Consider the following 43,353-nt stretch of genomic DNA (forward strand, 5'->3'; position numbering starts at 1 on the left):
CGATGAATCTCATCAATAAACAACACATCACCTTGGTTTAAATTAGATAATATTGCAGCCAAATCACCAGATTTAGTTAATATAGGACCTGATGTGGCTTTGAAATTAACCTGTAATTCTTTAGCAACAATTGCGGCTAAAGTGGTTTTACCAAGTCCGGGCGGACCATAAAATAAGATATGATCAATTGCAGAATCAAGCTTTTTCGCAGCATCTATATAAATGTGTAAATTATGCTTAACTTTAGTTTGACCAATAAAATCATCTAAATAAGAGGGGCGTAATATGTTACCTACCTTATCTTCTAGTTGCTCATCTGGATTAATAACTTCTCTATCTTTCATTTTACTTAGCTAATTTTTTTAATGTTTGAGTAATAACACTTGATAAGTCACTTTCTTCTTTTGTAATATCTTTGACAATATTTATAATACTGGCTCTTTGATAACCCAGATTTTCAAGCGCAGATAACGCATCTCGTAACAAGTTGTTATGGTTGCTAGCTAACGCTTTTGTCTCCAGCTTGCTAGAAACTGTATTTATTGCACCAATATTTATTTTACCAATCCTATCCTTTAAATCATTTATTATTCTAAGAGCTGCTTTTGGCCCAATGCCAGAGACTCTAGTCAAAGCAGCTTTATCCTCAAAACTAATAGCATCAATTATTTCTGTTGCTGTCATTAAGCCTAAAATTGCTAATGCAGTTTTGGCTCCAACTCCACTAACCTTATTTAACTCTAAAAAAACTTTTTTATCCTCACTGCTTAAAAAACCAAATAAAGAAATATCATCCTCTTTGACCGCCGTGTGAATAAAAAAAGAAACTTTATCATTTTCCGCTATATTTGCTAATAATCTAGTTGGCAAATATACCTTATAACCAACTCCATTAACATTAAGTAGGATGTGATCATTATTTAAATTTAATATTATGCCTTGTAAATAGCCTATCATATTCTTTAATCTTTAGGACCTATCATATTTTTTGGCAAAACCCATAAGTCGAACTCTTCCGCAGTAAGTAATTTCAATTCTAATGCTGACTCTTTTAATGATAAACCCTTCTCATGCGCGTTTTTTGCTATTTTAGCCGCATTGTCATAACCTATATGCGGATTTAAAGCAGTAACAAGCATTAAAGATTTTTCCATCAAAGCCTTAATATTGTCATGATTTGCTGTTATGCCATCTACACATCTTTCACTAAAACTTACCGCGCCATCTGCTATTAATTTAATTGATTGCAATAAATTATATATCATCACAGGTTTAAAAACATTAAGTTCAAAGTGGCCATTAGAGCCAGCGATCGAAATAGTTGTATTATTGCCCATTACTTGCGCTGCAACCATTGTTAAAGCTTCACATTGCGTAGGGTTAACTTTGCCAGGCATAATTGATGAACCCGGTTCATTAGCCGGCAATGACAATTCTCCTAAACCAGATCTAGGACCAGAACCTAACAATCTTATGTCATTAGCTATTTTCATTAAACTAACTGCTATAGTATTTAAAGCACCGCTAGCTTCAACTATTGCGTCATGCGCTGCCAACGCTTCAAATTTATTTTCAGCGGTAACAAAAGGTAAATTTGTTATTTCCGCCACTTTTTGCGCAAAATTTTCAGCGAAGCCAACTTTTGCATTTAAACCAGTACCTACCGCTGTACCACCTTGAGCTAACTGATAAATATTTGGTAACACTCTTTTAATTCTTGCAATACCATATTTTACTTGCGTTACATAACCAGAGAATTCTTGTCCTAAAGTAAGAGGTGTAGCATCTTGTAAATGTGTTCTACCTATTTTAATAATATGCTCAAATTCTTTTTGCTTAGCAACTAATGACTCTTCTAGCTGCTCTAATGCCGGCAATAGTGAGTTGTTAATTTCCATAGCTGCTGCAATATGCATAGCGGTTGGAAAAGTGTCATTTGATGATTGCCCACAATTAACATGGTCATTTGGATGTATAGGTTGCTTAGAGCCTAATACCCCTCCTAACATTTCTATTGCTCTATTTGAGATTACCTCATTAACATTCATATTACTTTGGGTACCCGATCCTGTTTGCCATACTACTAGAGGAAAATGATCAATCAACTCTCCAGATATAACCTCGTTAGCAGCACTCACTATCGAGTTAGCAATGTCTTTTTCTAACACTCCAAGCTCAGCATTAGTTTCTGCTGCCGCTCTTTTTAAAATCCCTAAAGCCGTTACCAATGAACTTGGCATTCTTTCAATACCAATTTTAAAATTTTCTAGAGAACGTTCAGTTTGTGCTCCCCAATATTTGCTATTATCTACCTTTACTTCACCTAGTGAATCTGTTTCTGTACGCATTTTAGTCATGTTATAATTGTGTAATTTATACTTTTTTTAACAATAATCAGTTATTTTTGCAATAAACTTTATTAAGTTTACTATAAAATAAATCATATTTGCTTTTTAAATTTTAAAACCTTATTGTCTTTAGCCCAACAAGGAGAATTTTTATGGAAAATATGAACATAAGCGGCAATTATGTACTCAATTTTAATGCCCTAACTAAAGTTTACGACTTTTCTTTAGATTTACTAGAAAAACATCAATTTAAAAAATTACAGCAAGCTTTAACTGATATTCATATTAATTATAATCATGTTAATCCATATAGCATTAGAGCTCTGATTGGGGAAATAGCAGTTAAACTTCCTAACAAATCAATAAATAACTATGCTGATTTCATATTAAGTCAATTCAATATCTCAGCAAAAAATCTTGAATCTTATTTAGAAAATAGAATTAAAATGATCATTTCTCAAGACGGAGATTACTGGAAAGAAAGTATTAGTAAAATGTTTGATTTACAGGCATCAAACTTATTTCAAAAATCTTTAATTTTAGACAAAGAGTTTCAAGAAAATAAATTAGAAGCAAACATTACTAATTGGCCAAAGAAAATCATGAGCGCATAAATGCTTATGAATTAGTTAGTCGCTTAATTTTACTAATTTGCGAATGCGTAATAGCAACTGCTAAAGCATCACTTTCATCATGGTAATTAAAACTCGCCTTAGGCAATAACATCTTAACCATTCTAGCAACTTGATCTTTATCAGCCTTGCCCATACCTGATACTGACTTTTTAACTAAAGTAGCGCTATATTCAAACAAATTATCATTATACTCTAAACAGCTAACCATAATCGCTCCTCTTGCATGACCAAGCTTTAACGATGTTGCAGGATTTTTATTAACAAAAGTTTCCTCTAGTGCAATTTCACTGGGTTTGTACTTAATAATAATTTTTTTTATCTCTGCTGCTAAGATTTTTATTTTCTGCCCTAGATCTTTATTTAGCGAAACATCTATAATGCCAGAGGATATGTAACTCAAAACATTACCATTATTTACTTCTACTACCCCCCAGCCAGTCCTATTTAATGCTGGATCTATACCTAATATTATCATCTAGGCTATACATTAACATATACATCTTGCACATCATCATCATCATCCAATGCGTCAATTAGCTTGTGTAATTGCTCCAGCTTTTCTTGGTCTAATTCAAGATTATTTTGCGCAAGCCATGCAAGACCCATAAATTCTGGATTATCATATCTTTTTAATATCACATCTCTAACTAAAGCGAAATTTTCAGTCTCAGTGCTAATCTCAAAAAATTCTTCTAGATTATCAACAGAATCAGCACCAGCTTCTACTGCTAATTCAAAAATTTCATCTTCATTTATATTATCTTTAGGAAAACGCAATATTCCTTTACGCTCAAACATAAAAGAAACACTTCCCGTTTCACCTAAATTACCCCCATTTTTATTGAATATTGTTCTTACTGCTGACGCCGTCCTGTTCCTATTATCTGTTAGCGCTTCTACTATTAAAGCAGTTCCTGCTGGGCCATAACCTTCATATCTTAACTCTTCATAGCTATCATCTATATCACCACCACTTCCTTTTTTTACTGCATTTTCTATTCTGTCTTTGGGCATGTTAGCAGCTTTCGCTGCTATTATAGCGGCCCTTAATCTTGGATTGCTATCCACATCATCCCCAGATTTTGCCGCAACTGTTATCTCCCTAATTAAACGAGTAAAAACTTTAGCTCTTTTAGAGTCCTGCGCTGCTTTGCGGTGTTTTATATTTGCAAATTTTGAATGACCAGCCATAATATTTAGGTAATTATTACATTATGTTTATAGAGCAATTATATAAACTAGCAAATTTAAATCTTTAATTAATCTAATGCTGCAGAAATATCAGCAATTAGGTCTTCCACATCTTCTATACCAACTGACAATCTTAACAAATTATTTGTAATACCTAGCATGTCTCTTTCTTCTTCTGCTATATTAGAGTGTGTAGTCGTTGCCGGATGTGTAATCAAACTTCTAGAATCACCAAGATTATTGGAAATATCAATGATTTCCAATTTGTTTACAAATGTAAAACATTCTGCCTTAGAACCTTTCACTTTAAATGCTATCATAGCCCCACCAGAGCGCATTTGCTTTTTAGCTAAGTGATATTGAGGATGCGATTCTAAGCCAGGATATATAACTTCTGCTATTTTTTTGTGAGATTCTAAAAATTCAGCTATTTTTTTTGCATTTTTAACATGGTAGTCATATCTTAAAGCAAAGGTTTCTAGAGATTTAGTCACTATCCAAGCATTAAATGGACTCAATGCCGGACCAGTATGACGATGAAATGGCAATAATGTCTCTTTTATAAAATTCTCCGAGCCTATAACAGCTCCTCCCAAGGTTCTGCCTTGGCCATCCATATGTTTTGTAGTGGAGTATATAACAGCATCTGCACCTAATTCTAATGGTGATTGACAGAGGGGTGTAGCAAAAATATTATCTACTATTAAAAAAGAATTATTAGCTTTGCATAAATTTGCTATATGTGATATGTCAGCTAATTCTAAATTTGGATTGGCTGGACTTTCTAAAAACACCACTTTTGTGTTTTGCTTAAATGATTTTTCCCAAGCATTATTATCAGCCGCATCAATAAAATCTACTTCTACTCCATAATTTGGCAGAATATTTGCTAATATGTGATAACAAGAACCAAACAACACTTTATTTGCTAACACATGATCACCAGATTTAATTTGACACATTATCGAGCCAAAAACTGCAGCCATACCACTTGCCATTACACAAGCCGCTTGTGCTCCAGATTCAATTTGTATAAGTTTATCCTCTAAAGCTTTTAAATTTGGATTTACATATCTAGAATAAACATAACCTGGGTTTTCACCATTAAATCTAGATTCGGCTGTTTCAGCATCATTGTAGCAAAAACCAGAATTTAAAAATAAAGCCTCACTTGTTTCACCATAATTTGATCTTTCTAGCCCCCCTCTAATTAATGTTGTCTGAGGTTTAAGTTGTTTTTTTTGTTTTTTATTTAGATAATTCATATAAAGCTAGATTTAGTATTACAAATATGTTACAGTTTAATTGTTAACGCAGGTAGATTAATAAAATAAAAAAAATATTTTACTATTAAAATTAACATGCTAACTAATTATATAATTAAATTGAGGTAACATACATGTCCAAAAACACAATAAATAACATTTTTTCAACCGCTTTTTTATCGCTTTTTGTGATGCTGGCTTTAACAGATCAGTCTATTGCCTCAGAATATACCACACTAGAAAGTACCTTATGTAAGATGCTTGCCATGTTAAATGGAACAATTGGTAAAGGTGTCGCAGCTTTTGCTATTATGTTCGTTGGTATTTCCTTATTTATGGGAAAAGTATCTTGGGGTCTAGCAATATCAACAGCACTAGGTATAGGCGCTATATTTGGTGCAACTGGCATAGTTACTGCATTAGGTGGTGGTGACTTAGATATAGATGCATGTGCGGTAGCTAACGACGATGATCTTGACGCCAGTAGTGAATAGTTGAAACTTTCTCTTAATCACACATAGTGAGAGCCCTTTGGCTCTCACTATTTTATTTAACAACCTTCTCAACTAGCAGTTAAATAGCATTAAATGCCTTCTGATATATTAAACGATAAGCTAGAATTCCAAGATTTAAACCCTGACTTTATACCATATGCATGTCACATCAGCGATGACATAATATTAACCAAAAATGGCAATTTAATTCAAACCATAAAAATAACAGGTTTTGCGTTTGAGTTGGTAGGAGCTAAGCAAGTTGATTTAAGGACATCCATAAAAAACGCAATCTCAAAGCATGTTAGTACAGATAATTTTGCTATATGGTTACATACAGTAAGAAGAAAAAAAGATCTTAGCTTAGAGCCTAATTTTCAAAATAGCTTTTGTGCTCATGCTGATAGTGCATGGAATAGTTTGCATAATTGGTCTAACAAATATGTAAATGAGTTATATATATCAATTTTGACTGAATCTAAAGTTTATAGATTAACTAATTTTGCAAATATTTTAAAATGTTGTAGTTTTCTTTCATTAAAGAACTCTGAAAAAAAAATTATTGCTAAGCAAAAAAAGTTATTAAACTCATTAACTAATAATTTTATAAATGATTTAAAAGATTTTGGTGCAAGAAAACTTAAGATCTCGATGGTGGGAGGTAAATATTACTCAGAACAACTAAGGTTCTTTAGCAAAATCCTTAATCTAAAGGAAAGTGACTACGAAATTAAGGATGAAGACTTATCATATCAACTTCCTAAGAGTAAAATAGTATTTGGAAAAAATATGTTTCAAATAATGAGAGGCAACGAAATAAATTACGCTTCTATTTTTTCCATTAAAGATTATGGGGAGTTATCTCTGAAATCGCTAGATAAATTTCTGTTAGCCCCGTTTGAATTTATCATGTGCCAAACTATTGATTTTGTAAATGCAGATACAGCAAAATTAGATTTTATTGAGCAAAGTGATATACTTGAAATTAGTGGTGATAGTAAATTTGCTAAAACTTCTGGTATAGAAGAAATTATTGCAACTAATACAGATAGCCCAACCTCCTTTGGTGAGCATCAGCTTACTCTAACACTGATTGATAATAATCAAGAGTCCCTGGAGAAATCTATACGCAGGATAAATGATATTTTCTCTAATTATGGCCTAGTCATAATCAGAGAGGATCTTTTTATGGAAAATTGTTTTTGGTCACAATTACCAGGTAATTTTTATTATATTTGTCGTAGAAGAGCAATCAACACCCGTAAATTTGCTGGTTTTGCTTCGCTTTCCAATTTTCCCGCAGGAAAAAGAAATGATAATAAATGGGGTGACGCTGTATCAGTTTTTTATACTAATCACAAAACTCCATATTTCTTTAACTTTCATTGTGGTGACAATGGTCACTCCTTAATTGTTGGGCCTGAAGGCACTGGTAAAACTGTTTTACTCAATTTTTTATTAGCACAGTCAACAAAATATAATCCTAGAATTATTTATCTAGATTTCTTTAATAGTAGTGAAATATTTATTAATGCTTTAGATGGAAAATACATATCTCTTGATAAGAATAGTACTGAAAATTTATTTTCTCCTCTTTCATTATTTAAAAATAATCCGAATTTTATTCAAAATTTCTTGTCCTTTTTAATGATTGAAAAGTCAGAAACAAAATCTGGTAAATATATACAAGAGCCTAATAAAAACAAAATTATTAGAAAAATAGCTGAAGAATTAGCTACTAAGGAGGACCTTAAATTCAGTGATATTCAAAATTATTTTAAAAATAGTAAATATGCTGATTTCTTCTCACTTTGGATAAATGATGGTAGACTGGCAAATATATTTGACAATGATAATGATGTATTAAAAGAAAATAACATCATAGGCTTCGACTTAACTAATATAGCTAATATAAAAGCTCTTTTAGTTCCTATTACTTACTATATTATGAATTATCTAGAAAAATCTTTAGATGGAAAGCCAACTATATTAGTAATTGATGAGGCCTTTAAAATTCTAGATAATCCATTTCTAAGCGATTTTATTAATGATTTTTTAGTTCGATTAAGTCAAAATAATTGTGTTGCTATACTTGCGACAGAATCATTAGAGGATATTAAAAACTCTCATATAACTGATTTACTAATTGAAAAAATAGCAACAAAAATATTTTTACCAAATCCTAATTCAGGAGCTGATTACCAAGAATTATTTAAATTAAATAATCTTGAGGCAGATTTAATCAAAGAAATATCTAATGATGAACGAAAGTTCATGTTAAAGCATGGAACTGATAGCCTTATTGCAGAATTGGATTTAGCAGATTTAACAAATATAGTAACTATTCTCTCTAGTAATGAGCTTACTGTGAAGATAATGAATAAAATTAAAAGTAAGTTTGGTAATAATTCAGAAAATTGGCTACTTCCATACCAGGAACTTGTTGCAGAACTCCTACAAAGTGATTCTTATGATTTAGATTCCTTAAATAATAATGATGAAAATTATGACCTAGAAAATTATAATTATGAAAATGATATAGAGTCTAGAGATTATCAAGATGAAGAAGATAAAATCTAGCTAATAACGCATCCACTCTTCTTTTTTTCTTTGATAGTAGTTAAGCTAATATCCGAATCCACACCTCTTAATATCTGTAATTGCCAATATTTATCATTAGTTATTTTCTAAAGTCTGCTCCACTTGCTAATAAATAATCTATTATTTTGATGTTTTTCTTATCTATAGCTAAATCTAAAGCAGATATACCTAAGTTATCTCTAAAATTTAGGTCAATTATTTCGTTCTGAATAAGTTCTTTAATTTTTTTTTCATCACCTGATATAATAGCATTTGCTAATTTTAACTCATTTAACATAATAACTTTTTTATTTCTAATTGTAGTATCTTTTAATTTATATGCAATTTCTTGAAATAAATTATCATTTACATTAGAAATGTCTTGAGAATAACAAACAAAAAGCTAGGCGATAAGATTAACTATTTATCATATATTATAATCATGCTAATATAGCTCTACTTCAATTATCCAGAAATTTCATTCTTATTAAATATGTTTATTAAGAATCTAGTAAAGCATGAGACTTTATTAAATTTAGTAGAATAAAGGAGATCACGAATTTTATAAAAATACCTAAGCTATAATTCATTTTAAATATCACAAAAATATCTAATAATATTGCGTAAATCATAACAGTAGATTAAGAGCTATATTTTAAATTTTTATAGGTTCTTGATTTATATTTACACTAAAAATAAAGTAAGAAAATATGCCAAATATATTATACATATCACTAATAAATATAGTCTGAATTTTAGTCTTATGGTTGCTGCAAAACTAGAGAAGACAGGGCCAAAATAGTTTAACGGTAATAATATTAGAGAACAAATAACTATAATTTTAATCTTTCTATCCACCTTAAGCTTTAAGTTAAAACCATTCAATATTATGGTGGCTAAAAGAAAATTCATTATGGCTCCTGCTATAGCTCCTAAGAAGGCGGAAAAATAAGAGTATAATATGTTTATTTCTTCATTTAAAATTAATGTAGTAGAAAGTACATATCTCTCATTTAACGGTAATAATAGTGAACTGATAAATTCGTCAAAAAAAATAAACCAATATAACTCACTTATGGACATTTTTATCTCTCACGGTGCAGAAGATAATCTGCTAAAATCAACAAATCCTTTGCCCTTCCACCGAAGATATCTAAATGCTTCTTTGCTTGCTCTATTAAAATATCTATTTGTCTGTTTGCTCTATCAGCACCTATGAAAGTAACTAAGTTATTTTTTCCTTTTTTGCTGTCTTTATTTACTTTTTTACCAGTTTGTTTAATACTACCTTGAACATCAAGCAAATCATCTCTTATTTGGTATGCAAGACCTATATCATGTGCAAATCCACTTATGGCAATTTTTACATTTTTATTTGGATTAGAAATAATAGTTGGCGCTAAGCAGGAATATTCTATTAATTTACCTGTCTTCAAAGTTTGTAAATGTATTACCTTATCAATAGTATCATCTTCTCCAAGAATATCTAAATATTGCCCTCCTGCCATGCCATTATAACCAATAGCTTTTGCTAGATTTGAAGTTAATTTAATAATGCTATGCGGATTATCCGAAATAGAGTGGCTAGTAATAACTTCGAATGCTAGAGACTGTAATGCATCGCCTGCTAATATTGCTGTTGCTTCATCATATTTTTTATGACAAGATGCTTTACCTCTTCTTAAATCATCATCATCCATTGCTGGTAAATCATCATGTATGAGCGAGTAACAATGGACCAATTCTACTGCTGTTGCTATCTTTAGGAATGCTACATAGCTAACATTTAATATTTTGCAAAAACTATAAACTAAATATGCTCTAACCATCTTACCAGATGAAAGAGCTGTATATCTCATTGGTTGTAGCAAGCTTACTGCATTATGGGCTGTATTTATTTCGATTAAATCATCTATGTAATCTCTTACTAAATTTGCAACCTTACTTAAATCTTGCTCTACTGTAGTTACTAAATCATGTGCCATCTTGGTATTGTTACCTCATGACTAATACTGATCTTTTAGAATGTCTTACAACTTTTGCTGCATTAGGACCTAATAAATAGTCCTTTAATTCTGGTCTATGTGCAGATATTAAAATTAGATCTGCATCTATTTTATCAGCCACATCTATTATCGATTGATAAACAGCACCACCTTTTTTCACCACTATGTTACCAATTTTAATTTCCTTATCACCAAATTTATCCTCTACAAATTTATGTAATTCCTCCTTGGTACTTTTTACTACTTTATCTATTGCAGATTTAGGAAAATATTGTGACACTAATGCCATGCCATAATCTGGTATTGCGGTCATTATATGCACTGTAGCATCAAAACTTGAAGCATATTCTAATATTATGGGCAGTGATTTTTCCCATGAGGATTCTTCAAAAATATCTATAGGATATAAAATATTATTATACATATTATTCTCTTAATAATGATAAGTTTCTTCTCCTAGATTGAAGAAGGTAAATTAATAATAGAAGCAAAGCTGCCGGTATATATATAAACCACTCACTAGGTTGTTTATTCTTAATGCTAAGACTTATAATCTCTGAATCCATCTCTATACCACTATTATAGGCTTTACTACCAAATTTAACAGTTGAAACATATATGCTGGAATTCTCTTCATATAATGAAATACCATAATCATCTAGCTTCTCTTCTGCAGTTGCTAAATTTGCAAAAGAGGCATTTATATAGGTTTCTTTTTCATCACCAAAAAAGTCCATTCCATTTAGCTTGATTTTTACTTGCTCTCTTGATGGTAAATTTTCTAGCATTTGATATATTTGACCTGGCTCAAAAACATTATATGGGTCAACCACTCTATCTAACCAAAATTTTGGTATAAAAATACTGAATGATATTAGTAATAATAATGCCGACTCCCTTAGCTTACTTTTTACAATGAAGTAGCCTTGTGTTGCAGCAGTAAATACTAAAATCGCAATTGTAGACTTCAAGAATATGGCTACAGCTCCTATTACAGTTTCAACTCCAATTAATAGTAATCTATTATCAAAAATGAATAAAAATGGTAAAATCATTGTTCTCATACTATATAAAAATGCTTGGAAACTAGTTTTGATAGGATCACCACCAGACACAGCGGCAGCTGCAAACGAAGCAAGGCCAACAGGTGGCGTTACATCCGCCATTATACCGAAGTAAAAAACAAAGAAATGCACAGCAACCAAAGGAATCATCATGCCATGTTGCTTACCAATTTCAACTATTACTGTTGCCATCAAGCTTGAAACTACTATGTAATTAGCTGTTGTTGGTAAACCCATACCCAATATAATACATATTAACGCTGTAAATATTAACATAAGAATAACTGAGTTTCCTGCAACTATAGTAACCAGCTCAGTCATTTTATTACCTATGCCGGTTTGTGTTACTGTACCCACAATTATACCAGCTGCTGCTGTCGCTACACCAATTCCTGCCATATTTTTTGCGCCTGTTATCATCCCCAGATATAAATCATTAAAACCTCTTGCTATTGCGGCTTTATAACTGGACTTTTGACGAAAATAGTTAGTTAACGGTCTTTGTGTTAAGATAATGATAATCATTGCAATTGTAGCCCAAAATGCTGATAAACCTGGTGATAGTCTCTCTACCATCAAACACCAAATGAGAACAGCTATTGGCAGTAAATAAAATAAACCAGTTTTAACTGTTGGCCCAACTTCAGGTAATTCTGTAATTTCATGATCTGGGTCATCATCTAAATCAGGTAATGCTGCTTTTATTTTAATTAGCCACAAATATATAGCTGCTATCATTAGAGAAATCACCAATATACCTACTTTGCCCAGTTGGTCTTGTAAAAAACTAAACAAGTAAAAAAAAACCCCAGACATAATTATGATCGAGCTTATAATAATAAGGCTTCTAAGCAGGGTAGTACTAAGTGAAGACTTGTTTCTTTTTGGTAATGTTTTCATATTGCTTTTCACAGCCTCTAGATGAACTATGTAAAGCAGCGCTATATAAGATATTACCGCGGGTATAAAAGCATGCTTAACGACATCTATGTAAGGTACACCTATATATTCTACCATTAAAAATGCTGCGGCTCCCATTACTGGTGGCATAATTTGACCATTGACTGAAGATGCAACCTCAACAGATCCAGCTTTTTCTCTGGAAAAACCAACTTTCTTCATAAGTGGCATAGTAAATGTTCCAGTGGTTACTACATTTGCAATTGAAGAACCAGAAATAAGTCCAGTCATACCAGAAGATAAAACTGCAGCTTTAGCCGGTCCTCCTTTTAAATGACCAAGTAAAGCAAAAGCTACTTTAATAAAATAATTTCCTGCTCCAGCTTTTTCTAGTAATGATCCAAATAATACAAATAAAAACACAAAACTAGTAGAGACACCAAGAGCAATACCAAATACCCCTTCTGTTGCTAACCATTGATGAGACGCTATTTTAGTAAGATTATGCCCCTTATGAATTAGTACTTCAGGCATGTAAGGGCCTGCATAAGTATATAGTAAAAATATTGTAGCTATTACGGCAAGCGGAGGTCCAAGAGCTCTTCTAGTTGCCTCTATTAGAAAAACTATTCCAAGAAGAGAAATAACAACATCAAAATTAGTTGCCATTCCAGCTCTTTGGGAAAGTTGGTTGTAAAAAATAAGTAAATATAAGGCTGAAAAGACAGCGATGATCGCAATAGCCCAGTCAATAATAGGAACCCTACTCCTAGGGGAACTACTAAATGCTGGGTAAGAAATAAACACTAATATTAAAGCGAATGACAAATGAATATATCTAGATTTTGTTGAATCAATAACTAATATTTTAAAAAATGAAATATTTTCAGCCAGAACAAAAGGCAAAGGAGAGGCAATCCATAGTTGAAATAAAGACCAGCTAAATGCAATTAACAAGGATAGCTTGAGCACAAAGCCTTTTGGTCTTCTTGCTCCAGTATCATTATCTAATACTAAATCATGCAAATCTTGCGTATTTTGTTTTGTCATAAAGCAACTTAACTAGTTCTTAACTAATCCTTTTTCAAGGTAATATTTTTTGGCTCCCACATGAATTGGAGCTGTATTACCCTCATGGATTAAATCTTCTGGATTTAATGATTGGAAAACGGGATGTAATGTCTTGAAGCTGTCAAAATTATCATAAACAGCTTTTACTATTTCGTATGCTATATCAGAATCTAGGTCCTCAGTAGCTACAAATGTTGCTTTTACACCAAACGACTTGATATCCTCCGTGTTACCAACATACATGCCACCAGGTATCATAGCGTAAGCATAATATGGGCTTGACTGGATGATGTTGTCAATTTCCGGAGCAGTAATGCTAATCAACCTAGCTCCACATGAAGTAGTAACTTCTTGTATTACTCCATTTGGATGTCCGGACGCGTAAATCATTGCATCTATTTTGTTGTCGCAAACCGCTTGAGGTTGCTCGGATGCTTTTAGCTCAGATGCCAATTTAAAAGTGTTTTTGGTCCAACCCATAGCATTCATTACCACTTCCATAGTTGCTCTTGCCCCAGAACCTGGATTACCTATATTAACTCTTTTATTTACTAAATCACCAAGCTTTTCTATGCCAGAATCTTCTCTTACAGCTATAGTAAATACTTCTGTATGTAACGAAAACAAGGTTCTAAGATTCTTTCTTTCTTGCCCACTAAAAGGGCCAGTTCCATTATATGCGTGATATTGCCAATCTGACTGCACCACACCTAAATCTAAATTATTTTGCTCTAAAGCATTTAGATTGTAGATTGAACCTCCGGTAGATTCTACAGAACATCTTATACCATGATTTTTTCGCTGACGATTAACTAAACGACATATTGCTCCACCTGCAGGATAATAAACTCCAGTAACTCCTCCTGTACCTATTGTGACAAATTTACCTGATGCCTTGGCGGTAGAATTAGTAGATAAAGAAATACTAAATGTTATTAAAAATAGATAAAATATGTTTTTGATTTTAATCATTATTTCCTCGTTTTTGATGATCGAACTCTAAAGTTTATATAACAAATATTTGGTAATACAAGCATTAATTTCTTACAACTTATTGATATAACCGCCTAAGAAAGCTATGTTACCTTGTTTTTTGGGACTTAACATTAGCTTGGTATAATTTGTTTTGCTGAGATCATATATATTGTAATAAACATCTTTAACTTTGGTTTTTTTAGATAATAATTTACCTTCAAAATCTTCGCCTAATAATCCGGGAACAGCTGCTACAGCCCTGTCAAACGCGATGGTCTCTGGCTTGATTTTTGCTGCCGCTAAGATATTACTTAATTTAAAATATACTTGCCCTTCATTAATATCAGGTAGATTTGCAAAAATTTTATATTCTTGATTTTTAAGTAAGAATTCAAACATATCCTTTTCCTTGTTTGCAAATATTAACAAATCTTCATCGTTAAAATTATCATCTAATTTTTCTATATTGTTAACTTTTGTTAAAGTTGAAAAATACTCCCTTATTAATCTTGTTACCTTCTCTTTATCCTGACCATAATAATTTGCCCTAAACTCTTTTTCATGCTGTAATGAAAAAGAAATAATTAAACGCCACATGCTAATTACAACCTGCGCGGGTATTTTGTCACTATGTTTTATGAGCTTCCTCATCATTTCAGCCTCTCTATTAGACTTTATATAGGAAAGCTCATTATTTGCTGATTTTATCTGTGCCACTTGCTGCACCAATGATATTCTACTTTCTAATAATGCTATTATTTTGTAGTCTATTAAGTCTATTTGGCGTCTAACTTTATCCAGTTTCTCTTTCATTTTCTTGCATATTATCTAAGATGTGTAACATATCTATAATATTTTAATTTGGTTTATGCAAAAAAAATCCTTATTTGGCAAAGATTACTTACCCTTTAACATTGGTAACATAGCTCATATAGCTAAAACCACACCTATATTATTATCGGCAAATATTGAAATTAAGAATGTAGCTGTCGCATATCAAGCCTACGGAAAATTAAATAAAGATAAAACAAATGCCATCTTACTTTGCCACGCCCTGACAGGAGACCAATATGCTGCAAGCAAACACCCAGTTACAGGAAAACTAGGCTGGTGGAGCCACCTAATTGGACCTGACAAAGTCATCGACACAAATAAGTATTTTGTAATCTGCACCAATAGTCTTGGGAGCTGTATGGGTACCCTTGGGCCAAAAGAGATAAATGAACAAACTAAAAAACCATATAATTTAGATTTTCCAATTATTACCATAGGAGATATGGTTAAAGTGCAAAAAAGATTTCTAGAAGAGATCTATGGTATAAAAAAATTACATGCTGCAATAGGTGGCTCTATGGGTGGTATGCTTGTATTAGAATGGGCAACAAAATATCCTGAAATGCTAAATGCTGCCATACCAATAGCTACGGCATCAAGGCATACAGCGCAAAATATCGCTTTTCACGAAGTTGGCAGGCAAGCTATTATGGCAGATCAAAATTGGTATCAGGGAAACTATATTAATAAAAAATCTTTTCCCGCCAAAGGTTTAGCAGTAGCAAGAATGGCTGCACATGTAACCTATTTGTCCGAAAATGCTCTAGCAGAAAAATTTGGTAGAAACTTCCAAAACGCTGCTAAACCATCATATAAATTCGAAGTAGATTTTCAGATTGAAAGCTATTTACACCATCAAGGTATTAATTTTGTTGATCGTTTTGATGCAAATTCTTATCTTTATATTACTAGAGCAATGGATTATTTTGATTTAGAAGGAGAGCATAACGGCAATCTTGCGGATGCCTTCAAAAATTCTACAGCTGTAAGATTCTGCTTAATATCATTTTCAGATGATTGGCTCTTTCCAACTAGCGAAACAAAAGTAGTACTCCACGCTTTAAATTATATAGGAGCAGAAGTTAGCTTCGCCGAAATAAAAAGTAACAGAGGGCACGATTCGTTCCTAATAGAAAATGAAAATTTTTCTAATATTTTACAAGGATTTCTAGAAGGTTTAAATTAATGCGCGAAGAATTAAAAGTTATTGCAAGTCTCATTAAAAAGAACAGCAGAGTATTAGATATAGGTTGCGGTTCCGGCGATCTACTAAAACACTTAAAAGATCACAAAAACATTGCTACAAGGGGCATAGAAATTAAACCTGATTTAGTGAGTAAGGCTCTAACCAAAGGTTTAGCGGTAATTCAGGGTGATGCGGATAATGATATAAGAAATTATCCAGCAAATAGTTTTGATTATGCTATTTTAAGTCAAACTCTCCAAGCAACAAAATATCCTAATTTAATTCTAAAAGAATTACAGCGCATAGCTAAGTATGTCATAGTTTCAGTACCAAATTTTGGCTACATAGAAAATCGTCTACATTTAGCTATAAAAGGAAAAATGCCAGTAACAAAAACCCTGGCTTACGAGTGGTACAATACCCCGAATATTCACTTTTGCACTATTAAAGACTTTATAAAACTTGCGCACAAGCTAGATTTTACAATTGAAAAGCAATTTTTTATTAACGATGAAGTTAAATTTCTTCCTCCCATGAAAAACCAAATGTTCCTTGCTAATTTACTAGCAAAAAATGGTATATTCCTACTAAAAAGAGGCTTAACCATACCAAGCAACAAACCATTATGCAATATCCCAAAAGAAGCATTTAATCTAACCTAAAATTCGATTGCTAAATTAGTTTTATTGATTAAATTATATGCATCTAACTAAATTAATAGTATGCAGAAAATTTCAAAAGTAATTAAAGAACACAACATCCAATTTATTGACTTTAGATTTACAGATCCTAAGGGTAAATGGCAACATTTAACTTATAACGCTAATATAGTAGATCAACATCTATTATCTAATGGCATATCATTTGATGGTTCGTCAATTGCAGGTTGGCAAGATATTAACAAATCAGACATGTTACTTAAACCTGATCTTTCAAGCTTCTTAATTGACCCCTTTACGGCTTATCCCACTTTAATAATTTTCTGTGATATACATAGCCCAGATACAGCTAAAGGTTATGATTTAGACCCAAGACACACAGCAATTTTGGCAGAGGAATATCTTAAAGAAACCAACATAGCAGATACAGCTTTTTTTGGACCAGAGCTAGAATTCTTTATTTTTGATGATGTAAAATTTAAAAATAGCAATTATAGCTCATTTTATAGCGTAGATTCTGAAGAGCACCCTAATAACTCCGACAAAAGTTTAGAAAATGGTAATTTAGCTCATCGACCAAAATTAAAGGGAGGTTATTTTCCTGTCCCACCAATTGATTCAGCATTTGATATTAGAGCAGAAATCTCAAACGTGATGTCGGAAGTTGGATTAGAACCAGAACTACACCATCATGAAGTAGCGCCAGCTCAACATGAAATGGGAATTAGGTTTAACAGCTTGACTAAAGTTGCTGACAATATCCAAAAATATAAATATATAGTGCATAATGTGGCCTATAGTTACGGAAAAACTGCAACCTTTATGCCAAAACCTGTATATAATGATAATGGCAGCGGCATGCACACACATCAATCATTATGGCAAAATGGTGAAAATTTATTTGCTGGTAATAAGTATGCGGGCTTATCCGAGCAGGCTTTATATTACATAGGAGGAATTATTAAACACGCTAAAGCTCTCAATGCTTTAACTAACTCTTCTACCAATAGTTACAAGCGCTTAGTACCAGGTTACGAAGCTCCAACTATTCTAGCTTATTCAGAGCGTAATAGATCTGCCGCTATCAGAATACCATGTGTAACCGGAAGCAAAGCCAAGAGAATAGAAGTGCGTTTCCCAGATCCAACTGCAAACCCTTATCTTGCCTTTTCTGCTATGTTATTAGCTGGCTTAGATGGTATTAAAAATAAAATCTTACCAGGTGATGCGGATGAAAGAAATTTATATGAATTATCAGAATCAGAGCTAAAGAAAACACCTCAAGTTGCTAGATCTTTAAATGTAGCTCTAGAAGAGCTGGATAAAGATAGAAAATTTCTGACTTCAACTGGCGTTTTTACAGATCATCAATTAGACGCTTTTATTAACTTAAAAAGGCTCGAAGTAAAAGAGCTAAATAATAGACCTCATCCAATAGAATTTGAAAATTATTTTAGTGTGTAACCATTATTTTAGTTAATGAATTACTAGAGAGGAAAAATATTATCTATTAACTTAATTTATTTAAAGGCAGGAAAATCTAATCAAGCGTAGTTTGTTATTGCCCTTATTTTCCCTGGAGAATAACCTTTGGCTAGATTAGTACAGTTAATTTGGCGCAGCACATAAGCAATAATTAAGTAACTTTTATTAGAATCTTTGTATTATCAATTCTTCTAATATCAAAAAGAAAGATACCCAAGACAAGATATAAAATCTTTTAACATTAATTCTAACCAGAAAACAGTCACAAAATTACATCAATATAAAAACTAATGCGGCCAGAATGCAAGCAAGCTTCAGCGTTAAGCAGAAATGAAGATCTAAATAAATTCAGTGCTACACATATAACTATGAGAGGGTATTTTGACAAATGAACTAAGGTTAGCTTGCTAAATTAATCAAAAATTACTTAAGCTGAAAATAAGAAAAATTATTAGGTAATCGAAATCTACAACTAATTTTAAGCTGTAGCAAAACTTTAATTAATCTACATTAATTTAACTATAGTATAAAAAGGTCTAAAATATAATATTAATTATACTAACTTTTATTAATAGAAGCTATTTAGCTGTGCTATAATAGAAAATAGCTAATACTATAAACTAACCAATTGAGTATTTACAAAAAATATCAGGGTTTCTATTTAACTATTAGATAAATCAGAACAACATCTTTGCCTAAAATTATATTATAAAAAACTGAAAAGCAAAATTTTAACCTTAATTAGAATTTTAGATTCAATAATTATTAAAAATATTTAGCTATATATATTCTAAAATATATCTGAAATAAAATAATTTACTGTATAATTAAATGTTGCTCAGTCTATATTATATAAGAAATATTGAACAAGAACACGAGTAAAACTATAAAATTTGGTTAATCTTAGAGTACACACGAGCGTTAGACATATCACAAACACATGAAGTCACACCCCTTTTTTGAGTGAGTAGTGTCTTCTAGGCACAAAGTTGACTGGCTCTTTTTGTGCTACTATAATCTACCTGTCAGTATAGTAATAAATGCTTGTAAATAGGTATAAAGAGATGCAGCAATGCTTGCCATTACACGATAGTTAGCCAGATGTAAAAACCCCTTTTTATCTGCACCAATAATCTCCCTAGAACCTAATAATAGGAAATGATGCAAAGGGTCTTTCTTACCTGTTGACAAAAAAATTACCCCAGATGTTAGCAAACAAATTTTTCAGCATGATCAAAATTTTACAGCAAGAAATTTGCTTAATCTTAACTCAACTAAAGAGTTAAAACTTTGAGCATGCTTTTGGGTTAATTGATAGTTAGGTAAATCGAAATATATTGTTTTTTAGTTTGCTCTGCTAAGTATACATCCAGTAAATACAGGTGTTCCCTTGATTAAGTGGTAATAATGGGTGCAAAAAGAAGGAGCCAGCCTTTTGGTAAGTAACAATCTTTAATTAAACAAGAGTAGTTATGCCTACTAAAGGTAAAATAAAGCTATAACTTTTTATTACGCTACTATATCTTGACTAGATTCAGCTATATTTTCCTCAGAAATTTGCTCTGTCTCGCCTTTTTGCTCAACTAAATTGGATTCAGCTTCTTTTTCACTTCTAGCTATATTAACATTAACAGTAGCTAGGTAATCTGCGTGTATTCTGACTTTAGCGGGGTATATACCAACTTTTCTTATAGATTCAGCTAAAACTATTTGGCTTTTTTTAACTTCTATCTCATTATCAGCTGATAATTTTATAGCAATATCTTTAGGCATGATAGATCCAAACAATCTACCTTCATCACTTGCTTGCGTTAATACTACAACTTGCTTGTTATTTATTTTGTCAAATATCTTTTTAGCATCCACTTTAACAGTCTCATTTCTAGCTAAGATCTCTTTTTTCTGAGCTTCAAAAACTTTCTTATTATCTTCTGTAGCTCTCAAAGCTTTATTCTGTCTAAGCAAAAAGTTTCTTCCATAGCCACTTTTAACTTTAACTATATCTCCTATATCGCCTAGCTTTTCTACTTTTTCTACTAAAATAATTTCCATTTAATCCTCTATTAAATATACTCGTAAGGCAACAAAGCTAAAGCTCTTGCTCTTTTAATCTCTTTTTTCAGAGCTCTTTGCTTCTTAGCATGAACACCTGTTATTCTACTAGGTAAAATTTTACCTCTCTCAGACACAAATTGCTCTAACAATTTAATGTTTTTGTAATTTATCAAATCTGCTCCAACACCCTCTAAAGGACATGATCTAGTCTTTGCATTAAGATTGTTTTTTCTCATGTAAAGAAGTGACGCAGCGTTGTGAATAAGCTTTAAATTATCTTCTTTAGATTCGTTATCTTGGTTGTATTTATTGTGCGTAGCCATTTATACCTTAATTAATCTTCGTCTGTTTTAGCGAGGTTAGAAGTGTTTGCTGAAAAAGCATCAACTTTAAAATTTATTAGCTTCAAAACTTCCTCTCTAGTAGAAATCTTTTTATTTAGAGATTCCAAAGCTTCGGGCTCAGCTTCAATACAAAGCATTACATAGTGACCCTTCTTCTGCTTTTTAATTGTATATGCAAAGTTGCGAACTCCCCAATATTCTTGCTTAATTAACTTTCCTCCCGCGTGCTTAAGAAAATCAATGAAATTTTGAGCAAGATCATCTACTTGTTTAGATGTTAGCTCTTGGTTTGCTATAAATGTAGACTCGTATAAAGCCATAATTTTACTGTATAATAATTAAAAAGAAGGCAAATAATACATCTTAACAGCTAATAATCAAGCGCTTTTATAAAAAAAACTTTTACAACATAGCGCAAACCATTATTTTACTTATAGCTAGTCTAACAGTGAACCACTTATCTGATTAGAACATAGTAAATAATAATTCAAAATATATTTTCTTAACTTCATTAATATAATATAGTCATATTAATGAATATTTCATCCAAGAATATACTTGTGTTAATTATCAAGCCACTTTGAAATTAATTCTTCCTGATATTCCAATGCCAAATCTTTCCATTCCCCAGCCTCGCTAATTTTATCTTGATATTCTTCATATTTATTACGATCTAACTGTAAATCATCTATTTCCTTCCTTGCATTTGAATTATTAGCCATGATTACAAAAACATATTTATTTCCCTTATCATATAAATAACCAGCTGTGGCTGAAATATAATACATAGTGCCTGTTTTACCCCAAATATTTAATGGATATTCTCGAAATTTTCTGGTTAAAGTTCCCTCCACACCAGATACAGCAAACAAACTAGCCCCAAAATTATTTTTATATTGTTGCATGCTTAATGACTTGAGTATTTCAAGTAAATGACTCGCAGCTATTTTAGTATCACTTGATAAACCAGAGCCATTTGACCAATCTAAATTTAACCACTCTAAATTATTGTATTTTTTACTATACCAAACTTTAATACAATTAGCTGCATCAGCTAGGCTAATTACTTTACAACTCAATTTCCTGGCAGTGTGCAGCAACAAAATTTCACTAACAATATTCTCGCTATATTGTAAATTATCTCTAATAATATCTAAAAAAGAGTCTCCTGTATAACTAAATATTTTTTTTGCATTTGTCAGATCAGAAGATTTAGAAATTTTTCTTATTTTGATTTTTTCTTGCGCCATATTCTGCGCTAATATTTCCATAAAAAATCTAGAAGTATCTTTTGCTGGGAGATAATGTTTTTGCTTGCTTAAAAACCACTTACCTCGCTTTTTATATTCTGGTACTTGATATTTATAGCTTAGCTTAAAACTCAAATAATCTAATTTTGGTACAGTAAAAAGCTTTCTGTTATCATTAAACTCAACCGCAAAATTACTTTCTTTTATAAGTAATGACGACAAACCAGGATTATATATGGAAGCAGGCTGTTTATCATTAATTGCTTTTAAATTAATGAAATAATTATCATTATATAATAAATTTCCTTTAACTTCCTTGATTCCATTTAGCTTAATTAATTGCGCAATATTATATAAATCTTGATAATTTAATGAAGGATCACCTAAGCCCTGAATAATTAAATCACCATAAAGCACACCATCTTTAAGCTTACCATTATATAGAATCTTAGTTTCAAACTTATACTCAGATCCTAAAATTTCTAATGCCGCATATGCTGTAACAATCTTAAATAAAGATGCTGGCGTAAGAGCTTTATCTATATTATGACTATCAATTAAAGTGTTCTTTTCTAGATCATATAGTAAATAAGCAGACTCCTTATCAGAAAATATTATGCTATTCTCATCTACTAACTCTTTTTTAGCAGCAGAACAAGAACTCAAAACAACAAATAAAATTACGTAGAAATATCTCATAATAGCCTAGTTATATGAACTAATTATTATGTAATTATTATTAAAAGCTAGAAACAAATACTTCTATAGCAGGCTTTTTATTAATACTTTGAGCTAGTAGTTTTTTAAGATCTGTAACTACATCTGCAATTATCGCATTCTCCTTTATAATAATATTTTTACCCTTCTTATCTTTTCTAATGTAGGCTGGTAAATTCTTGGTTAAATTATTTGCCAATCTATCAGTTAAATAATGAATAATATCAACATCTAGATCATTATGAAACAGACCAGGCCCCCTTATTATAGGCTTTTCTAATAATTTTCCTGATTTTGATATCTGAATATTTACAATTACTATGCCATTACTAGCAATGTGGTTTCTTTGCTTAAATACACTGCTATTAATATCTAGCAAACTATTTCCATCTACACCTAAATAACCAGTTTTAACCTCACCAATTATTTGTGGTGATTTTTTGTCTAATATTACTACTGAGCCATTAGTTACTCTTAATATATTTTTTACACCCATATTTTCTGCAAAATTTGCATGCTCATTAATATGCATAATTTCGCCATGCACAGGAATTGCTGTTTGTGGCTTGACCAGCTCATACATCTTTTTAAGATCGTCTCGATATGGATGACCAGATACGTGTACAAAATGATCTTTTTCAGTTAGAATATGAATTTGTTTTTTTGCTAATTGGTTTAATACTTTACCAATCTTTAATTCATTACCTGGTATAATTTTTGATGAGAAAATTACAGTATCATTCTTTTGCAATCTAACATTTGGGTATATATCATGCGCGATTCTTCTAATTGCCGCCCTATCCTCACCTTGGCAACCTGTAGCCATTATTAATAATTTATTACGTGGATGACTCTTTATCTGACTGCGATCAATAAAATCAGACATATCTTTAATATAACCTAAATCAGCACCAATTTTAATAATTCTTTCTAAGGCTCTACCGCAAATTACTATTTTTCTTTTGGCTACTTGCGCAGCTTTTATAATGGTAATTACCCTAGATAAATTTGAAGCAAATGTTGCAACTACAACAAGGTTGTTTTGCTGCTTAACAATATCTATAACACTTTTTTGCAAATCACCCTCAGATCCACATGAGCCTTCACTAAAGACATTAGTTGAATCGCAGACCATTGCAGAGATACCCATTTTACCAACTTTGGCTATTTCACTATAATCATCCGCTTTCCCTATTACAGGATTATTATCAAACTTCCAATCACCTGTGTGAAAAACATTACCTTCAGGAGTTGAAATTATGGCAGCATTCATCTCTGGCACGGAGTGGTTAATTTCAAATAATTCAATATCAAAAGGACCTATCTTAAAAGGCTTCCTCGCTTCTTCTATTTTAATTGGTACAACTTTATCTAATTTATACTCTTTTAGTTTTTCAATTAAAAATGCGCCTGTAAATTTAGAAGTGTAAATTGGTAATTTTACCTCTTCCCACAAATATTGTACTGCTCCTAGGTGATCTTCATGGGCATGAGTTATTATAATAGCAAGTATATCCTTCTTTATCTCCTGCAAAAAACTAATATCTGGCACTACTACATCAATACCAGCTATTTCATTATAAAAGCCAATACCCATATCAATAATAATCCACTTTCCTTGATAGTGATAAAGGTTAAGATTCATACCAATCTCTTTTGCGCCTCCTAATGGAACAAAAATGAATTTATCTTTATATTTGCTAAAATTTATCGTCACTTTATTTTCTTATATAATTTGTTTAGACCATCTAAAGTCAGGTCAGCATCATAATACTCTATTATCTCAGAGTTGCTATAAAAAACTTCACCCATACCACCTGTTGCTATAATTTTGAAAGCACAATTATGCTCAGCACATATTTTTTTAACAATACCCTCTATCATCATCAAATAGCCATAAGTAACGCCACTTTGCATGGCGCTTATAGTGTTGCTGCCTGTTACTTGCTTCGGAAACTCTAATTCTATTTTAGGTAATTTTGCTGTTGCACTTGGAAAATATTCCAAAGCTAAATTTACACCAGGAAAAATTAACCCACCTAAATAACCATCTAACTTCGTAACTACATCAAAAGTGATAGCAGTGCCAAAATCTATAATAATTAAATTATTTTTAAAACGGTCATACGCAGCCAGCGCATTTACAAGCCTATCATCACCTACCTCCAACACATTATCAACCTTGATTTTTAAAGGAAAATTCTTATTAAAATCGCGCACAAAAAATACTTCACTATTAAAATAGTCAGTTCCCAATAAGTTATATACTTGATTTAAATTAGGGACCACACTTGCTATTAATACAGCTTCAACTACTTCTTTTTTTATTTCACAGAAATTTAAAATATTAAAAAATTTAGCCTTTAATTCATCCGTGGTAATTTTAGTTTTAGTAACAAAACGGTGACTGTAAATAATTTTATCATTTCTGTAAAATCCTAATACAGTGTTGCTATTACCGATATCAATTGCTAATAACATTATTTTTTCTTATTTTTATTGATATTCAAAAAAGTGACATTGGTAAATTCCATATTACTTGCAGCCGTAATAATTTTATCATCATCAGAGAAAAAAACATCGCCAGTGGAAATAACATGACGCTCATTATGATCAAGCAAAATTAAGTTCCCATCTTCAATAGTCTCAAACTTACCTTTCATTTTGTCATTACCAGAAATAACAACAAGCTCCTCACCTAATTTATAAGCATTTTCTAGCCATAAATTATAAATTTTTGTTTCTGCATTATTTTTTTCTAATAATTTAAAATATTTATCCATATTTTGGATAATTCTAAAAATTATTTGATCTGCTGTAATGTTATATATATTTTCTTCATGCAAAGATGAAGCCGTATTAATTTCACTTGGTGAAGATGTTATATTTAAACCAATACCACAAACAAGAAAATTTACTTCATCACCAGATATTTTTGACTCATATAATATCCCTGCTATTTTTTTATCATGTAGCAGAATATCATTAGGCCATTTAAAGTTTATTTCTAAGGATTTATTTAACTCTAACAAAGCATCCTTAATAGCTAAAGCTGTTAAAAAAGGATAAATAGCTAGGTTCTTAACTTTGCTATCATTATTTATAATCACAGAGAAAGTCAAATTACCATCTCTAGAAATCCACTTCCTACCATATCTACCATGGCCAGATTGCTGCTCTCTTGCCCAAATAATTAAACCATGATCTGCATAACCCGACTTAATCATACGGTCTGCTTCGCTAGAAGTAGAGTCTAAACAGTCAAAAATAATTACATTTGGATTTAAAGGATCAAATATTGGTTTCATTAAAATAAATACTCAACCACATTATCTGTTAATTTAAATATAAAATCTGCCTTAATAAAAAATAAAAAGTTAAACAACACCATAATTGTAAATATTAACTTGGTTAGAAAAGTTGCTTTCTTATTGTAATTGTCGGTTAAATCATCAAAAAACATTATTTTGATAATTTTAATATAATAAAAAGCACTTATAACTGCAGAAATGGCAGCTATAATTGCAATAAAGTAAAAAGGGCTATCTAATGCCGCCTGGAAAATTGAAAATTTGCCAAAGAAACCAGCAAATGGCGGTAAACCCGACATTGACAATAATATTATCACCATACCTATAGCTGATAAAGGCATAGCTTTTGCGAGGCCTGCAAAAGAGTTAATATTTTCTAAAGATCTTTTATCAGCACTATCCACTGTGTGATGCGCTTGCTTTACTATCATCAAAAATGCAAAAGCACCAAACACTAAACTCACATAAATAAATATATAAATTAACACAGCCTGCATGCCTAAATTATTATTGACCAATATGCCAAGCAATAAAAATCCTACATGGTTTATTGAGCTAAAAGCTAGTAATCTTTTAAAATTCTGCTGAATAATTGCACCAAGAGAGCCCACAACTAACGAAGCTACGGCAACTAATGCCAAAATATTAGACCAGTCAACATAATATAATGGAAAAGCTTCAGATAACACCCTGAACAATATTGTAAAGGCCGCTATTTTTGGTGTGGTCGCAAGAAATGTAGTAACTGGAGTTGGTGAGCCCTCATAGACATCAGGTGTCCACATGTGAAATGGTACCGCTGAAACTTTAAAACATAGCGCTATCACAATAAGCACTAAAGCAACTATTATTCCTAGATGTCCCGTACCAATTTCTAACAAATTAGCAGCAATAACTTGAAAAGATAATGAGCCTGTGAAGCCGTAAATTAAACTAATGCCGTATAATAATATAGCTGAGCTTAATGCACCTAAAACAAAATATTTAAAACCAGCTTCTGTTGACTTTAAATTCCCTTTATTTAAAGCAGCTAATATATATAGAGCCAAACTTTGCAGTTCTATACCCATATATAAGGTAAGGAAATCTTTAGCTGATACCAAAACCAACATTCCAATTACAGAGAGCAGAATTATAATGCCATATTCAAAACGAGAATTATGTGTGTTATAGTTTAAATGGCCAATATATAGTAATAATGAAATAATTGCCGAACTTATAATTAACAATTTTATCACCGTGGTAAAAATATCAACGCGGTAATATTCTACAAAAGGGTTATTTATTGCGTTATTTGAATATAAGACTGCAAAAATTGCGACCAACAATATAGTGGTTGCTAAAATAGCTATTTTCTTAGTTTCTTTATCGCCTTTACATACACCAAAAACTAATAATGCCAAACTTGATATGATTAAAAAAATCTCAGTAAATACTGAATATTGTATGAAAGGAATTTTAAGTAAATTATTTATCATAATAATTATTTACCTACTACTGAATTAATATTACTAAGAAGATCTGTTAAATTTAACTCTATCATATTTATGATTGGTGCTGGCTGAATACCAAAATATATAACCAAAATTGCAAGTGGTAATAAAGTTAATCCTTCAGTGACGTTAAGATCTTTTAACTCCAATATTTTTTTATTTAAAGGCTCCCCCATAATTAGCTGCTTTGCAAGCCACAACATATAAATAGCTCCTAATATTACCCCTACTGCCGCAAATATCATAACTTCTGGACTAGACTGATATGCCGCAAGTAAAATTAAAAACTCACCTACAAAACCACTAGTTGCTGGCAACGCCACAGAGCCCAGCATAAAGATAATAAATAAGAAACTATAATGTGGCATTACACTTGCAAGACCTCCAATCTCTGAAATATTTCTAGTATTTAAGCGATTATAAATGACACCTATTGAAATAAACAAGGCACCGGAAATGATACCATGACTTACCATTTGAAATACTGCACCCACTAAGCCCTGCTCTGTAAAAGTAAATATACCCAAGGTCACATAGCCCATATGTGCAACAGATGAATAAGCCACTAGTTTTTTTATGTCCGTTTGTATAAAAGCTACAATAGACGTATAAATAATTGCAATTAAGCTTAAAATAATAACAAAATCTTTAAAATAATAACTTGCCTCAGGAAACATTGGCAAGGAGAATCTAAGTAAACCATAAGCACCTATTTTTAACAATACCGCAGCTAATATAACTGAGCCAGCCGTTGGTGCTTGTACGTGCGCGTCTGGAAGCCAAGTATGAAATGGCCACATTGGCACCTTTACAGCGAAAGCAATAAACAGCGCAAGCCATAGATATTTTGCCACATCAAAACTAAAAATTACTGGTGCTAACTTATATAGCTCAACTATGTCTGTAGTTTGTGCTTTAATCACAATTACTATAATTGCTAGTAAAAACAAAATTGAACCAAATAATGTGTACAGAAAAAATTTATACGCAGCATATATTCTGTTTTTCCCACCCCAAATACCAATTATTAAGTACATAGGAATTAATATTACTTCAAAAAAGATATAAAATAGAAGCAAATCAGTACTAGCAAAAGTTCCAATTATAAAACTTTCTAAAAGCAAAAAGCAGATAAAATATTCTTTATGTCTTTTTTTAATAGCATTCTTGCTGCATAAAATACAAATTGGCATCAAGGCCGTAGTTAAAACTATCATCAATAATGATATACCATCTATACCAAGTCGATAACCTATATCATATTTAGATATCCATATATGACTTTCAGTAAATTGAAATCCTGACGCTGAAAAATCATATTTTGCTAATATTACTACAGAAATAATAAAGTTTAAAATAGTAGTCCAAAATGCCATAATGGTCATATTTTGGACAGAAAAATTAGAGTCATCTCTAATGAATAGAAAAATAAATAACGCACCTATTAAAGGTAACAATATTAATGTGCTTAAAAAAGGATAATTTATAATCATTATTTTATATATTCTTAAATATTAGCCAAGTGAGTAAAGTGATAATTCCTAAAACAAAGGAAAATGCATAATGATAAACATGACCAGTTTGAGACAGGCTAACAATTTTTGATAATTTTCTCGCAACAAAAGCGGCTCCATTTGGGCCTGAGCCATCTATAATTTTTTGATCAAATATTTTATAAAAACAGCCAGCTATTATCACAAAAGGTCTAATGATATATTTTTGATAAATTTCATCAAAATACCATTTATTTAGAAATAATTTGTAGATCTTATAAAAGTTATTAACTGTCGCTCTTGGTAACTCTTTTTTATATTTGTAAAAAATGGTTGCAAATATAATGCCCAACAATGATATGATTAATGGCAAATATTTAATCAAAGGAGGTATGTCATGCGCTAGGGCTAAAATATTAGGCTCAGCCATTACTGTAATAGTGTCACCCCAATATTCACTATTCTCACTTACTACATGAAAAAAGTTGTAACCATAATAACCAACAAAAATAGCCCCCAAAGCCAATATATATAGTGGCATTGTCATTATTTGTGGAACTTTATGAAAATGCTTAACTTTTGATTCCCCGTGAAAAACTAAATATAATAATCTCCAAGAATAACAAGAAGTTAAAAAAGCTGCTGTAAGGCCTAAAATAAAGGCAAATAAACCATATTTACTATCAGCCATGTAAGCTACTTCTAAAATCATATCTTTAGAGAAATAACCAGAAAATGGAGGGATACCTGCTATTGCCAAAGAGCCTATCCATACCAACAAGTAAGTAGCTGGGATTTTTTTCCACAAACCGCCCATCTTCCTTAAATCTTGTTCATGTGCGGCAGCTACAATTATGTTTCCAGCACATAAAAATAATAAAGCTTTAAAAAAAGCATGTGTAACTAAGTGAAACATTCCTGCTGCATATGCAGATACACCACATGCAAAAAACATATAGCCTAATTGTGAACAAGTTGAATAAGCTATAACTTTTTTGATATCATTTTGTGTAATTGCAATAGTTGCCGCAAATATACAAGTTAATGCACCAATTATGGTCATCATTTGAAGCGCTATTTCTGATAATTCAAATAAAGCTGAACATCTAACCACTAGAAATATTCCTGCTGTTACCATAGTAGCTGCATGTATTAATGCCGATACAGGAGTTGGGCCCTCCATCGCATCTGGTAGCCAAACATGCAAACCTAGCTGAGCTGATTTACCCATACAACCAATAAATAACATAACGCAAATAAAATCTATGTAATTCACTTGAAAATTAAAGATACTAAATGTGGTGTCTTTATGTGCTAATACATTTGGTAATATATCATCGAAATAAAATGAACCAAATAATATATAAATACCCATCAAACCAATTAAAAAGGCAAAATCACCTACTCTATTTACAATAAAAGCTTTAAATGCGGCGACATTGGCTGACTCCTTTTTATACCAATAGCCAATCAAAAGATATGAACATAAACCAACCCCTTCCCAGCCAACGAAAAGCTGTATTAAATTTGATGATGTTACTAAAACTAGCATAAAAAAAGTAAATAATGACAAATAGGACATAAACCTATTTACTCTTTTTTGATCTGACATGTAGCCAAGCGAATAAAAATGTACAATCGCAGATACTAAATTTACTACCACTATCATAGTTACTGATAGCTGATCTAGCTTTATTCCCCAATCAACAGAGAAATCACCGACTCTTATCCACTCTAAGAGCTGAATATCATAAAAGCCTTTATCTATGATAATTTCTTTAAACAACTCAAGCGAAGCTAGAGCTGCTATAGCAACTAAAATGCTACTTAATAAATTTAAAGTTTTTTTATTATCTCTTAAAGCAAAAACTGCAGATAATAATGCAGAAAATAAGGGTAAAAAAATTGCTAATTTTACGTAAATCATTTTAACCCTTTAATAAATTAATTTCTTCTGCATCGATATTTCCTTTTTCACGGAAATAAACAATCAATATAGCAATACCTATTGCTACTTCTGCAGCTGCTACAGTCAAAATAAACATTACAAATATTTGCCCTAATAAATCTCCTATATGTGCGGAGAATGCTACAAAATTTATATTTGCCGCAAGCAATACTAACTCTAATGACATTAGAAAGTTAATAATTGTTTTACGATTTAATAACATCCCGATTATCCCTATTACAAAAATAGAAATTGAAACAATGATGTAATAATTAATTGGTATGTCTTGATATGTCAGTAACTCCATTATACTCCTTTGCCGCTTAAAACTTTAACAACTTTTACAGAATCTTCTCTAGTTCTAGAAATTTGCTGTATTATTTTCTGCTTTCTTACCCCCTCTCTTTCACGCAAAGTTAACATTACTGCGCCTATCATCGCTAACAATAAAATCAAACCAGACATTTGAAAATGCAAGAAAAAATCTGTATATAAAATCAGACCAATATTCTCAATATTGGGAATGTTATAATTAATAGCGTAAGTTGCAGATGGAACATAGCTATCTAAATCAAACAAAATAGCATAATATAGCTCAAAGAACAAAATAAAAGCGGCAAGCAAAATGGCTGGTATGAACTTATAAAATGCGCCTTTAAACTCTTTCAGCTCTATATTTAGCATCATTACTACAAATAAAAATAATATAGCTACAGCGCCAACATATATTATTACTAATAATAACGCCAGAAATTCTGCACCTTGCAATAAAAACAAACCAGCAGTACAAAAAAAGCTAAAAATTAAAAATAAGACTGAATGTACAGGATTCTTAGCAACTATAACACATAATGCTGCGGCTATTAATAAAACTGAAAAAATATAAAATGCGATTAAATTCATGGTTCTTATTTATATGTTATATCTTCTTCAATATTCTTAAATAAAGCATCTTCCCAGCGATCACCATTATCTAATAATTTTTCTTTATTATACATTAACTCAGCCCTAGTCTCAGCTGCAAACTCAAAATTTGGTCCTTCAACAATAGCATCAACTGGACATGCCTCCGCACAATAACCACAATAAATACATTTCGTCATATCTATGTCATATTGCGTAGTTTTTCGTGAACCATCTTCACGCTCTTCTGCTCTTATGGTGATTGCCTGAGCTGGACAAATTGCTTCACATAACTTACATGCTATACATCTTTCCTCACCATTAGGATAACGCCTTAGAGCATGTTCACCTCTAAATCTGTTGCTTATCGGTCCTTTCTCATAGGGGTAATTAATTGTCACTTTTTTCTTAAACATAAACCTAAAGGTTTTCAACAAACCTTGGAGAATCTCTAATAGTAAAAAACTTTTTAAGTAAATTTTTGCCTTCATTTTAACCTGGTAACTTATCATAAAAGAATAAAAAGCTTGCTTCACCCACAAGCCAAATTAATGTTAAAGGAAGGAATACTTTCCAACCCAACCTCATTAATTGATCATATCTGTATCTTGGTAAAGAAGCTCTAACCCAGATAAAAATAAATAAAATGAATAATGTCTTTAAAATAAACCAAAATTGTCCAGGCAAAAATGCAAGTAACTCACTCTCAAATGGGGCAAGCCAACCACCTAAAAATAATAATGTGGTGATAGCTGACATTAAAATCATATTTGCATATTCACCCAGAAAAAACAAAGCAAATGGCATTGAAGAATATTCTACATTATAACCAGCCACCAACTCCGCTTCCGCTTCAGGTAAGTCAAAGGGATGACGATTGGTTTCAGCTAAAATCGAAATAATAAAAATTATGAATAATGGGAATAAAGGCCAAACAAACCAACCATCAGCTTGTGCTTTTACAATTTCAGTGAAGTCTAAACTACCAGTTAATAATAATACACTTACTATTATTACACCCATTGACACCTCGTAAGATATCATTTGTGCCGAAGATCTAATTGCACCCAAAAAAGCATATTTTGAATTACTCGCCCAGCCAGCCATAATCACACCATAAACACCAAGCGATGAAATAGCTAACACATATAAAATCCCAAGATTAACATCTGCAATTACAAAATTTTCACTTAGCGGGATAACAGCCCATGCAATTAAAGCAAGACTATATGTTACAACTGGCGCTAATAAGAATATCACCTTATTTGCTCCAGATGGGATAATCGGCTCTTTAAACATTAATTTCATACCATCTGCTAAAGGTTGAAATAAACCAAAGGGACCTACTACATTGGGACCCTTTCTTAATTGCATAGCCGCAATTATTTTTCGTTCTAACAAAGTTAAAAAAGCTACACAACCGATTAAAGGGGCCACTAAAAAAATAATTTTAGTTACGATCTCTATTATGTGCTTAAAATCTGTAAAAATTGCTGCTTCAAACATTTTTCTTCTCTAATATTTCTTTTACACATTTAGTTAAAGTAACAGAATTTCTAGTGATCGCATTGGTCATATAAAAATTATCTAGATAATTCTCAAATGGTGTATCTGCTATTTTTTTGTTACTTGATTTTAAAGGTAACTTTTCAGCTTCCAATATTGTTATTTCATCATGCTTGGCCAGATGAGGAAATTTTCCATAAATATTATCCCTTAAATTTCTTAAATCCTTGTAACTTTCAAATTTCAACATCTTCTTTAAGTCATTTATGATTTCCCAATCAATCTTTGCCTCGCCAATTGGTCTGATAGCCTGTATGGCTTGCTGCACTCTTCCTTCTAAATTAACATATAAGGCATTTTTTTCTGTGTAACATGCTGCTGGCAAAATTACATCTGCAACCGATACTCCAGCATCACCATGCGTACCTATATATACGTTAAAACTGTTTTTTAACTCTTTTACATCTGCATGATCATAGCCTAGTAAAAACATTAAGTTTAATTTTTTATTCTTAACGGCTTCAAACATACTCTTAGTATCCATACCATTTTCTACTGGAGTAAAACCTACATCTAAAGCACCAACTCTAGCTGCAGCATTATTCAGCACATTAAAACCCTGCCAACCCTCTTTATTAATTGAAAATTTTTCTACTAAGTTATTTATCTCTCCTATAAGAGCTTCTGCATCATCCCTTATATAAGCTGACTCACCAACTATAATCATAGGCTTTTTAGCCACTTTTAACTTTTGAGCAAAATTATTTTTTCCTGAAATAAGCTCTGCTATGATGGCTGGAGAATCACCCAACTGCTCATAAGGGTAGGTTAAATCATGTTCAACCCCAATATTTGCAATAATAAAATCTTTATTATTAACATGCTGCTTTCTAATTCTACTATTTAAAATAGCTGCTTCTATTCTTGGATTAACTCCTATTAACAAACATAAATCCGCTTCTTCAATTGACTCAATAGTTGTGTTGAACAAATATTCAGATCTATTGCTATTATTCATTACAGAATTTTTTGGCCTTGCATCATAATTGTTAGAACCTAAATTTTGCATTAATTCTTTCAAAATGTAGATTGACTCCACATCGGCTAAATCACCAGCTAAAGCCCCTATTTGACCAGTTGTTTCTTTAACCTCTAAAACCTTATCTGTTATTAAATTTAGCGCCTCCACATAGCTTGCTTCTACAAATTTGCCACCTTTTTTTATGTAAGGGCGATCTAATCTTTGTAAAGCTAAACCATCATAAGAAAATCTAGTTTTATCACTAATCCACTCTTCATTTATTGACTCATTTAACCGTGGTAAAATTCTAACCACTTCGCCCGCTCTTGAGTCTACTCTGATATTACTACCAACCGCATCATGAACATCTATCGAGTCTGTTTTGGTCAATTCCCAGGGACGAGCCTTAAAAGCATAAGGTTTAGATGTAAGAGCTCCTACTGGGCATAAATCTATTATATTACCTGACAATTCTGAGCTAAGAGATTTTTCAACATAAGTGGTAATTTCAGTGCTTTCACCTCTATTTACAGCGCCCAATTCTGGAACACCAGCAACTTCTGTAACAAATCTGACACATCTAGTACAATGTATACATCTAGTCATATGCGTTTTAATCAAAGGACCTAAATCTTTCGAACTAACCGCTCTTTTATCTTCTTCAAATCTACTTTCACCAGCACCATAAAACATCGCTTGATCTTGTAAATCACACTCTCCACCTTGATCGCAAATAGGGCAATCTAAAGGGTGATTTGCAAGCAAAAACTCCATTGCGCCATTGCGCGCATTTTTCACCATGTCAGAGTCAGTTTTTACTTCCAAACCCTCCATTACTTGCGTGGCACATGAAGCTTGAGGCTTTCTAGGGCCTACACTTAGCTCTACTAAGCACATTCTACAATTTCCAGCAACGGATAAACGATCATGATAACAAAAGCGAGGTATTTCAACACCTACTAAATCACAAGCTTGAATTAAAGTAATTCCAGCTGGAACTTCATATTCTTTACTATCTATTTTTATTTTTACTGTGCTCATATTAAATCTATTTAGCGTAACTTTCGATTCTTTCCAATAATAATGGCTTAAAATGCTTTATTAAACCTTGTATAGGCCATGATGCTGCATCTCCTAAAGCACAAATTGTATGACCTTCTATGCGCTTAGTTAAATCATATAATTGCTCTATTTCTTCAGGTTTTGCATTACCCTCTACCATTCTATTCATAATTCTCATTAACCATCCCGTTCCCTCTCTACACGGCGTGCATTGACCACATGATTCATGCTTATAAAAAGCTGATAATCTTGCTATTGCCTTAATAAGGTCCGTTTGTTTATTCATAACGATTATACCTGCTGTACCAAGGCCAGAACCATGGCTTGCTAATGCATCAAAATCCATAGTTACATCATCGCAAATTTCCTTTGGCAGCAACCTAACTGAAGACCCACCAGGTATAATGGCAAGTAAATTATCCCAACCACCTATTACACCACCTGCATAATTCTCTATCAGCTCCTTCAGCGGTATGCCTAATTCTTCTTCTACATTACATGGCTCATTTACATGGCCTGAAATACAGAAAATCTTTGTACCTGTGTTATTTTCTTTACCAAGACCCGCAAACCATTTTGCTCCTCTGCGTAATATTGTAGGAATTGCAGCAATGGATTCTACATTATTAACAATAGTTGGACAACCATATAAACCTATTAAAGCTGGAAATGGTGGCTTTAATCTTGGCTGGCCTTTATTACCTTCTATCGACTCTAACATTGCGGTTTCTTCACCGCAAATATAAGCACCCGCACCACGATGAACATAAATCTCAACATTATGAGCTGAACCACAAGCTTTATTGCCAATTAAGCCCGCATTTTTAGCCTCAATTATAGCATTCTCTAAAATTTTTGCTTCATTATAATATTCTCCCCTTATGTAGATATAACAGCTATTAGCTCTAATTGCCTTGCAAGCAAGCACCGCACCTTCAATAATTTTATGCGCTTCATGCCTGATAATGTCACGATCTTTGCATGTGCCTGGCTCCGATTCGTCAGCATTAACTATTAGATAGTGATCTTTGTTATCATCTTTTGGAATAAACGACCATTTCATACCTGTAGGAAAACCAGCTCCACCCCTACCTCGCAGACCAGAAGCCTTTACTTGCTCGATAATCCACTCAGAACCTTTCTCAATTAATTTTTTAGTATCTTTCCAGTCACCTCTTTTCTTTGCAGCAGCAAGCGAAACATCTGCAAAGCCATATAAATTTGAAAATATTTTATCAGAATTATTAAGCACTATTTACCTCTTTTTTATCGAAACTAATTGGCTCTGAGGCATTCCTGCCTATTTGCGAACCAATATCGGTTTTTCTACCTGATTTTAAAATATTTAAAATTTCAATTATTTTTTCCTGAGATAAATCCTCATAATAATCATCATTAATTTGCACCATTGGCGCATTAACACACGCTCCCAAACACTCAACTTCCTTGATCGTAAATAACTTATCTATGGTAGTTTCATTCAACTCCACACCTAAATGCTTTTTACAAGAAGCCATGATCTGCTCGGCTCCTCTAAGCTGGCAAGGTGTAGTAGTACATATTTGTACCAAAAATTTACCAACAGGCTTTAAGTTATACATTGAATAAAATGTAGCCACTTCATAAACTCTAATTGGCGCCAAATTAATTATACTAGCTATATAATCCATAGCCTCCGTAGTAATCCAACCATCATTTTGCCTTTGTGCTAGATCCAACAAACCCATTACTGCACTTTTTTCTTTGCCAGCTGGATATTTTGCAATAATCTCTTTTGCTAGCTGATAATTTTCTTTGTTAAATTCAAATTTTTTATCCATTATCTATCAATTTCACCAAAAACTACATCCATCGTACTAATAACTGTGACCACATCAGCCACCATATGACCTTTTGTCATAAAATCTATACCCTGCAAATGCGCAAAACCAGGAGCTCTAATATAACATCTATAAGGCTTATTAGTTCCATCTGCAACCAAGAAAACTCCAAACTCTCCTTTTGGCGCCTCTACCGCTTGATAAGTCTCACCAGCTGGCACATGATAACCTTCTGTATATAATTTAAAATGATGAATTAACGACTCCATCTTATCTTTCATATCTTGTCTAGATGGTGGCGATATTTTTTTATCCAAAGTCTGAATTTCACCATCTGGCATATCTTCACAACATTGCAAAATCATTTTTACAGATTGACGCATCTCTTCAACTCTTACCAAATATCTATCGTAAGAATCACCATTTTTACCAATTGGAATATCAAAATTTATTTTATTATATACATCATATGGTTGAGATTTTCTTAAATCCCAAGCAATACCAGAACCCCTTAACATCGGCCCTGTAAAACCCCAATCAATAGCTTGCGCCTTAGATACCGTGCCTATATCTACTAATCTTTGCTTAAAAATACGATTTTCTGTTAACATATCCTCCATATCGTCAATATGTTTAGAAAACTTCTGAAAATATCTATATATGTCCTCAAGCAAACCAGCCGGCAAATCCTTAGCAACACCTCCTGGTCTAAAATAATTTGCATGCAATCTAGCACCACAAACTCTTTCATAAAAGCCCATCATTATTTCTCGCTCTTCAAACAACCATAAAAAAGGAGTCATGGCTCCAACATCTAGAGCTTGAGTAGTTATATTTAGAATATGATTTAAAATCCTGGTTATCTCAGAAAACATCACCCGAATATATTGCGCCCTTAAAGGAACCTCCGTTTTCAACAACTTCTCTACTGTAAGAGCAAAAGCATGCTCTTGATTCATTGGGGAGACATAATCTAAGCGGTCAAAATAAGGTATAGCTTGAAGGTAAGTCTTTTGCTCTATTAACTTTTCTGTACCCCTATGCAGTAAACCAATATGCGCATCCGCCTTATCAACCACTTCACCATCTAACTCTAACATAAGACGTAAAACACCATGGGCAGCAGGATGCTGCGGCCCAAAATTAAGTGTCATATTTTTGATTTTTTTACCGCTATTTTTCATCTTTCACCTTTTCCTCCATAGCCAAATTATCAAAAGCTTTTTCATCACCAGGTAATATTTGTTTAGCAAAGTCACCTTCCCATGGGCTTAAATAATCAAAATCCCTAAATTCTTGATCTAGCTTAACTGGCTCATACACCACTTCTTTCTTTTCTATATCATATCTTACTTCTTCATAACCAGTAACTGGAAAATCTTTCCGCAAAGGATGATGTGTAAAACCATAATCAGTTAAGATTCTACGTAAATCAACATCACCTGAAAATTTGATTCCATACATATCAAACGCCTCCCTTTCATACCAAGCCGCCGCATTAAACAAGTCTCTAACAGAGCTTATAGATTCCTTTTCTGCTAGCTTAACCTTTACTCTGATACGCGCGTTATTTTTTAAGCTTAGTAAATTATATACAACTTCAAACCTTTTTTCTAAATGAGGATAATCAACTCCACAAATGCTTACCAACATAGCAAATAAACATTTAGTATCGTCTCTTAAGCTACGCAACAAATCATGCATATTGCGCGCTCCAACTGTCAAAACGGCTTCATCATTGACGAAAAATAACTCAGCTTGATATGCCTTAGTAAAATTAACTTCAAGATGATTAATCAGACTTTTATCCATTTATCCCCTCTTAATAACGCCAGTTCTTTTTATCTTATTTTGCAACTGCATTACACCATATAACAAAGCTTCAGCAGTTGGAGGGCAACCTGGTACATAAACATCAACAGGTACAACTCTGTCGCAACCCCTCACCACAGAATATGAATAATGATAATAACCACCACCATTAGCACATGAGCCCATTGAAATAACCCATTTAGGGTCAGCCATTTGATCATACACCTTCCTTAATGCAGGAGCCATTTTATTAGTTAAAGTTCCAGCTACTATCATAACATCAGACTGCCTTGGTGATGGCCTAAAAACCAGGCCAAACCTATCCATATCATAGCGAGCTGCTGCTGTATGCATCATCTCAACAGCACAACAAGCTAGGCCAAAAGTCATTGGCCACAAAGAACCAGTCCTTGCCCAATTTACCAAGCTATCTAATTTAGCGGTAACAAAACCCCTATTATTAACTTGATCTATCGCTTCTTTTAAAATTAAATCTTGCTGCTTAATATTAATTTGCGCTTTCTTATTTTCTACTCCCATTCCAAAGCACCTTTAAACCATTCATAAATAAAGCCAATTGTTAAAACAGCTAAAAACATCATCATAGAGCAATATCCAAGAAAACCTATTTTACCTAAAGTAACCGCCCATGGAAACAAGAAGGCTATTTCTAAATCAAAAATAATAAATAAAATCGCAACTAAATAAAAACGAACATCAAACTTGCTTCTAGCGTCGCCTACGGGCTCAAAGCCACACTCATAAGCGGATAATTTGCTTTTGCTAGAGTTTTTTGGCGCTACAATAAATGGTATCATAAGCAAGGCCGTCGCAATACCAATAGCAATGGCGATAAAGATAAATACTGGTAAATAACTAGTTACAATGCTTTCCATATTACGCGCAGTTTTTCAGCAGCATAAAGCTAAATTGTCTTAGATTCAAGTAGATAATACAAACTATCTTCTAGAAAATAAGAGCGTTGCAACCTAAACTATAATAATTCTGCTAATTTAACTAAATCACTTTTGTCATGAGTGGCGCTAATACTTATCCTTAATCTTGGCTCTTTCACTGTTGGGGGCCTGATTGCACCTGTGTAAAAACCATTCTCTATTATGTAATTATGTTTTTTCTGCATCTGATCTATAGTTACAAATTTTTTAACAAATATTGGACTACATCTAGATGAGAGACCAGCTTTACAGCTAAATAAATCTATATTTCTTTTTAAATCCTCCACTACATCACCTTTTTCTATTAACTCTATTGCTTTAATTGCAGCAGCTATGATGCTGGCAGGTAGAGCAGTGCTGTATATGAAGCCCCTAGCTTTATTTAGCATTAAAGAACATAAAGCTTCAGAGCCAGCCACATAGCCACCATAGCAACCAATCCCTTTGGATAAAGTGCCAAGTTTAATATGACCTTCATAATAATTAGTTTTTTCATTTAAACCAAAGCCATGCGCATTATCGCTTAATATTATAGATTTATATTTTTTTGCAATTTCAATGATTTGATTAATATTTGCATGATCACCATCCATAGAAAAAATTGTCTCTGTTATGATTAAAATTTTTTTATATTTTTCTTTATTGTCTAAAATTAACTTTTCTAGCTGCCGTAAATTATTATGCTCATAGCGCAAAAATTTAGCTTTGCTCAACATAGCTCCATCCAACAAACAAGAATGTATTAACTTATCCGCTATAATTAAATCATGCCTATCGCATAATACTGGCACCACACTACTTGAAGCCAAATAACCACTGCCAAAAACAAGAGCTTTGGGGCTATTTACAAAGTTAGCTAATTTAGACTCTAATTGCTCATATAATTCGTGATTACCACATATTAATCTTGATGATTTAGCACCTATACCAAACCTATCAAGAGCTGACTTTGCCACTTTCATTAATTCTGGATGTTCAGCTAAACCAAAATAATCATTAGAAGAAAAATTAGTCAAAACCTTATGGTTAAAACTAATCTTATTTTCTCCTAAGATATCAATATTCTTAAGCTCTCGAGAAATTTTTTGATGTTCTAATTTATTTAGCTTTTGCGTACAATATAAATCTAGGCTTGTCATTATGTTATTTTGTTACTAATATTAGGTTATTATTCATGATATTTAATTAGATGGCAAAAGAAATAGTAAATTTTGAAATTGGTGCAGAACGAAAAAACTGGACAGAAGAAGAAGTAATCTCATTATATGAATTGCCTTATAACGATTTGTTACATTACGCACATCAAACCCATCGTGCAAATTTTGACGCCAATCAAGTTCAAATTTCGACCTTACTCAGCATAAAAACAGGTGGCTGTCCTGAAAATTGCAGTTACTGTCCACAATCAGCTCATTATGATACGGGCCTTGAAAAAGAATCTTTACTAGATGTAGAGAAAATTACTGCTGCTGCAAAGCAAGCCAAAGAAGCAGGAGCTAGCAGGTTTTGCATGGGGGCCGCCTGGCGAGAATTACATGATAGAGATGTTGAGAAAATTTGTAAAATTGTCACTGAAGTAAAAAAGGTAGGGGTAGAAACCTGTATGACACTTGGTATGGTAAAAAAAGAACAGGCAGCACAATTAAAAGAAGCAGGCTTAGATTTTTATAATCATAATATTGACTCCTCAGAAGAATTTTATGAAAAAATTATCAGTACTAGAAAATACCAAGATAGGTTAGATACATTAGAAAATATAGCAGCAAATGATATCAATATTTGCTCTGGAGGTATTTTAGGTATGGGTGAATCAAGGTTGGATCGTGCGAAAATGCTTTTAACACTGAACAAATTAAGAAAATCACCCAAATCAATTCCTATAAATATGCTAGAAACGGTTAAAGGAACACCCCTTGAAAACCAAAAACAATTTGATATTTTTGAATTTATCAAAACCATTGCTATTGCAAGGATTATCTTTCCTAAGTCTTTTGTGCGTTTATCTGCTGGAAGACAAAATATGAGCAAAGAAGCGCAAAGCATGTGTTTTTTTGCTGGTGCAAATTCTATCTTTTACGGCGAAAAACTTTTGACTCAAGGCAATCCTCTTGAAAACCAAGATTTAGAATTATTAGAAAAATTAGGCATCAAAGCTAGTTAATATTGGCAGTTATCACAAATTATCTTTACTATAGAAATAATTCTGCTGAAATTTTCACATTGCATACTTTTCTAATTAGCATCAATCTAGTCCTGTGCAAGACAAAAACCTATGTAAAATTCAAGTGAGTGAGCTTTGATAAATGTTTCTGATTAAGCTAAAACGCTATAAGTGTTTATGCTACATAGTATTTGAGCAATAATTTTTATATTAATATATTTAAGTAAAATAAAGCCAGTATCTCCCATACAGATACAACAACTATTCTCATATAAGGCTTTCATTTAATGTCATTACTACACTATTTTATTCTGCAGAATTTGGGGCAAGTAACACTAATTACTCTAGAATTAAAACTATATCAAAAAAATCATTTGCCCAAAAAATAAGTTATAAAGCAATACAAATGATATCAAACAACAATCCATGCAAAGCTTATCTGCTCTTCAAAATATCTATTTAATTACTAAACATGTTTGATATTATGTTACATTTTGTCTTAGTTATTTAAATATCTTTAGGGATAAAGCACCTGAAATAATTAATATTATCGCAGTTAAGATATAATAGTTAAATTGCTCTAACCCAAATATAATGAGCCAAATAATTGATAAAACTGGTGCTATATAAGAGAATAAACCTAAAATTCTAATATCACCATATTTAAGACCATAATTCCAAGCCAAAAACGCATAACCCATAGGAAAAAAGCTTAAGGCTAAAATTAGATAAAGCTGCTTTGTAGAAAAATCTACTGTAAAATTACCACCGAGAAGAAAATATGCAACAAAAGCAATTAAAGAAGATA

42 protein-coding genes are annotated in these 43,353 nt (G+C 32.2%); 7 read left to right on the top strand and 35 right to left on the bottom strand.

Features of this window, described 5'->3' with window-relative positions; genetic code table 11:
* The 3 genes from HOH73_05420 to fumC form a co-directional block, all read right to left on the bottom strand.
* A partial coding sequence (locus HOH73_05420; protein MBT5828296.1) for an AAA family ATPase occupies positions 1-344 on the bottom strand: 344 nt, incomplete at its 3' end.
* A 1-nt stretch (position 345) separates the two neighbouring features.
* Positions 346-957, bottom strand: coding sequence for a Holliday junction branch migration protein RuvA (gene ruvA / locus HOH73_05425; GenBank protein ID MBT5828297.1), 612 nt, complete (start codon positions 955-957; stop codon positions 346-348).
* A gap of 5 nt (positions 958-962) precedes the next feature.
* On the bottom strand, positions 963-2,357 hold the full coding sequence (fumC, locus tag HOH73_05430) for a class II fumarate hydratase (GenBank protein ID MBT5828298.1): 1,395 nt from the start codon (positions 2,355-2,357) through the stop codon (positions 963-965).
* A 143-nt stretch (positions 2,358-2,500) separates the two neighbouring features.
* Between fumC and HOH73_05435 the strand changes: the two genes are divergently transcribed.
* On the top strand, positions 2,501-2,962 hold the full coding sequence (locus HOH73_05435; GenBank protein MBT5828299.1) for a hypothetical protein: 462 nt from the start codon (positions 2,501-2,503) through the stop codon (positions 2,960-2,962).
* A 4-nt stretch (positions 2,963-2,966) separates the two neighbouring features.
* On the opposite strand, the gene ruvC is transcribed toward HOH73_05435, so the two are convergent.
* The 3 genes from ruvC to HOH73_05450 all read right to left on the bottom strand — a co-directional run bounded on the left by ruvC (position 2,967) and on the right by HOH73_05450 (position 5,439).
* Positions 2,967-3,458 carry a crossover junction endodeoxyribonuclease RuvC gene (gene ruvC, locus HOH73_05440; GenBank protein MBT5828300.1) on the bottom strand — a complete coding sequence of 164 codons (492 nt, stop codon included), beginning with the start codon at positions 3,456-3,458 and terminating at the stop codon, positions 2,967-2,969.
* A gap of 5 nt (positions 3,459-3,463) precedes the next feature.
* Positions 3,464-4,174 (bottom strand): YebC/PmpR family DNA-binding transcriptional regulator, encoded by a 711-nt coding sequence (locus tag HOH73_05445; protein ID MBT5828301.1) that lies wholly within the window; start codon positions 4,172-4,174, stop codon positions 3,464-3,466.
* Positions 4,175-4,242: 68 nt separating this feature from the next.
* Positions 4,243-5,439: an aminotransferase class I/II-fold pyridoxal phosphate-dependent enzyme gene (locus tag HOH73_05450; protein MBT5828302.1), complete on the bottom strand. Its 1,197-nt coding sequence runs from the start codon at positions 5,437-5,439 to the stop codon at positions 4,243-4,245.
* Positions 5,440-5,573: 134 nt separating this feature from the next.
* On the opposite strand from HOH73_05450, the gene HOH73_05455 reads away from it, so the two are divergent.
* Positions 5,574-5,933 (top strand): TrbC/VirB2 family protein, encoded by a 360-nt coding sequence (locus HOH73_05455; protein ID MBT5828303.1) that lies wholly within the window; start codon positions 5,574-5,576, stop codon positions 5,931-5,933.
* Between the two features lie 93 nt (positions 5,934-6,026).
* Positions 6,027-8,513, top strand: coding sequence for a hypothetical protein (locus tag HOH73_05460; GenBank protein ID MBT5828304.1), 2,487 nt, complete (start codon positions 6,027-6,029; stop codon positions 8,511-8,513).
* Between the two features lie 100 nt (positions 8,514-8,613).
* Here HOH73_05460 and HOH73_05465 read toward each other — a convergent pair whose 3' ends face one another.
* The 6 genes from HOH73_05465 to HOH73_05490 form a co-directional block, all read right to left on the bottom strand.
* On the bottom strand, positions 8,614-8,811 hold the full coding sequence (locus HOH73_05465; protein ID MBT5828305.1) for a hypothetical protein: 198 nt from the start codon (positions 8,809-8,811) through the stop codon (positions 8,614-8,616).
* Between the two features lie 787 nt (positions 8,812-9,598).
* The gene (locus HOH73_05470) at positions 9,599-10,498 is read right to left on the bottom strand and encodes a polyprenyl synthetase family protein (protein MBT5828306.1); all 900 of its coding nucleotides are present in this window, start codon (positions 10,496-10,498) and stop codon (positions 9,599-9,601) included.
* Positions 10,499-10,508: 10 nt separating this feature from the next.
* Positions 10,509-10,943, bottom strand: coding sequence for a universal stress protein (locus tag HOH73_05475; protein MBT5828307.1), 435 nt, complete (start codon positions 10,941-10,943; stop codon positions 10,509-10,511).
* 1 nt (position 10,944) lies between these two features.
* Complete coding sequence (locus HOH73_05480; protein ID MBT5828308.1) at positions 10,945-13,533, bottom strand: TRAP transporter permease; 2,589 nt, start codon at positions 13,531-13,533, stop codon at positions 10,945-10,947.
* A 12-nt stretch (positions 13,534-13,545) separates the two neighbouring features.
* Positions 13,546-14,526: a TAXI family TRAP transporter solute-binding subunit gene (locus tag HOH73_05485; GenBank protein MBT5828309.1), complete on the bottom strand. Its 981-nt coding sequence runs from the start codon at positions 14,524-14,526 to the stop codon at positions 13,546-13,548.
* A 72-nt stretch (positions 14,527-14,598) separates the two neighbouring features.
* Positions 14,599-15,342, bottom strand: a complete 744-nt coding sequence (locus tag HOH73_05490; protein ID MBT5828310.1) for a chorismate mutase — start codon at positions 15,340-15,342, stop codon at positions 14,599-14,601.
* A 55-nt stretch (positions 15,343-15,397) separates the two neighbouring features.
* Here HOH73_05490 and HOH73_05495 point away from each other — a divergent pair, with 55 nt between their 5' ends.
* Genes HOH73_05495 through glnA form a run of 3 tightly spaced genes read left to right on the top strand, consistent with a single transcriptional unit; the run spans position 15,398 to position 18,672 of the window.
* Positions 15,398-16,549 carry a homoserine O-acetyltransferase gene (locus HOH73_05495; GenBank protein ID MBT5828311.1) on the top strand — a complete coding sequence of 384 codons (1,152 nt, stop codon included), beginning with the start codon at positions 15,398-15,400 and terminating at the stop codon, positions 16,547-16,549.
* On the top strand, positions 16,549-17,211 hold the full coding sequence (gene metW / locus HOH73_05500) for a methionine biosynthesis protein MetW (protein MBT5828312.1): 663 nt from the start codon (positions 16,549-16,551) through the stop codon (positions 17,209-17,211). The genes HOH73_05495 and metW overlap by 1 nt, the downstream gene beginning before the upstream one ends.
* Positions 17,212-17,262: 51 nt before the next feature.
* Positions 17,263-18,672 carry a type I glutamate--ammonia ligase gene (glnA, locus tag HOH73_05505; GenBank protein ID MBT5828313.1) on the top strand — a complete coding sequence of 470 codons (1,410 nt, stop codon included), beginning with the start codon at positions 17,263-17,265 and terminating at the stop codon, positions 18,670-18,672.
* 1,530 nt (positions 18,673-20,202) lie between these two features.
* Here the strand turns inward: glnA and rplI are convergent.
* The 22 genes from rplI to HOH73_05615 all read right to left on the bottom strand — a co-directional run bounded on the left by rplI (position 20,203) and on the right by HOH73_05615 (position 41,523).
* A complete protein-coding gene (gene rplI / locus HOH73_05510; GenBank protein ID MBT5828314.1) occupies positions 20,203-20,745 on the bottom strand; it encodes a 50S ribosomal protein L9 in 543 nt (180 codons plus the stop codon).
* An 11-nt stretch (positions 20,746-20,756) separates the two neighbouring features.
* On the bottom strand, positions 20,757-20,984 hold the full coding sequence (locus tag HOH73_05515; protein ID MBT5828315.1) for a 30S ribosomal protein S18: 228 nt from the start codon (positions 20,982-20,984) through the stop codon (positions 20,757-20,759).
* A 98-nt stretch (positions 20,985-21,082) separates the two neighbouring features.
* Positions 21,083-21,412, bottom strand: a complete 330-nt coding sequence (gene rpsF, locus HOH73_05520; protein ID MBT5828316.1) for a 30S ribosomal protein S6 — start codon at positions 21,410-21,412, stop codon at positions 21,083-21,085.
* 243 nt (positions 21,413-21,655) lie between these two features.
* Entirely contained in the window at positions 21,656-23,041 is a 1,386-nt protein-coding gene (locus HOH73_05525; protein ID MBT5828317.1) for a hypothetical protein, read from the bottom strand.
* 40 nt (positions 23,042-23,081) lie between these two features.
* Positions 23,082-24,776, bottom strand: coding sequence for a ribonuclease J (locus tag HOH73_05530; GenBank protein ID MBT5828318.1), 1,695 nt, complete (start codon positions 24,774-24,776; stop codon positions 23,082-23,084).
* Positions 24,773-25,540, bottom strand: a complete 768-nt coding sequence (locus HOH73_05535; GenBank protein ID MBT5828319.1) for a type III pantothenate kinase — start codon at positions 25,538-25,540, stop codon at positions 24,773-24,775. Before HOH73_05535 ends, HOH73_05530 begins: the two co-directional genes overlap by 4 nt.
* Entirely contained in the window at positions 25,540-26,367 is an 828-nt protein-coding gene (locus tag HOH73_05540; protein ID MBT5828320.1) for a biotin--[acetyl-CoA-carboxylase] ligase, read from the bottom strand. Before HOH73_05540 ends, HOH73_05535 begins: the two co-directional genes overlap by 1 nt.
* Positions 26,367-27,848, bottom strand: coding sequence for an NADH-quinone oxidoreductase subunit N (locus HOH73_05545; GenBank protein ID MBT5828321.1), 1,482 nt, complete (start codon positions 27,846-27,848; stop codon positions 26,367-26,369). The genes HOH73_05540 and HOH73_05545 overlap by 1 nt, the downstream gene beginning before the upstream one ends.
* A 5-nt stretch (positions 27,849-27,853) precedes the next feature.
* Positions 27,854-29,353: an NADH-quinone oxidoreductase subunit M gene (locus HOH73_05550; protein ID MBT5828322.1), complete on the bottom strand. Its 1,500-nt coding sequence runs from the start codon at positions 29,351-29,353 to the stop codon at positions 27,854-27,856.
* A 7-nt stretch (positions 29,354-29,360) separates the two neighbouring features.
* Positions 29,361-31,283, bottom strand: a complete 1,923-nt coding sequence (nuoL, locus tag HOH73_05555) for an NADH-quinone oxidoreductase subunit L (protein MBT5828323.1) — start codon at positions 31,281-31,283, stop codon at positions 29,361-29,363.
* 1 nt (position 31,284) lies between these two features.
* Positions 31,285-31,611 carry an NADH-quinone oxidoreductase subunit NuoK gene (gene nuoK / locus HOH73_05560; protein ID MBT5828324.1) on the bottom strand — a complete coding sequence of 109 codons (327 nt, stop codon included), beginning with the start codon at positions 31,609-31,611 and terminating at the stop codon, positions 31,285-31,287.
* Positions 31,611-32,207, bottom strand: coding sequence for an NADH-quinone oxidoreductase subunit J (locus HOH73_05565; protein ID MBT5828325.1), 597 nt, complete (start codon positions 32,205-32,207; stop codon positions 31,611-31,613). The genes nuoK and HOH73_05565 overlap by 1 nt, the downstream gene beginning before the upstream one ends.
* Before the next feature lie 5 nt (positions 32,208-32,212).
* Positions 32,213-32,698 carry an NADH-quinone oxidoreductase subunit NuoI gene (gene nuoI, locus HOH73_05570; protein MBT5828326.1) on the bottom strand — a complete coding sequence of 162 codons (486 nt, stop codon included), beginning with the start codon at positions 32,696-32,698 and terminating at the stop codon, positions 32,213-32,215.
* A gap of 1 nt (position 32,699) precedes the next feature.
* Positions 32,700-33,713: an NADH-quinone oxidoreductase subunit NuoH gene (nuoH, locus tag HOH73_05575; GenBank protein ID MBT5828327.1), complete on the bottom strand. Its 1,014-nt coding sequence runs from the start codon at positions 33,711-33,713 to the stop codon at positions 32,700-32,702.
* Positions 33,706-35,775, bottom strand: a complete 2,070-nt coding sequence (locus HOH73_05580) for an NADH-quinone oxidoreductase subunit G (protein MBT5828328.1) — start codon at positions 35,773-35,775, stop codon at positions 33,706-33,708. The genes nuoH and HOH73_05580 overlap by 8 nt, the downstream gene beginning before the upstream one ends.
* Positions 35,776-35,782: 7 nt before the next feature.
* Positions 35,783-37,048 carry an NADH-quinone oxidoreductase subunit NuoF gene (gene nuoF, locus HOH73_05585; protein MBT5828329.1) on the bottom strand — a complete coding sequence of 422 codons (1,266 nt, stop codon included), beginning with the start codon at positions 37,046-37,048 and terminating at the stop codon, positions 35,783-35,785.
* The gene (nuoE, locus tag HOH73_05590; GenBank protein MBT5828330.1) at positions 37,041-37,616 is read right to left on the bottom strand and encodes an NADH-quinone oxidoreductase subunit NuoE; all 576 of its coding nucleotides are present in this window, start codon (positions 37,614-37,616) and stop codon (positions 37,041-37,043) included. Before nuoE ends, nuoF begins: the two co-directional genes overlap by 8 nt.
* Entirely contained in the window at positions 37,616-38,800 is a 1,185-nt protein-coding gene (locus tag HOH73_05595) for an NADH-quinone oxidoreductase subunit D (protein MBT5828331.1), read from the bottom strand. The genes nuoE and HOH73_05595 overlap by 1 nt, the downstream gene beginning before the upstream one ends.
* Positions 38,790-39,428, bottom strand: a complete 639-nt coding sequence (locus HOH73_05600) for an NADH-quinone oxidoreductase subunit C (protein MBT5828332.1) — start codon at positions 39,426-39,428, stop codon at positions 38,790-38,792. Before HOH73_05600 ends, HOH73_05595 begins: the two co-directional genes overlap by 11 nt.
* Positions 39,429-39,968 carry an NADH-quinone oxidoreductase subunit B gene (locus tag HOH73_05605; protein ID MBT5828333.1) on the bottom strand — a complete coding sequence of 180 codons (540 nt, stop codon included), beginning with the start codon at positions 39,966-39,968 and terminating at the stop codon, positions 39,429-39,431. It abuts the gene before it with no gap.
* On the bottom strand, positions 39,959-40,324 hold the full coding sequence (ndhC, locus tag HOH73_05610; GenBank protein MBT5828334.1) for an NAD(P)H-quinone oxidoreductase subunit 3: 366 nt from the start codon (positions 40,322-40,324) through the stop codon (positions 39,959-39,961). The genes HOH73_05605 and ndhC overlap by 10 nt, the downstream gene beginning before the upstream one ends.
* A 98-nt stretch (positions 40,325-40,422) precedes the next feature.
* Positions 40,423-41,523: a pyridoxal phosphate-dependent aminotransferase family protein gene (locus HOH73_05615; protein ID MBT5828335.1), complete on the bottom strand. Its 1,101-nt coding sequence runs from the start codon at positions 41,521-41,523 to the stop codon at positions 40,423-40,425.
* A 50-nt stretch (positions 41,524-41,573) separates the two neighbouring features.
* Between HOH73_05615 and bioB the strand changes: the two genes are divergently transcribed.
* Positions 41,574-42,545, top strand: coding sequence for a biotin synthase BioB (gene bioB / locus HOH73_05620; protein MBT5828336.1), 972 nt, complete (start codon positions 41,574-41,576; stop codon positions 42,543-42,545).
* A 503-nt stretch (positions 42,546-43,048) separates the two neighbouring features.
* Here bioB and HOH73_05625 read toward each other — a convergent pair.
* The coding region (locus HOH73_05625) for a DMT family transporter (GenBank protein MBT5828337.1) at positions 43,049-43,353 on the bottom strand (305 nt) is incomplete at its 5' end.

It is taken from the genome of Alphaproteobacteria bacterium (assembly GCA_018667735.1).
Classification (GTDB): Bacteria; Pseudomonadota; Alphaproteobacteria; order Rickettsiales; family JABIRX01; genus JABIRX01.

Excerpts from the sequence above, each read along its gene's own strand:
- HOH73_05615 (MBT5828335.1), bottom strand. The coding sequence starts at position 41,523 with ATGACAAGCCTAGATTTATATTGTACGCAAAAGCTAAATAAATTAGAA.
- rpsF (MBT5828316.1), bottom strand. The coding sequence starts at position 21,412 with ATGGCTTTATACGAGTCTACATTTATAGCAAACCAAGAGCTAACATCT.
- HOH73_05480 (MBT5828308.1), bottom strand. The coding sequence starts at position 13,533 with ATGACAAAACAAAATACGCAAGATTTGCATGATTTAGTATTAGATAAT.
- HOH73_05470 (MBT5828306.1), bottom strand. The coding sequence starts at position 10,498 with ATGGCACATGATTTAGTAACTACAGTAGAGCAAGATTTAAGTAAGGTT.
- HOH73_05495 (MBT5828311.1), top strand. The coding sequence starts at position 15,398 with ATGCAAAAAAAATCCTTATTTGGCAAAGATTACTTACCCTTTAACATT.
- nuoL (MBT5828323.1), bottom strand. The coding sequence starts at position 31,283 with ATGATTTACGTAAAATTAGCAATTTTTTTACCCTTATTTTCTGCATTA.
- HOH73_05580 (MBT5828328.1), bottom strand. The coding sequence starts at position 35,775 with ATGAGCACAGTAAAAATAAAAATAGATAGTAAAGAATATGAAGTTCCA.
- nuoE (MBT5828330.1), bottom strand. The coding sequence starts at position 37,616 with ATGGATAAAAAATTTGAATTTAACAAAGAAAATTATCAGCTAGCAAAA.
- rplI (MBT5828314.1), bottom strand. The coding sequence starts at position 20,745 with ATGGAAATTATTTTAGTAGAAAAAGTAGAAAAGCTAGGCGATATAGGA.
- HOH73_05455 (MBT5828303.1), top strand. The coding sequence starts at position 5,574 with ATGTCCAAAAACACAATAAATAACATTTTTTCAACCGCTTTTTTATCG.
- fumC (MBT5828298.1), bottom strand. The coding sequence starts at position 2,357 with ATGACTAAAATGCGTACAGAAACAGATTCACTAGGTGAAGTAAAGGTA.
- HOH73_05485 (MBT5828309.1), bottom strand. The coding sequence starts at position 14,526 with ATGATTAAAATCAAAAACATATTTTATCTATTTTTAATAACATTTAGT.
- bioB (MBT5828336.1), top strand. The coding sequence starts at position 41,574 with ATGGCAAAAGAAATAGTAAATTTTGAAATTGGTGCAGAACGAAAAAAC.
- HOH73_05435 (MBT5828299.1), top strand. The coding sequence starts at position 2,501 with ATGGAAAATATGAACATAAGCGGCAATTATGTACTCAATTTTAATGCC.
- metW (MBT5828312.1), top strand. The coding sequence starts at position 16,549 with ATGCGCGAAGAATTAAAAGTTATTGCAAGTCTCATTAAAAAGAACAGC.
- HOH73_05545 (MBT5828321.1), bottom strand. The coding sequence starts at position 27,848 with ATGATAAATAATTTACTTAAAATTCCTTTCATACAATATTCAGTATTT.
- HOH73_05465 (MBT5828305.1), bottom strand. The coding sequence starts at position 8,811 with ATGTTAAATGAGTTAAAATTAGCAAATGCTATTATATCAGGTGATGAA.
- HOH73_05445 (MBT5828301.1), bottom strand. The coding sequence starts at position 4,174 with ATGGCTGGTCATTCAAAATTTGCAAATATAAAACACCGCAAAGCAGCG.
- ruvC (MBT5828300.1), bottom strand. The coding sequence starts at position 3,458 with ATGATAATATTAGGTATAGATCCAGCATTAAATAGGACTGGCTGGGGG.
- HOH73_05600 (MBT5828332.1), bottom strand. The coding sequence starts at position 39,428 with ATGGATAAAAGTCTGATTAATCATCTTGAAGTTAATTTTACTAAGGCA.
- HOH73_05595 (MBT5828331.1), bottom strand. The coding sequence starts at position 38,800 with ATGAAAAATAGCGGTAAAAAAATCAAAAATATGACACTTAATTTTGGG.
- HOH73_05535 (MBT5828319.1), bottom strand. The coding sequence starts at position 25,540 with ATGTTATTAGCAATTGATATCGGTAATAGCAACACTGTATTAGGATTT.
- HOH73_05460 (MBT5828304.1), top strand. The coding sequence starts at position 6,027 with ATGCCTTCTGATATATTAAACGATAAGCTAGAATTCCAAGATTTAAAC.
- HOH73_05490 (MBT5828310.1), bottom strand. The coding sequence starts at position 15,342 with ATGAAAGAGAAACTGGATAAAGTTAGACGCCAAATAGACTTAATAGAC.
- HOH73_05605 (MBT5828333.1), bottom strand. The coding sequence starts at position 39,968 with ATGGGAGTAGAAAATAAGAAAGCGCAAATTAATATTAAGCAGCAAGAT.
- HOH73_05525 (MBT5828317.1), bottom strand. The coding sequence starts at position 23,041 with ATGAGATATTTCTACGTAATTTTATTTGTTGTTTTGAGTTCTTGTTCT.
- nuoI (MBT5828326.1), bottom strand. The coding sequence starts at position 32,698 with ATGAAGGCAAAAATTTACTTAAAAAGTTTTTTACTATTAGAGATTCTC.
- HOH73_05515 (MBT5828315.1), bottom strand. The coding sequence starts at position 20,984 with ATGAGAAAAAACAATCTTAATGCAAAGACTAGATCATGTCCTTTAGAG.
- nuoK (MBT5828324.1), bottom strand. The coding sequence starts at position 31,611 with ATGGAGTTACTGACATATCAAGACATACCAATTAATTATTACATCATT.
- ndhC (MBT5828334.1), bottom strand. The coding sequence starts at position 40,324 with ATGGAAAGCATTGTAACTAGTTATTTACCAGTATTTATCTTTATCGCC.
- HOH73_05450 (MBT5828302.1), bottom strand. The coding sequence starts at position 5,439 with ATGAATTATCTAAATAAAAAACAAAAAAAACAACTTAAACCTCAGACA.
- nuoH (MBT5828327.1), bottom strand. The coding sequence starts at position 33,713 with ATGTTTGAAGCAGCAATTTTTACAGATTTTAAGCACATAATAGAGATC.
- HOH73_05540 (MBT5828320.1), bottom strand. The coding sequence starts at position 26,367 with ATGAAACCAATATTTGATCCTTTAAATCCAAATGTAATTATTTTTGAC.
- HOH73_05565 (MBT5828325.1), bottom strand. The coding sequence starts at position 32,207 with ATGAATTTAATCGCATTTTATATTTTTTCAGTTTTATTAATAGCCGCA.
- HOH73_05475 (MBT5828307.1), bottom strand. The coding sequence starts at position 10,943 with ATGTATAATAATATTTTATATCCTATAGATATTTTTGAAGAATCCTCA.
- ruvA (MBT5828297.1), bottom strand. The coding sequence starts at position 957 with ATGATAGGCTATTTACAAGGCATAATATTAAATTTAAATAATGATCAC.